This window comes from Serratia quinivorans (genome assembly GCF_052113645.1).
In the GTDB taxonomy this organism is placed as follows: domain Bacteria; phylum Pseudomonadota; class Gammaproteobacteria; order Enterobacterales; family Enterobacteriaceae; genus Serratia; species Serratia quinivorans_B.
In genome coordinates, this window is record NZ_JBIEIU010000019.1 from 1 (window position 1) to 57,671 (window position 57,671).

Below are 57,671 nucleotides of genomic sequence, written 5' to 3' on the forward strand. Positions count from 1 at the left end.
AATGTCCATTTTCGCGAAAGTGGACATTATCGTGAACAGGAAAATACAGGGGAAGACGGTGCTGATGGAGCGCTTACAATTCAGATAAGGTAAATACCTTTGAACAAGGTGTGATCGACGTGTTCCGCAGCTTGTCATGGGATTATAAAACCAACAGTCCTTGCCGTCTTGGGAAAAAAATCATCGTGGAGCGCTTTCTCAGCACATGGCGCCACGGTCATTCCAGTTTCACATGGGAAGGGCAGCAACTGCTGGATGATCTGGCACGTCCGTTCTATCTGCTTGATGGGAAAACCGTACCGGACTTCAGAGCGGGAGAGGGTCAAAAGTACGCTGATTTTTTCCGTACTGGCAACAAAATCGGTGAGCTGTGTGATCTTGAATATTTTACCGTCAAGGGTTTTGCCAAAGGGACGGGGCATATCGTGTTTAAGCGTCCCGATCTGGTCAATGAAATCAATGATATCGTGGCGCGTCAGTTCCCCGGCATGTTGCCACCCCGCATGTAACAGGGTGAGTTAACGCTAGGCAGGCAGGGAACCCCCCTGCCTGGAAAATATGTCCGATCACGGTACTTTGCCCCTGCTGGGGACGAGTATCGACAATGTGGGGAAGGCGCGGGTGAAGCAATCCATTGTTTTTAATGTGGCGGTAATGTGTCATTTTGGCACATTGATGCAATCATGAATGTGGGTATGCCAACTGCCATAAATCGGCTGGGCAGAAAAGGCTGCTGTGGCTGCGCCACTGCGGATCTCTGCCTTTCTTGTCCGATTCAGCCATATCTTTTCCCCATCAGTTCGATATTGTCGTTTGGTTTCTCCCTTTCTTTGACGCCTCTTTTTCCTTTCGTCAGGCCTTAATAAACCCACAACGGGCTGGCGCTCCCTGCGGTGGCCGGTCGCCAGCGCCCGACCATCACCCCCACTCGACTAGCCAGCCGCACGCGGCAGACAAGTCTCGCCGAACCCTTCGGTTTCGGGCCTGCCGGCTAGGGTCTGAGAGCCAACGTCAACAGCAAGCGCTCGCTGCCGGCAGAAGCCGGCGCCGCTTTCACTGGTGGCGCTATAGGCACCACCGCTAGAGACGTCCCGCCGTTCCGGCGTGCCGGATGTGTTCATTCTCACGTTTGTGTCAGTGACCATCACCCGTCGAGTACCGGCGCAGAGGGCAGGGGGTAGCACCGTCGCCCAACGTAATACCAGGGTGACGCTACGCCGCCGCCAAAAACTTTTCCTTCCTGCGGGTCAGAAAACTTTTCGTTGTTGCCCTGGTATTGCGCCGTTCGCCGTTGCACCAGTGCCCTTTGCTGCGACGAAACTCACCGAGAGATGGATTAACCACCGACAAGAGGAAAACCAGAATGAACACACAAAACGTCAACACCACTGCTCAAAAATCTTCCGAAAGATGTGATCTGAATGACTTTGAAACCTGCCGAGTCGGGCGTTTTGTGGTTCGTTTTTATGCACCATCAAGCGATGGCGCTATGCAAGGCAATTGCAGCTACATATGCAACGCCAGCAGTGAATGGGATGCGGCTTTTCAATTTGGACAGCATTGTAAGAATGCGCATTACGACATTTATTCGGTGATAGAAAAAGAACCGGTGCAGGTTGTCGCGTTGAGTTCAACTAACTACCGATTTGTACCACTGAGTTCAAGATGCTGGCGTTGTCTTGATACCGGATTTGTAGTGATCGTGACAGCCGATGGTGCGATTTATGACGAGATCATGCAGCCGTTAAAGCCATACGGAACATTGACACCAATCTTCTAAAAATCTGCGGGGCGATGGCCCCGCCACTCATCACGGAGTAAATCATATGCATTCACTTAAAGAGCAAGAAAAAATAGAGATGAAATCTGCTTTTGATTCTGAAGTAGACAGGTTAAAAAATTCGCCTGAATTTTCGCATCTTAAAATGATTGAAAAAAACAAAAATTCCACTGTTGCCGTAGTAGTCTCAGCAAACATTCGTTTGCTACTGAAACAGAGTTTTCCCGGTGTGAAATTTTCTGTCAAAAAAACCAATTATGATGCGGTTACGGTAAAATGGGAAGATGGTCCACAGAATGAAAAAGTTGAAGAGATTACGCGAAAATTTAAGAACGGCTATTTTAACAGTATGGAAGATATTTATGAGTATAGTGAAAGTCCATTCAATACTGTTTATGGTGGTGTCCATTACGTTTCAGTAGACCGGCGTTACAGTGATGAACTCATCGACAAAGCCATCACGCAGTGTCGAAAAATTTTTTCTGAAGGAGTCCCTGAATGGGTTGATGTAGATGCCTATAAAAGAGGGAAGTTGTTTACGATCAGCTCAGGTTTCTTTTGCCACGATAACTTACAGAGTGAAATCCGTTTTGTTCTTAGATCACTTTAAGTATCAATAAGGCGGGTAAACCCGCCATTTTCATACTGCTTGCTTAGCCTCGGGCTTTACTGCGGTTTTTGTTCGTTTTTTGGCTGGTGACTTTGATGCACGAATGATGTCAGATATTGACTTTTCACTCACTGTTATACCTACAGTCTGCAATGCGGATTTTATTTCCGTTGCTGTATAACCCTTTGACGTAGATAAAGTGATGATGTTTTCTTTCAGTGAAGCGAGCAATTCAGCTCTGCTGATTTTGTTTGGTGTCAAATCGGGCAAACACTCAAGTGTTAGCTTTGCTTCTTCAAGCTGTTCCTGGGTATAAAATTTGTTTCCTGCCATTTTGTCCTCGTGATTTTCATCAATGCCAACCAGACACATTAAACCATATCAATCCTGATAGGCCAAGCCTGCCCACTCACTGACGCCTAATCAGGCGAAAAATAACTCGCATCGCGAAGGATAGACGTAGTAAAATGACGGACAGGAAATGTTTTGTCATTACCGCCTGCACGCAGTCGATAATGTAAAACACCTGGTCAGGGCTACGCCCCGACACCCCAGTTGAGTGTTAGAGGTTGAGTTATGTCGAAAAGCGAGTCGCGTCAGAAAGGGATCATCATCCAAATTCGATGCACCGAGGAAGAGGCGGACGCCATCAAAGGCAAGGCCAAGGCTGCAGGGATTAGTACCTCCGAACTACTGCGCCGTTCCGCGCTTAACAGGAAGATCATGACTCGTACCGATACACGGTTGATGAACGAACTTCTTCGCCTGGGTGGCTTGCAAAAGCATCTCTACACTCAGATGCAGGAACAAATGACTCAGGAACTGAGTAAGCAGTTTTCAGACGTGTTGGTTGAGGTGAAAAAGGCCATCATTGCACTGGACTTGAATCTCGTACCGGCAAACGAATAAGGGCACCATGAACGTTATCATCCCAGAAAAAAGACGAGATGGCGGCACCAGCTTTATGAAGCTGGTCGGCTACCTGAGTCTGCGGGATGAGAAAAAGCCTGATGACGTTATCACGCCAGACAAAATCGAAAAGTCCACTTCCCGCTCCAACCAAGCCGTTTTTGACCGCCTGGTTGATTATGTTGAGCGGCGCGACGAACTCTCACCTATGCAGGTCATCGAGAGCTTTCCAGATGGGCGAGAGCAAGTCATTGTTGGGGGTGTTGAGTGCGAAACCAATTGTTTCTCACTTGAGACGGCAGCAGCGGAAATGAATATGGTTGCTGCACAAAATCGTCACTGCAAAGACCCCGTCTATCACTTCATTTTATCCTGGCAAGCGGATGAGGAGCCAACACCGGATCAGGTGTTCGATAGTGCACGTCATTGCCTGGAAAAACTGGGTATGGAACAGCACCAGTTTGTTACCGCTATCCACCGGGATACTGACAATGTTCACTGCCATATTGCGGTTAATCGTGTAAACCCGGAAACGTACCGTGCAGCTAATATGTGGAATGATGCCGATACGCTGCAACAGTGTTGCCGTGTCCTGGAGAAGCGTTTTGGTTTCAAACAAGACAATGGCAGTTGGGTGTGGGGGGATAATAATACATTGCAGCGCGCACCCTGGCGTTTTCAGAGTGCTCCACAAGGTGCCGCCAAGCGGGAGATCTTTTCTGATAAGGAAAGTCTGTATCATTATGCTGTTCGTCAGACGCGCACCCAGATAACTGATGCCATTAAAAACAAGACGGCCAGCTGGAATTATTTTCACCTCTTGATGCATGCTAATGGTCTGGGGTTGCGTGAACAGTCTGGCGGGTTGGTCATATACGATCTGGAACGACCTGACACCATGATGGTCAAGGCATCTGATGTTCACCCTACATTGGCAAAACCCAGACTTGAACCTTATTTCGGTCCGTTTGAAGGGCCTCCTTCTTTCGACTCTGGTGACCCGGAAGAGGGCGGCTATGCGATATATAACCGCTACCAACCTGAATTCCATGTGCGCGATCGTGATGCCAGAAAAGAGCGTCGAGAAGAGCGTGCTGCTGCACGAGATGATCTCAAATTGCGTTACCAAAAGTATCGCGGAGAATGGGTCAAGCCAGACTTGAACGTGAAGATGCGTCATCAGGAAATTGCCGCACACTATCAGGCTATGAAAAGTAATGTTCGCGACAGCTATCCCGATCCACTGTTGCGCAAGCTGATGTATCGCGTGGCCGAGTTCGAGCGCATGAAGGCGACGGCTGAGTTGCGGATTCAGATCCGAGAGGAACGTAAGACCCTGTTTGAATCTGGGCAATATCGACCATTATCTTACCGTTCCTGGGTGGAACGCGAAGCCTTAACGGGTGATGTTGCCGCAGTTAGCCAGCTGCGAGGATGGGCTTACCGCGAGAAACGAAAAGCCAGGACTTCTGCCCCTAATAAACATAAAGACAGTGTATTGGTGTTTGGTGCCGCTGACGATTCACCGTTGCTTGAACGGTCTACCCATGCAACCCGCTTACACCGGAACGGTACAGTTGAATATCTGCGGGATGGGGTTGTCGGTGTGGTAGATCGTGGCGACCAGGTTGAGATTAAGCCCGGGTTTGAGGATTACGACGATACGGCGAATTACCACCTGGCTGCAGAGATTGCCGGTGCCAAAAGTGGCGAGCGTGTGGAGATTGTGGGTGATGACGATTTCGTTGACCGCGTGCTGATCGAAGGATGCCGCCTGAATTACCAGCAGGAAAAAGAGGTGTTCCGGCCAACAGATAATTGGCAGCGTGGTCGCTCTGAGGTTCTGGAGCATCGCCATGTTCGACCAGAGATGGGTTATGACGACCCGGCAGCATCACGACACGCTGATGATCGCGAGGATGATGCACCAACAGTGGATTCGTATTGGGGACCACGTCCTTAAACAGAGCTTCAACAGGCAGTAAATGGAAAGTAAAGAGAGATAATTAATGTAAATCATTGCGTTAGGCGCTGATTGCACAGGGTTGAAGGCCTGTACAACCAGCTAACCACAACAACCTGAACAGGAGGCTGCCATGGCTGCCATCGATCCTAGCCAATTTAAGGCATTACACAAGTATTTTCCGGCTTTAACCCTCACTCAATTGGCCACCGCTTACATGTACTCGACAGGAATTCCTGTGGGAACCATCGCACAGCTTCGGGATGTATCGGAGGACACTGTCAAAGACTCACTCAAAGCGGCGTGTAATCGAATGCAGTTAACGTCGATATCCACAATGGGAACAGCGATTCAACTCAAGTTAAATCTTGAGTTATTAATCGCCATTGACTCAATTCAGCTAAACTAAATTCATAAATCATAGTAACAAATTTATGTCAACCCCCTTTTAAAGGGGGTTTCGCATTTTAGGAGAAAGGATTACTCTCACCATAATTATTTAGAAGAAGTAGGAAATTATAATAAATGACAGATAAGTCACAGTGGAAATCAGCCCAGACTGTTATTGAAATGACTCCTGATGTTAATCGGCTACTGACTCAGGCCGCAAAGCGGTCTGGTCGCAGCAAGGTTAAAGAGGCATCAATACGGTTGACTGATCATCTAAAAACAGTGACTGATATTGCAGTACCTGGTCGCCGTTTTCTTTCCGATGAATCCAAGTAGCGTTACATAGAGATCCAACACCAGGGAACTCTATTTTTAGTATGTTTAAGTAATAATAAAAAGACATTGCGTTAATCCGTAGGGCTTTCTTTTACCTGGAATCTAGCGATTTTTGGGTATTAGCCCATGAGTTATTTCCACGAAACTAATAATTCACCCGTTGGGGTGGGGTGCCTGTGGCCTTATTTATACGGGGTGGTGTCCGCTATTTAACAATTTTGGAAAGTCGGACAGCATTCTGTAACTGTTTAGACCCTTATGCAAAAATGCAATGTATCTATAGGTACGATCTGCCTCTAGAGAAGATTAGCACCACCCGCGAGGGACTGGGCGCGAACAGGCAACACTGGCAGAGCAGGGATGCTGACGCAAAAGAGATTTGTGCAAGTCCATTCGAACGAGTGGGCTTGCCCGAACTGTTGTTGATATTCAGATAAGGAGATGTTGATGGCAAAAGGAAAATTAAACGCACCGAAAAAGTATGTATGTAATTTTTCCGAGCTATTGACACTTGTTGAACCTGATATAAGTAAAGTAAATAGAAAGCGTAAGCGAGTTAGGCGCGACAAATTATTTTATTTAGGTGAAACAAAAGTGCAGGTAAAGAAAAAGCACAGACCGTCATCCCCAGGAATAAAAGCCTCCCCCCAAATTTCCCGCTCTAGACCCTGTGAACGCGCAGTCGCGTGTTCAGACATTCTTTGCCGCAAGGCTGCCGAGTGATAGCCCCTTTCATTGTTATTCAGCCTGTCGTCTGACTTTTTCACCTATCTATCCCACTGCGTAATTGAGGTGACTCTATTGAAAATATTCCTCCCCGTTGCCTTGGCGCCGGTGGTGTTAAGTGGGTGTGCTATCAGCACCCCTGCACCGCCGCGCGTTCCGGCACAAGAATTTGTGACGTCGTTGATCCAGGAGCAAGTACCGATTATCCAGAGGGCTCAAGCAGATCTGGCTCAGGCTAGCCGAATTCGTTTGAAACCTGCTCCGGCAGCTCGTGAGTCAGTGCCAGCGACTACTACACCGTCGCATCGCCCGCCAGATACTATTCAGCCCAAGGCATTGGCAGGTCAGCCGGTGCCTATTTTACAGGCCATCCGCTATCTCGGAGAACGCCCGGTCAGTTTGGCGCTTGCAAGAGCGGGGAAAGCTACGACGCTTCGACAAGCAATACGTCAGATTGCTCCTGCTGGATGGCAAGTTTCTTTCTCTCAAGAACTTAAACCTGATGCACGAATATCGCTGCAATGGCGTGGTAACGATCAGTGGCCGTTTGTACTGGATGAAGTGCTGCAGCAGCAGGGCAAGGTGGCATTGATCGATTGGCAGGCACAACGGATTTCCGTCGCGGCAAAATCTGCTGAGTTTGCCCCGGGTGCTGTAACCGTCCAGCCGCCAAACAAAATAGCGGTATCAACATCTACGGCTCCAGCTATGACGGATAAGCAGGGAACTGTGAGTTCTGGCCGTAATCCATTTGGTGGAAAAAAATCGGTACAAGCCCCAGCAGCAGCGGTTAAAACCACCGCATCGCTGACGTTACCTAAGACAATTATTAAGCCGAAAGTCTGGCGGATCGAGGCGGGTAGCACGTTGAAAGATACCCTATTCAGTTGGGCCGCCGCTGAGAAGTGCTCTACTCCAGACGTGGCCAATTGGACGGTCGCCTGGCTGACATCAGCAAATTACCGTATCGATGCACCGCTCCAATTTGAAGGGAGTTTCCGTGATGCGTTGAATAGCCTGTTTACCTTGTACGGTACGGCGAAAGTGCCATTGTATGCCGGCATTCGCCATGCTCAGTGCGTCATTTCTGTTGACGACAAGGAAATCCACTGATGGTCAGTCAGTAGATTCCATACCCCTCTGCTCAAGAGGTTGCATTCGCAGCCTTAATTTCTGGAGGTTCGAATGAGTTATCGCGGCAAAGTGAACATCGGCGTGATAGTCCTGTGCGCTGTGTTCTGGATTCTGATTTGGGGAGTTGTGCGATGATTTACTGGTTGCTCTCGGTCTTTCTGGGGCTTCTGGTATGGGTCAACATATCACCCCATGACCAAACAGGTGCGCAGATGCAGGATAGCACGCTGAGCCAGCGCGCTATTCAAACCGTCCGTTATATCAATGACATCAATGACTGGCGCTATAACAACCCTTCGCAAAAAGACGGCGTGATCCCTGATAGCGCCTTCGGTTGGTCACCCCTACCTGAATTACACAATGTGCTACAGGCTGACCGTGTGTATGTCTACCAGCCGGATCAACCAGGGTTGATGGCCGCGTTGTTGGCACAGAGTCGGCACTCAGCGTTGGTTGGAAAGGTCGCAGGAAGACGTCTGATCGACAGCTTTGGCAATGACATGCAGGTTAATGTACCGGCCAGCATTGCTGACGGCAGCCTGGTGTACCTCAACTAATCTCTCCTCACCGTAAGGTTAAAAATGAAAAAACACCTCCCCTTAACCGGGCTGGCGGCAACATTGTGTTTGCTGCTTTCCGGCTGTGCGCCGCTTGAGCGCATCGACAAGATCGACAACACCGTCTCGCAAGACGAAAAACAGGCAGATAAGCATCTGAATGCCCTTAAAAAGGGTTCTGTGGTACGTGATCTGACCTCTCAATGGATCAACCCTTACCCGTTAAATACCCAGTCAGGCGGCAATAACTTACTGCCACCTTGTGCTGTGGCTATCAATCGGCCTGGGAGTATCACGCTGGCGGAAGTGAGCGCCTTTATCAGTAAACGTTGCCGGTTGCCGGTGGTGGTGACACCCGATGCGCAGGCCATATTGGCGCCGACAGGGGGCAAAACTGAGCAACTCAGTGGCCCCGTTCCTGCGCCAGATCCTAATGGGATGGTGCCTCTGGCTGCGTTGGGTGGTTCACCCGCCCGAGCTGCACCGGCCGTTACCGGTGGTACTTCACTCAGGGGCGTGTTCTGGCAGGGGGAGTTGGGCGGTTTGCTCGACAATGTCACCACGCGCCTGGGATTGTCATGGCGTTATGAGCAAGGCCGGATCGCCATTTTCTATCTCGACACCCGGACGTTCCCGGTCATGTTTATGGACAGTAAGGCGAGCTTTGGCTCAAAAACCGTGAGTGGCACCACCTCATCGATGGGGGCTACGGGCGACAGCAGCGGCGGTGGGCTCAGTGGCGACTCCAATACCTCACAGGCGACTGAGATGGAAATCAAGTCGAGCCTGTACGAGGACGTCACTAATACCATCAAGTCGATGTTGACGCCGGGCACCGGGCGCATGAATTTGTCCGCCGGTGTATTGACGGTTACGGATACACCGCGTGTGCTTGAGCAGATAGGCCGCTATCTGGATGACCGTAATAAAGAGCTTAACCGGCAGGTGGTGCTCAACGTCCAGGTCTACAGCGTTGAGAAACGTACTCAGGATCAGTACGGCATTGACTGGAACGCTGTATTCAACAGTGGCAGCGTCGGGTTGTCTTTGACCAATGCGTTCACCGGGGCTTCGTCCGATGCCCTGAATGGCGGTATTTCCATACTGGATGGTAAAGGGGCAGGCACCAAGGCCTTTATCAAAGCCTTGTCCGAGCAGGCGAACGTCAGCGTGATGACAGAAGCCTCGAGCATGACCACTAACCTGTCAGCGGTACCCATCCAGGTTGCGCTGCAGCAGGATTATGCCTCCAACGTGACCACAGAGAACACGGCTAACGTCGGCTCATCGAGCAGCATCACCAAATCAACCATCACCACCGGATTCAACATGACGGTGCTGCCGTTCCTGATGCCCCAGTCGCCAAAAATGCAGCTGCAGTTTGCAATCAATATGTCGGATGACCCGACGATGCGCACGTTCACCAGTGACAACACCTCGGTCGAACTCATGAAAACGCGACTCAAGACGTTTACGCAGCGCGTCATTATGCAATCCGGCCAGACGTTGGTGCTGAGTGGTTATCAGTCTCTTAATAATACCGCCAACCGCCAGGGTGTCGGCAGTTTCCGCTTCTTCGGACTCGGTGGCGGTGCCAACGGTGAAAACAACAAAACCATGCTGGTCATTCTTATCACTCCAGTCATTTTGGGATAAGCCATGAAACAACAGACTACCTATACGTTGCAGAATGGGAGTGCCTGGCTGGTTGCCGGATTGCACTGGCAGTATCTGCCGCTACGTGGGCGCCGCAGCATGCGCTTACGTGCTAAAGAAGCGCATGCCACACATTGGGCGGCGTTACCTACCGGCGATGGTCAGGCGCAAGGCACTTTGCTTGGCACCGTCAGCCTTACGGACAAAACGCGCCGAAAAGGCGGTCGACATACATTGGCATCAATGGCGTTAGCCGTCCTGCCGGCATTACCAGAGGCCTGTTACGGTGTTTTCCCGTTACCGGATGGCCAATACTGGTTTGTGGCTGTCAGCGACGGCATGTTGTCACCGTTTGGCGATATCGTGGGTGATGACGCGGCCATACGAATAGCCGTGTCCAATTTTCTGCAAATCACCTCTGCGCCGGCGACGGGTTGGACGATATATGCCCCACACGGCTTTTTCCCCGAACAAGGCACCGAAGATAAGGCGCTCTCGACACTGACCGACAACAAGGTCGGTTTGCGACGTGCCCGTCTGAGTAAAACCCATAATCCGCAGATGCTGTGGCTGTGGGGTATTGCGGTGATGGCGTTGGGCGTAGGGTATACCGGCTATTCAACATGGCAGACGCATCAGGAAGAGGCGCGTATTGCTGCTGCTCAGGCGGCGCTGATGGCCAGACAACAACTGGAGCAACAAGCTCCGGCCGACAACCTGAAGCCCTGGGCAACGCAACCGCGATTCCCGCCGATGCTCAGCGCCTGCAGTAGCGTGTGGAAAGACGCGCAGATTTCTATTGCCGGCTGGGTATTCAATACGGCGACGTGTGATGCTCACGGCAAGATCACGCTGCACTATACCTTGCCGAACGGGGGCACTGTGGGGGACTTTGCCTTGCGGTTGCCCGTTCTCTATGGGGCAGATATTCAACCGGTGTTTAATATTCCCGGCAGCGCGGATGACGCATCCTTTGCGTTACCGGTGTCGCTTTCTCCTCCTGAATACCCCGAAACGCTGCTCCCGGGCAGCCAGCAAATCCAGCACCTGACCAGCTATGCCCAGCGTATCAATGCGCGTTTGCGCCTTAGCGAAATGGACGCGAGCACGCAGTTAACGCAGGGCGACGTACAAAGCCTGCCATGGCGCACCTACAGCTTTACGTTCATTACCGACATTCCGCCCGATAGGTTGTTTGCGCCAACGCGCTTCAACAGCAGCGGGATAAGGGCGTCCAGTATCACGACGACGCTCAAGAACAACCGTCTGGAATACACCATTGAGGGACTTCTGTATGCCAACCGTTAAATCCTGGGTAACACCCTGGGCGTTGTGCTTGGTGCTGACCGCACCCGGTGTATTCGCCGCGCCTGTCGCTGACATACCGGCGGCTCCACTTGCAACACCTTCGGCTGAAAAGTCGGTGAAGCCGCCGACGTCAGCCGATATTCCCCTGCCAACCACGTTCACCCGCACAGAGGCTGGGCGGGCGTTAAATCTGGGTCAACTGGAAGCCATCCAGGCAGAGACAGTGCTGTATGAGGCCCAGTTGGCCAGGGCCAAGGCGCTGAATGAACTGCAAAAGAACGGGTATGACCGTGCACTGGATCAGCCTTTCAACCCAGCGCCACCTTCTCAGGACAACAAATCCGAGGTCAAGGGCGCGGTGCAAGATGCTGCTCCACCGCAGATTGTGGAGATCACCGGCGCGGGTAAAGGGTTCACGGCCGTGCTGGCACTCAGCAACGGCAATCAGGTTACGGTGCAGGTGGGGAATCGTATCCCGGGTACGGAGTTCGTTGTTAAACGGATCAACATCAATGAAGTCGTGGTCTCCGGGAAGAACCAAACACTGGTGTCTCTTTCCTTTGCGGGGTAACCCATATGTATGAGAAACGTGGTTCAACCTATATCCATTTAGACCTGGCCAATTCTGACGCCCCGACGCTGTATGTGTCTGACGCGCATAATAACAGTCTGGCCGTCACGTCAGAGATTGCCGGTGCGTATAAGAATTACCCCAGACTGCAGGTTAAGCGGGTTCAGCTCGACAAGCTGAAAGAATTGCAGCAAAGCCAGGTAACCGACAACCCCGAGGCTAACGATTATTCCGCTCAACAGGCGAAAATCATCGGTTTTTTTCGGGAAGCCAAGAAGAAAGGTGCCAGTGATATTCATCTGCTGATCGGGATGAACAATGTGACCGTGGTGCAATTTCGCGTACACGGCGACCTCGAAACAGTGACTCAGCTGGATCGCGCCGAAGGAATGACGCTGGCGTCGACGATTGTGATGTCCATGTGCGATGTGGCCGAGAAGAGTTTTAATCCCAATCGCGCTCAGGATGGGCGGGTGCGCAAAGAGTTCCTGCAGGGCCTTAAGCTTTTCGGCGCACGCTATGCGCACACACCGGCAGAATTTGGGTTGTATGTGGTGATGCGCATTTTGCCTGATGAAGGAAAGGCCCCACCCACGCTGGACGAACTGGGATTTCTACCGGAACAGCAAACGCTCATTCGCCGCATGCTGGCACGCCCTGAGGGCGTCATTATCCTCTCAGGGCCGACTGGCTCAGGGAAAAGTACCTCCCTGCGCACGTTCAGCGAAATGTACCTGTCTTTTACCGGGCATCGAAAACGCCTGATGACGCTGGAAGATCCGCCTGAGGGACTGATTCTGGGGGCGGTACAGACCCCCATCATTGCTGATAAAAACGATCCGGATGCGGTTAGCCGCGCCTGGGTTCGGTCTATTTCTGCTGCGTTGCGCCTAGACCCCGATGCCATGGTCGTCGGCGAAATTCGTGATGCCAACTCGGTTAAATCTGCACTGACGGCGGCCAAGTCCGGCCACCTGGTGGAAACTACACTGCATGCCAATGACGCTGTCGGCATTCTTGACCGCCTGACAGACACGTTGGGTATCCCTATGGGCCAGGTTGCCGATCCTCAAGTCATGATCGGTTTAATCGCTCAACGATTGGTGCAGTTGCTGTGTCCGCACTGCAAGAAAAGCTGGAGTGACGTCAGTGACGGCCTGGAAGAAGAGAAAAAAGCGTTACTTGAGCGCTTTTGCCGCGTGGAGACGTTAGCCTTTCGCCATCCGGAGGGATGTGAGCACTGTTATAAAGGCGTGACGGGCCGGCGTGTCATTGCTGAAGTTATTCGTCCCGATGCCAGATTCATGGAGCTGTTTCGCCATGAGGGCAAGCTCGCCGCACGCAGTTATTGGGTGAACGTGCTGGGCGGCATTACTCGCGGTCAGCACCTGCTGCGTTATCTCAACGCTGGGCTGGTCGACCCAATCGATGCGGATTACATCAGTCCGCTTGATGAGGACAGTCTGACCTTGCTACCCCCGGAGGTCACATCATGATTTCCCGCTTGCGCGAACGTCTGACGGCATTGCGGGGGAAAGTGCCGTCATCGGAAAAAATGAATGAGGGCTTAGGCCGTTGGCTGGCGCAAAAGACCTTCTCCACTGCCGACCGACTGACCCTCTACGAGGATTTGGCTTTCCTGCTCGACAATAACCTTAAAGTAGAAAAAGCCATCAATTCAATGATAGGGAGCTACGGGAACAAGCGCCCCCCGGTGGTCTATTGTCTGGAGGATATGCTCAGTGCATTGCGTCAGGGCAGATCAGTCGATCAGGGATTGGCGCCCTGGATACCCCGACAAGAAGCCGCCATCCTCAGCTCCGGTGTCCAGGACGGTAACTTGGCTGCCGCCTTATATCGGGCGATCACCGTGGTTCAGGGTATGTCGGATATGAAATCAGCACTGGTTTCCACACTGGCTTACCCGATGCTGCTGATGGCAACCACATTCGCCATGATGAAGATGGTGACTGTCTACTTTCTTCCTCGTCTGGAGTCATTATCTTCCCGAGAAAACTGGACTGGGGGGCTGTGGTGGCTCAGCGCCATCTCAGAGTTCTTTGTCAATCATGCAATTATTCTCAGTGGGCTGGTGATCTTGTTGATTGGGTTCGTTGTCTGGTCGATGCCGAACTTGATTGGAACAATACGACAGCATGTTTTGGACCGTTTATTGCCCTGGAGCGTGTATCGCGATGTGCTTGGCGTGGGCTTCCTGCTGAATTTCAGTGCGTTGATGCGTGCTCAGGTGAAGACGGAAGACGCTATCGAGATGTTGAGTCGCTATGCACCGCCCTGGTTGTATGAGCGATTGGCCGCAACCCAGCGTCAGGTTAGGCAAGGTGACCACCTGGGGTTGGCATTACGCAATGCCGGCTACGGATTTCCCTCCCCACGCGCTATCGACAAACTGGTCCTGCTGACTGATGGCGATAACGCTGAAATGATTATTGAAAATTTTGCACGGGCCTGGCTTGTGCAAACCGTAGCCCGGATCAAGCGGACGGCGTCTTTGCTTTCTTACATCGCATTGGGCACCAACGCTGGCTACATGATCCTGATCCTCCTGGCCACACAAAACCTCAACGACCTCGTGGGCACACGCTAAGCCGCCCACTCTCCACAAAACCTAAAGGAAACAGTAATGGAACTGACTCAAACTCCTCACTCGGCTATCAACCGTGGGGTTATCACCCTGCTTGAAGCGGCCATTTATTTTGTTCTCGTCCTCGTTGTATTAGCTATCGCGATTACCCAGGGCGGCGGTTTGTTTAACAAAAATGATGCCAGCACGGAATACAACAATGCCGCAGAGTTGCTGACTAACAGTCGCAGTATGCTGAAAACCTCTGGCATCTATAACTTCGCAGCAGCTGATGCCATGACCGGTGCACTTATCCAGTTTGGTGGTGCGCCGGCCAATATGACGGTTGTCGGGACAAAATCCTCCGGTAGCGCCAAGCTGCAAAACCTGTGGGGTGGGGCTGTCACCGTGCAACCCGTTGCGACGGCCGGCGGTCAGAAGTCCTCCTTCTCACTGACCTACGCGGCGGTTCCACAGGAAGCGTGTATTACTCTGGCGACCAAGCTGAGTGCGGCGCCGAGTGTTGTGACCACCATGGTTAATGGTACGTCAACTAATGGTGCAATCGCGGCGAGCGCCGTTGGCGCACAGTGCACTGCAGATAAAGGCTCCGTTGGTCAAAACACCCTCACGTTCACCAGCAACACCTGATGCCCATCCCGCCGGTAACGTCCTGTTGCCGGCCTCCTTCTGGAGTGCATTCTTATGTTGTTTTCTTTTCAACGTGCCTTGTCCTGCCTGGTGCTGGGCGGGGCGTTATTATTATCGCTGCCGGCACAGGCATTCTGTTTTAACGAGGCGGGCGCCCGCTATAAAGTCGATCCCTTATTACTGCGTTCAATGGCCACCGTTGAAAGCAGTCTTAACCCACGCGCTATCGGCAATAATCGCGATAAAAAAGGGCGGGTCACCAGCCGAGACTTCGGGCTGATGCAGATTAATGACCGACACATTCCCCAGCTGCGTGCGCTGGGCATTATTCAAAGTGAGCAGGACCTGCTGACCAATACCTGTCTCAACGTACAGATAGGGGCCTGGATACTGGCAAAGCATCTCAAGCAATGCGGCGTCAATTGGCAATGCCTCGGCTCCTACAATGCCGGGTTTGCTGACAATAACGGTCCACGGCGCATGATTTATGCGCGGAAAGTGTATGCGATGTACATGAAACTTAAGGGAGGTGCAGCCTGATGACCCTGTATCTCCTGAAGTTTTCGTTACTGATGGCCTTCGCCAGCGCCACGTTGTGCATTGGTGCCCAACCGTTGGTTCATGGGGCGAAAAAATTCTTGCTTAAGCATGATGGCCCGCCACTCACCCGACTGCAGGTCAGGGGCGTCACAATCGTTTTCGCCGGTACCGGTACTGTCCTGATCGCAACGACAGCACTCGCGGGTTTCCCCTGGTTAGGAACGGTCAAAATTCTGGGGCTGTTTGCGTGGGGTATTCCCATGGTACTGCTTGATATGCGCAATTACTGGCTACCGCTGCGGTATACCTCCGGTTTTTGGCTGACTGGTCTGCTGTTTACCTTTCTGCCTGGGAGTACGATCACCCTGACGGAGGCGCTCACAGGTAGCATCGGCATGTTTATGTTCCTCTATGCATTTCACTACGGCGCCAAACGCCTGCGGGGTGAAGAAGGGTTTGGCCTGGGCGATGTGCATTTGATTGCCGCGCTGTGTGCCTGGTTTCCCTGGCGATTGGCCAGCGTGCTGAGTGGATGTGCCTTCTTGCTGTTTATCGTCGGTGCGTTGCTGACGAAAAAAACGGCTCAACCTTATGCTCCCTGGCTGTTCGCCTTACTGGCGGCCTTGGCCGGAAGCTTTCCTCAATTGACCCTATCAGGTGCTTTATGACTGCTGAAGCTGCCAACCCTCGTATCAACCGGGGGGTATCGTTGATCTCATTGGCCATCGTGCTGGGGATTGTGTTAATTGCTGCCCCTATCGGACTGGAAAGATATTCCAACTATATAGAGGAACAAACCTGGGTCGTGACAGCCACACACCTGAGTACGGTGAGTCAGGGTGCACGCCGATACGTCAAAGATAACTACGATGCGTTGCTGAATCAGGTCAAAGGGGGCGGCAACGTCACGGTAACCGGGCAGACCCTAAGGGATAAAGGGTATTTACCGGCGGGTTTTTCCCTGACTAACAATAACGCCCAAACCTATATTCTTGCTGTGACACGCAATCCTGCGCAAACCGACAAACTGGTCGCTTTTGTTTTGACCGCTGGCGGTCAAAACATTGCGTTCAAGGGCCAACGCTATATCGCTCAGAACACTTCTGGCCTGGGGGGATATATCGAACCAGTGAATGTGGCCAATGGCGCCGGCGGTGGCTGGCAGGTCAACCTTTCTAGCCTGGGGCTCAGCGGGCAGAGTGGTCACTTGGCAGCCTATCTGACGTCTGATGTATTGGCTGGAGGAGCGGAAGAAAGTGATCGTTTGTATCGTTTTCAGGTTAACGGTCGTCCCGACCTCAACAAGATGCATACTGCGATCGATATGGGGGCTAATGACCTGAATAACGCAAATGTCGTTGATGCAAATACGGGTAACTTCAAGCAAAACGTCAACGGTCAGAATGTCTATGCGACTGCGGATATGTCGGCAAATCGTCTCGCAGCCAACACTTCGGTTTGGTCCGGGGGCTGGATTGGGGCTGTCGGGGATGTGCGTAGTGATACTGGTTGGCTCATCAGTAAACATGGTAAAGGTTGGCTTAATGAAGACCATGGCGGTGGGTTATACATGGATGACAATGACTGGATTAAATCGGTTAACGGCAAGGGGATTTATACCAGCGGGCAGCTTAAAGGTGGAACCGTTCGGGCAGATGGCAGGGCGTCGGTTGGTGAATATCTACAGTTGGATGGTGTAGCGACAGAAGGGCAGGGGTGCTCTCCTAATGGTTTGCAAGGCAGAAACTCAGCAGGGGCAGTGTTATCTTGTGTCAATGCTGTATGGAAAACATCATCAATCACGGAGACCGTAAACGCATTCGGTGATAGTAAATGCGATAATAAGAGTGGTCAATCAATCGCCTATTGCCCCAGCGGCTATAAGCTATTATCCGGTGGATGGGAAATGACCCGTTGGTCTTGGGATCAAGGTAGAAATTCACCAGACACATCGAGTTCTGACCCATATATTAATGCCTGGCGTGTTTCACCTCCCGGTGATGCAGGAGGTTGTATGCGTGCCGTTGCGCTATGCGCAAAATGATAGCTATTGCCTTCCTCCATTTGGTAGTATTCCCACTCTTTGTTGCAGTCATGGTTAATTTGTATGAATAACAGCAGGTTGGATAGTGTTCAGGCTCTTCGAGGTCTGGCTGCTCTTTTTGTCATGTTATTTCACTTTAGATGGAATATAAATCTTCCCTATCCTGGCTTAGGAGATGAGTTATTCGGCTGGGGGGCTATTGGTGTTGATGTTTTCTTCATAATAAGTGGGTTTGTTATCACGCTTTCAGCGAAGAAACTAAAACCAGGATTATCGGCGACAGGGGTGTTTTTGAAACACCGCGCGAGGAGAATACTTCCAGCCTACTTTATTATCCTGCTAATTACTTTCCTTTTGTCTGGGGCCATGAGCACGTTCCATTACCCAGAGAAAGTGAGTAATTTTGCAAGCGCACTCACTTTCTCCCCAATTGATGCCAATAATTCTCCCTTCTATGTAGATGATGGTGGTGTCTATGGTATTAGGTGGACATTGAATTACGAAGTTTTTTTCTACTTGGTGATGGCAGTTTGTCTGATATCAAAATACCGATGGCTACTGTTGTTTGGCGTGTTTTCGTTAAGCCTTATTGTTTTTCCTATGTTAGCAGGGCAATCACCAACCTTAGGAGTTAGTGGCTATCAATTCAATTCAGCTTACTTGAATTTAATGACCAACCCTATCATATGGCAGTTTTTGGTGGGCGTTGGGTTTGGTCTTATCTATCCCTATACAAAAAAATTAAATAGTCAGTTACGCTTGGTAATATTAGTTATTGCAATAGTTGTTACAGGCTACTTCGTTTTCTTTACACCATTACTGGGTCATGGACTAACGATGTCAGGGTGGTATCTGTCAATTTTGTTTATTGCTGTAGTCTTAAATGATGAGATCATAACGAAATACACGCCGAGATTCTTTATTACTTTGGGGGAGATATCATTCTCTCTCTATCTTATCCACACACTAATGAATGGTGGGATAGGAAATCGGCTTGAAAATATTGGTGTACCTGACGGTTTACCAAGGTTTGTTTTGTCGTGCGTTATCTCCATCGGGTTGGCCTACTTGTCGTATAAATTTATTGAAAGGCCAGTGAGTTTTAGAAAGCAAAAGTCAGTAAGGCATGAGTCAGTGTAGTTAATAAAAGGGGCGCAATGCCCCTTTGCTTTATTTCTTTTCTAATCCCACTCTAAATTCAAATTAATCTAAATAGTCAGATATACAGGATAAAGAAACATGAAACTTTATTGCATGTTACTCTTTGTGCCTGTGGTGCTTAGTGGATGTCAATTTCCGGCTAAAAGTACCGCAGTCATGCCGCTCAAAAATACAGATACTCAATATAATGCTGAGCAGATTAGTAACGCTCAGAATAATTTGTATTTATCCGGCGCGATAAACCAAGTTCGAGCACCTTTATTTACACCCGATATCAGTGCCAATTCTCAGCGCGTAACCCTCAACTGGGATGGCGATGCTGTCGAGCTGCTTTCTCATCTGGCCCGACAACGTGGGTTGACCTTTAACTGGACGGGTGTGCGGCTTCCATTGCCGGTCAATCTGCATGTAAACGGCGTCACCTACCAGAACCTGTTGCGAATGATTGAAGTCCAGACTGCCTGGCGGGCCACACTGCATGAGTTTCCTGGCCAGCTCACACTGGCCTTTTCACAACCAGAAAAACCGAGGGGGCGTAGATGAAAAAATCCATTCTGACGCTGCTTTTCGTCAATGGCGTACTGTGCGGCCAGGCAGCAGCTGCACAATCCCCTTCAGAGTCTGCACCGCCAGATATGGGCAGTTACCTCAGTCCTTCACAGCCATCAACGTCGGATGTGTCGGAAACGCGGCGTCAACTGCTTGAAGAGGCTGGACGCACATTGGGTTTTCGGGGCGGAAAAGCACAGCGAGCCTGGGAGCTACGGCAAACACTTGATGCCGTCGCCAAAAACCTGGATGCCTTATATGACTTTCGTACTTTGATCAGCCGCCAAGGTTGGCTTCCTCCGGTGATCAGTGAGGCTCAGGATGTGGCCCACATCACCCCTAATCAGATAAGAACCGCTACGCATGTGTATGAAATTCTCACCCCGGAGCGTTTTGTCAGCAACCCGCCATCCTGGCGGAGTTGGCTCAACGCAGGCTTATCCACCTCGGCTATCGATGGGCCTGAAGCGGCAGTGATACCGTCCAACGGTGCGCAGAAAACGCTATGGCAGGCTGCTGTTCGAAAGGGGTGGGAAGAAGGGCGAGAGAGTGCTGACCATACGTTGGAAGCCAATTTCAATCGTCTGACCCGTGATTATCGCGGCATGTTGGTTTACTCCCGCTTGTTGCAACAGGGGTATATCACCTCTCCGGTGGTGACCGACCAGCAACAAACCGTCAGTGGCGATCGTAGCAAGCTGACCACGGGGGATAGGGTACGTCGCCTCAAAGAGCACGCTGGATTTGTGCCTGACAAGACGAAATGGAAGCCGGTAATACAAAGAGAGGGCGATCATGACTGAATCTACTGACTTTGTACCCTACCCTTTTCATAACGGGCTGGACGGCAATGCGCTGAAAGCGTTTTTTGTCTGGTGCGCCAAGCAGAATGTTAGTGATATCCATATCCAGGGCGGCAATCACTTGGTCGTCAGCCACCACGGTCGATTGCGACGAGCCAGCACCTTTGTACTGGCTGACGATACCTTGTCCAAACTGATTGACGAGGTCTTTGAGCCGGAGGTCCGGGCAACGGCCGGCGGGGGGCATCCAGTGGACAGGGCGCTGCAGCTGGATGGCGATATGTACCAGCGTTACGGTCTGGATCGTGGCGAACGGTTGCGATTCCGCTGCAATTTCGTACAGGCAACGGCGGGGCGGCTTGATACGACTATTGCACTGACTATGAGAATTATCCCGACCGCAATTCCCGACCTGGATTCGTTGGGTATCGAGGATGATCTACGCAGTGTTGTTCTGCCTCATAAAGGGTTGGCCTTCATTGGCGGCGAAACCGGCTCCGGAAAAAGTACCTTCCTGGCGTCGGTTTATCGGCACTGTATTGATCATGACCCTGACCGCAAAGTGACGACGACCGAAGACCCGATAGAATTTGTTCTGGGTAAGAGCGGAGATATTTTGCCGGCGACCCAGTTGCAGATCCGGCGGGATGTGGCCAATTTTGCCGAAGGTATCCGTGCTGACCTGCGTCGAGCACCGTCGGTTATTGGCGTCGGGGAAATGCGTGATCGGGAAACCGTGGAGGCCGGTATACAGGCGGGCCAGCTTGGTCATCTGTGCTTATCGACACTGCACATTCACTCACCGGGTGAGGCCATACCTCGCTGCCTTAACCTGTTCCAGGCGGAGATCCGCGAAGCTATCGCGCACGACATGCTGGGGGTACTGCAGTACATCGTGGTGCAGAAGTTGCTGAGAACAACTGATGGCAAACGGCAGGCTGTGCGTGAATACATTATCTTTGACGATCTCTTGCGGGAACGGCTGTCGCAAATGCCTTACATCAAATGGGGCCAGCACATTGACGGCATTATTCGAACTGAGAAACGGCGCATTGCCGATCATGCCTGGCGGCTGTACTTGCAAGGCCGCATCGCTCGCAGCGAGCTGGCCGTCGCCCTGACTAGCCACCAGTTGCGTGAGTTGGAGCGAGGTCATGCCCATGAATGATGAACAGGAACCTTTGCCACCGGGCTATTGGCGCAATGCCTCTCGGCGGCTCAACGTTTACGGTGTTCCGGCCCCCTTGTTTCTGCTGTATTTATTCTGGTTCCGCTTCCCTACCTGGGACACGATTTATGTGATCAGCGGCATCATCATTTTTTTCCGAATTCTGTCGGCCTTTGGTTGGACGTTGACGGTACTGAATGCCCGGCTGGTCTATCTGCTGCGAGGAAAGCGGCTGTCGGGCCGCCCGTGGTGGTATCGCCGCTTTACTGAAGGCGAGTGACGATTATCCGCATAGGCCTTTTAGGATGCCGGGGTATGGATCGGCGTCGAGGAGATCAACATGGGAAAAGTAATTGAGCACTGTCTTTGGCTGGCGGTGCCGCACGAAGAACGAGATAAGGCTCGCAAGGCTGCAGGGCTACTTGATGATGGCCGTTCGGCACTGGCCTGGGATAAAGATGCCGTTCTGTGGTACGCGCGTCCAGGAAGCGATATCGATCGCGTGAAGGCTTGGCTGCCTGATAACACCATCAGCACCGGCGGTGGTGATGCGGAGGCAGAGTTTCATGATGCCCTGACGCAGGCGGGATTAGTCGTGAAAGGCTTGCCGGTGATGGACGGGAAACGGCATCGCGTCGCTACGCTGGAGGATAAGAAGGGGCAAAAAAGTGGCGTTTACCGTGGGTTCCTCGATCGCCGACCCGGCGGCTGGTTTATCAATTACCACCGTGCTGAAACGGAGAAGTCGGTCACTAACTGGAAGGCGAGCGGAACAGAAGTTGACCCCGTTGCCCGGCTGCACATTCGGGCTGCAGCCCGCCAGGCACACGATAATGCTGAACGGGCACGAGAGGCCAATTACCGTCGGCAGACGGCGAAAGCGCAGGCATTATACGACAAACTTCCGGGGGCCGACCCCGCCCATCCCTATCTGGTGCGAAAGGGGATAACCCCGACGCCAGAGCTGCGACAAACTCAAAACGGTGCCCTGGTGGTGCCGTTTTTTAATGCTGAGGGTGAGTTTCGCACCTTGCAGTACATCACGCCTGACGGTGATAAGCGGCTTTATAGCGATGCGCCAAAGCAGGGTAATTTTTTGGTGGTGGGAGGCCCGCTCTTACCTGATGCCCCGGTGATGTATGCCGAAGGGTATGCCACTGCCAGAAGCCTGAATCTTGCCACTGGCCAACCGGTCGTGATGACCATCGATGCCGGCAATATGGCTGCAATAGCAAACGTGTTGCACGCGCGTTATCCCAACACCCCACATATCTTCCTGGCCGATTTGGATCATGCGAAGACAGTGAACAAGGGATTGCTGATGGCAACCCAGGCAGCGTCCTCAGTGACTTATGGTGCTGCAATTGTGCCTGATTTTACCGACGCTGAAAAAAAACTGGGGCTGACCGATTTCAATGACCTTCACCAGTCGCGTGGGCTTGATGGGTTGCGTTTGCTCGTGACCGCCAACATTGCCCGAACACTGGAGATCATCCGAGAGGAAAGAGACAAAATGAACCTTCCATCCGAGGGCGTATCGCCGCCCATTCCTGACGAACCGCTACCTACTCCGGCCGACACTATGCCGCCAACGCCGGCCGAGAACATCGGGCCTGTTGAACCGGCGGTGGATCATCTTCCCGTTGTTGATGAGACGCCGATTGATATTAATGATTATGCGTCCTGGGCCGCGCAGGCCGATACGTCGGCAGTACCGTTACCTGATATGGGGCCCGAACCTACAGAGAGCCCCGATGTTTCTGAGGTAGTAGCCCGCTCAGACAACGCCCCCATTTCTCTGGCTGGACGACTTAATCCTGAAGGGCGCGTACCAGAACCAACCCCGACCGGCGGTGCAGAATACGTTGTACCGACGCCAGAGGCGACTGAAACATCCCGGGTGGCGACAGCGGATACGGCAAGTGAATTGGAGGCTGATGTGCCACCTCGTCCAGCCAGTGAGCCAGAGCAAGAAAATGCCATACCTGCGTCACAGTGGGCTCACCGCTCTGCGTCAGAACAGACTCAGGCCGAACCTACCGTTGACGCTATCTGGGTTGGTCCGCCACGCCCGAACGGCGAAGCCGCTGATCCGGACGTAGCGCTGATAGATAAGGATGCGTTACTCCAGCGGCTGTCATGGGAGCCGCAGAGCGATAAGTCGGTTCTCTATAAGTTGGATAACGAACCGGCGTTCATCGATCGGGGTTCTCGGTTGGATATGGCGGAAGGGGCCAGCCAAAGCGATGAGAAGGTGCTCGCGGCGTTGTTGACGGCGGCACAGTATTACCGGGGACGTATTGAGTTGACCGGTAGTGAAGCTTTTCAGGAAAAAGCGATTGCCTTGATTGCCCAGCATAAAATCAATGTGGCGATGAAGGTACCCGCTCAACAGGCCATGCTGGAGGATGCGCGGAAGTTATTGGCTACACCAGTATCAGCGCGTGACGCTGTCACTGGTGACATGGTCCCGATGCCAGCTCATTCCCCCACATCGCAACCGGCTGCATCGCCGGTGAATCATCCCGACCCCGAAGCAGCCACACCGGCGGACGCCCCGCGAGAGGTTGCACCAGCCGTTGATCATCGTGTCGCTCCTGCAGCGCGACCGCAAGATAATGCGGCTCAGCCCGACAGCAGTATTTCTCCCGCTATTCACCAAAGTTACAAAGCGGCGGCTGCGGGGGTGACGGGCAAGGTACTCGAATGTGGTAACGCACCTTTCCGTTTTGAACCCGGTCAATCGCAAAGCGCTTTTATTACGCTGCGGACGCGAGAAGGAAAACAAACGTTTTGGGGTAAGGAGCTTTCGGGGTTGCTGCGTGAAACGCGCATTAAGCCTGGCCGCATAGCGACACTGACCTGGCTGGGAAAGGAGGCGGTAACCGTACAGGTTCCGCAAAAGGACGATCAGGGGGTGGTCACCCATTTTGAGTCTAAAACTGCTCATCGCAATCAGTGGTCGTTGACCCCGACTGGGGGCGATACGGTACGCACCGGCACTGATGAAGGCGTGAAGCTGGCGGCATTCGATGCGTCGCGCTTTGCCAAAATCCAATCGGCCATCATTACCCAACTGCACCTTGATATGCCGCCCCCGGCTGCGCCTAAGGAAGGTGTGTACTGGTTGCGTCCTGATGGGCAGGGCAGTCAGACCCCCGGGGATGTGTTATCCGCACCACGGCCGTCCGTGGATAAAGGGGCTGGGGAGCCGGTTGTTAGCAGTTGGTCGAAAGATGGTCATCTTGATTTGTACCTGGTACGCAGTGATGGCCCGTACCTGCAGGGTGTGGTTCGTCACCAGGGGCAGTATCAGCATGTCTTGGTGACGCTGCCTGGCCGGGACGATGCCCCACCGATGGTGTTCAACACAGTCACCACGGAGGGCGCGAGGCCTGTAGGTTGTGGGAATGGGATCAACCGCAGCAGCGGCCAGCCTGTTCCCCGCGAGAATATTGCCTTCAAGCTGGAAGGTGATAGCCAGGTTCGGATTGGCAAACTGGATGCACCCGCCAGCTTACCGCCCGCGCTTCATTCCCGATTGGGATTTGACGAGCGTTGGCGGGATGAGAACACCTCCCCAAAGGCCGCGCCGGCGGCAGCGCCAAAGGCTCAGCCGGGCGACCCTCGCCCGATATAACTCACTGACCGCAAAGGACACTTTATGTTTAAAAAAAGCGTGTGCGCCGCACTGCTTGCGGCGTTGTGCTGTCTGCCGGCTACCAGTTTTGCTTCTACCTGCCGTGCGGGGGCTGCTGCAGAAGCTGGTAGCAAAGCCGGTTATGAACAGGCCCGGCGGGCAGCCGAAGCCTGGGCGTCGCGAGAGCAGAATGCCTCCGACCAGTTGCAGGATTGTTTGTCACGGATACGCACAACCACGATCCAACTGCCCACGTTCCCCAGCCTTGCTGACATTATGAACCAGGTGTCTGAGAAGGTCTGTCAGGCGGCCGTTGACAAGATCAACGACAACATCCCCGGCACCATTGACCCGTGGCAAGAGTTCACGGGGCGTTAAGGAGACCCATGCAAACGCAAGAACAGAGCTCTGCCGAGGCGCCATTGGCGCCGAACATGGCGCCCCCTGTGTCAGACGATGAGGCGCGTGCTTATGCACATGCCCTGTCCCTGCAACGCCAGCGTGAGCTGGGGGCGGCTTTTGCTCATCGCTGCCTGACCGTCATGCTGTGGTTATGTGTGGCGATGGTGCTGTCGCTTTCCCTAAACGGATATCTGGGATGGCAGGTTGCACACCCTCCGGTTAAATACTTTGCGACTGAGAATGGGCGGGTGACTCCGGTCAAACCGATGAATATGCCAGCGTTTAGCTCAGAGGATGTTGCGGCATTTGGTGCCGATGCATTGCGTAAAGGCTTTACGCTCGACTTTGTTCACTATCGCTCGCAGATGACCCGGGTGGAGCCACTTTTCTCTGACCAGGGTTTTGAGGGATACAACAAGGCACTGACGTCGTCGAACATTCTTGCTGCAGTTAAAAGTCAGCGGATGAACCTGTCGGTTGATGTGGCGCCTGGCGTCATACGCAGCAAAGGGGTACTTGGCGATCGTTATACCTGGGAGTTCCAGTATCCGGTCACACTCAAGCTTGATGGGCAGCAAACCAGTACGCCAGCTCAGCGGTTTATCTTCACTTTGCGCATTCAGCGCACCGACGTTCAGGAAAAGCCGGCGGGTCTTGAAGTCACCCAAATGATTTCAACAAACGCCAACTGAGGTTCCCCATGAAAAATACCCTAATGTTCTCCTTGCTGGCGTTGATGACCACGCCGGTCTGGGCAGAAGCGCCTGCCGCCTCCGCGCCGGCGGGTTGGTCACAAAGTCAGGTACCCACGGCTGCGGTACCTGCTGCACCGGCCGCTCGGCCCGTGTCGGAGCCACCATTACCTAATGGTGCCGGGTTGTCCGGTAGCGATCCACTTCCTCCTCCCTCACCGCTCTATGCACAGGCCGAGGAGGCCGTATCACCCTTGACCCCTGATGAGATTAGGCAGTTGCGGGCGCGTCAGTCCGACGTCACCCGGGCCATGATCTCACCCTCAGTATCGGTGGTGCCTCGCATCAGTGCACTGACCGTCGATTTGTCGCCGGGAGCCAGTTTGCCACTGGTGCGTACGGCGATGAACTACCCCAGTTCACTGACGTTTATCGACAGCACCGGTGCACCCTGGAAATTGGGTGCTGCGCCGATCAGCGGTAATCCGGCCTTCCAGCTTTACTGGGTGCCGGACAGTCCGGTGATGGTGGTTTATGCCAAGCAACCTTTTGTTAGCGGCAATATCACCGTTTATCTGAGTGGGTTGTCCGTTCCCATTGTGCTGAATGTCACCAGCGGCGAACCGGATACGTCTGCCAAAACATGGACGGTAGACAGTCGCCTCGATATGCGCGTTCCCCGGCGTGGGCCAGCGGCCAAAGCGACGGCTATACCTGAAAGTCGCATCGGGCTGCATGACAGTACGCTGCAGTCTTTCCTTGACGGTGTACCGCCTAAAGAGGCTCGGCGGCTCAAAGTTACCGGTGGCGTGCCTGACATCACGGTATGGCAACTGGGGGATGATTTGTACATCCGATCGCGCGCCGATATTCGTGACGAGTTTGAAGCGACGCTTTCCTCTGCAGATGGTACTCACCTGTGGAAGTTGCCGGCGACACCCTATGTGACGTTTTCCGTTATGGGGAAAACCACCGCGCTAAACATTGCTCTGGAGTAAGACATGGCGAGTGAAAATGATGCAGGAAGGGATAAAAAGCTGACATTGACCCTGGTGGCCTCTGCTGTGGTGGCATTGGTAGGCGGGACTTATTTTGTCTGGAGTTGGCTGGCTACGCCGCCACCGGCACCCTCCCAGGTTGATATCAATCGTGTAGGCGCGTCGGTGCACAGCAAGGGGACAGAAACGCCGGCGTACCGGGATTTGCTTCGACAGTATAACCAGGAAGGGGTCACGACCGCACAGCAGCGTAATAGCAGCTTTATTGCTTCTATACCGCTGGAGCAGGAACCCGTGACGCTGCCCTCTCAAGCTACGAATGCGCGAAAGCCATCGACAGAACCGTCAGCCCGACAGGGGCGCAATGATTCGCGCCAAGCCGATACGGACAGGCAGCGGCAAGATGAGCGGCGTCAGAAAGCGTTGGACGCTTTATTGGCGCAGATGGTACCGCGAACGGATACGACATCACCGCCAACCGGTATACAGGTGGCTCAGGCTCTCGGTGGGGGAGACGGTAATACATCGGGGGCGAGCGGGGGAGATGTGTCGGGCTTTAGCCGCTGGAGCGCCAGCCTGCCGGGCAATATGTCGGTGCAGACGGCCTCACTCAGTACCGGAACAGGGGGATCGCCGGTCACGCCTTCCGTGGTCGTGCCACCCTACTGGCGTGGCCCGGGCGTGATCGACATTGGCGTGGACTCAGATAACAGCACCACCCCAGTGTTGGGGCGGTTTGTGTCAGGTCCCTATGCGGGCGCGGTGCTTAAAGCCCCTGCCGGCGCGAAGCTGGCGGGGGATGGGGTGGTGATCCACTTCACCGAAATGTCTTTTGGGGGCGTCAATTATCAGGTCGATGCCTATGCGCTGCAGGATGAGAGCCTGATGCCGAGTGTCGCCACTGAAGTCAATAACCGTTACTTCTCGCGCATTGTATTGCCAGCCTTGCTGAAAGGGATTGGTGGTATCGGTGAGATGTATGCGCAAGCCAATACGCAGGTGGTGACGAACGGCTTCAACGCGGTGACGACGCGACCGGAAACACCGGATGGTAAAGCAGTCGCTGGCGTGATTGCCGGCGGCACGGCCAGTCAGGCTGCGAATGTGCTGAGCAGTGATGCTGCCCGCTTACCGTCGAAACAGGTCCTTGTCGAGAAGCAACAGGTGGTGGCGATTCAGTTCATGCGCGGGGTTTACTCGACCGATGTGGCCAACGTGGGGGCAGCGACAGCGCCAATGGTCACATCACCGGTGGTAAAGCCGGTAGACAGAATGCCGCCGACAGAAAACGACTGGCGGGCACAGACGCAGGCACGAATCGAAGCGCAGCGCAGGCTGCAACAGCAATAAGGGCTATTCCATGGCACGACAATTCGAGCAGAACATGACTATAGGGCAGGATGAAAATTTGCAGTGGCGTCAGAAAAGCCAGCAACTGCGGCAGGCACTGAACTGCGCGCTGGCCTGTTTGCATGCCTGTGAGCCTGACGTGATATCCCCCAGGTTGCTTCAGGACTGGGTATCTTCGGATAGGGTATCCGAGTTGTACCTTCTGATGCATACCGATCCACGTTTTGATGAGGGACGGGCAGCGCTGGAGAATTACCTTGGCTGCCTGCCCGGCGTGCACCCTGAACACGCGGCGGCGATGGGTTCATGGCCGGAGGCAGCAGAGCGTGCCCATGATTATCTGGTTCAACTGATTACTCGGGAGAATAGGCATGAGTGAGTTTTCAACTAACCCAACAGTAACCGCCCCGCCTGAAGCTCCGCCAACACCGACTATGCCCGGCAGACCTGGCTTAATGCAACGCAAGTTGCTTTTTGGTCTAACGCTGCCCTGGCTTGCAGGGGCCGTTCTTGCTCTGGGACTGTTTGCGGCTTATCTGTTCGCTCCTTATGTGAATGGTGGTGATGGCGGTTCGGCCGCTACGCAGGATGCCTTCAGTGAGGCTGAGTATGGTCAATCTGCGGCACCGGTGGCGTTGGCCGCTGTCGCCCCGGCAGGGGGAGCGGACGCGGTTCAACTGCAGAATGACGTTGCCACCATGGTTGGCGGTGTTCGTTCTTTTGCGGAGACTAACCGCACGGCGATTTCCCGGTTGGCGGACACGGTCAAAACGCAGAGTACTGCGCTGGCCGCGCTGAAACAGCAATTGACTGACCTGCAGGCACAGAATAACCAGCTGCTCAGCAGGTTGTCTGTTCTTGAGGCAAAGCCTGCAGCTGTGGTGTCGCAGGTTAATGACCGTGCCGCACCCCGTTCTCGTTCTGCGCTTGCCGGCATGCGACTTGATGCGGTGCAAAACGGCATGGCGTGGGTGTACTGGCAAGGTAAAACCTGGGCTGTCAAAGCGGGCGATCGGCTGGGGCGGGTGACCATCACCGGTATCGATGCTCAGTCTCGTGAAGTCAGCACCAGCGCGGGCGTGCTGAAGTGAGGTAAGGGTTATGCCTAACGGAAGCGATGCTATCCAGCTGTTGGTCAATCTCGCGCATAACGTGCAGGGGGCGTTTACCCGTTTGGGGTTTACGCTGGCCATGTTGTTTGCCGTGGTAGGCGCGGTGACATTTCTGGCACATCACGCCAGCGCATCACGTAAATCGCCGGGCCAGTCCGCTGGGGGCGGAAAGGTGATCGCCTGGTTGCTGTTGTGCGGAGGGCTGGCGGGATTGGATCAGATGATCGGTGCTGCAGCCCGGCAAGTGGGTTGGCAAGGTGCTACCTTCGACGCCATCAGCTATGTGGATGTTGGCACCTTTGGTGTGGCGGCCGATGCCGCGAACGCCATGCTGACCCTGATCCGTGTCTTTGGCGTTTATGTTGCGCTGCAGGGGATGTTGACCTGGCGCCGGTCACTTAAAGATGGGCATACGGGGTTGTCGGCCAGTCAGGACGTTTCCACCGGAAGCTTGAAATTCACGCTGGGTATCATGATGGTCTGCAGTCCTTATCTGCTTGATGCCCTGCAAAAATCCCTTGGCATGCTGTAAGCCTGCCGGGTTTCATCCGCGCGTAAGCGCACTCTCACCTTCATTAATAACAATCTTCATTTTCAAGGAGTCAATCATGCCAAACGACATGATGCTGAAACTTTCCGTGCGCGCTTATTTCATTAAAACGTGGTTACGTCAGCGATTTATGGCGTTTTTGTCAGGAGCTATAGCGGTTCTACCGGTCACTGCACTGGCCGATGGTGATATTGCGGACATGGCCGACCGTGCCGCTGAAGGTGCCAAGTCCGGGATTAAGTCTGCACTTGTTATTGCACAGCTTGCCGGAGCCGTATTTGTCATTGGCGGACTGATTGCAGCAAAAAATAAGAAGGACAATCCGCAGATTAAGGTCTCCCATATTATTTCGGCAATTCTGTTTGGGGTCTGCCTCATCGTGGTGCCGGAAATTATCAAACGAGCGCAAACACAGGTGGGACTGTCACCGGTCAACGTCGGCTAACGAGATACGCTCCGGATTTCCGGAGCGTTTTTTATGGAGTGAATCTATGGCACAGCGACATATTCGGGGAGATGGCCCGGTCTGCTTTTGGTTGAGAATTCGTCATGACTGAAGCTCAGTTAACGCTAGCGCCACTTTCACTGGATATCAGTGGCGATCCCCAAACACCGGTGCCGCAGCCGATGGACGGTTCACGTTGTCGATGCTGTGGCCTGCATATTAACAAACTGTGGCAGGGGGCCCGCGCAGGATTTGATGAGCCACATGCGGTATGCACTTTATGTTACCTCTCCGGGCACCTCGACAGCCCCACCGCAGCCCATGCTCGTCTGGTCTGGCTTCCCGGCGTTTCACTGATGAACGCCCTTCATCTGCAGCGTCAGATTTTGTTGGCGATGATTACCGGCACCCGAGCACAGCAGCGTGAGGGGAAACGTTTGTGGCGCTGGATGGTACTCCATGCCCGAGAGGTTGAAGGGGCATGGGGAACGGCGCGAGTCGGTGAATTTGCCGCAGCCATGCTGCGATTGCCCCCCGTCAAGCGGGCATGCCTGCAACAACGACTGGTTGGCTGCGTACCTGTATTTCCCCCTGATGTGTTCGATGACCTGTCGCTGTTGTTGCCTGAGGGTAAAACAGCGGCGCAGGCCTTGACGACCTGGTGTTTCCCTACCTACCGCCGGAGTGATTTGTATGCCGAACCCGATCCGCTGGATTGAAGAGATAATTACTGCAACTTCCCGCTTTGCCGTGTCGCGGGATTTGCCCGACTACTGTGATCTGCAGACGGTGATCCGCCTGACAGATGACGATCGTATACGCCACCCCGAGCTGGCAGCCCCCTATATCCTGGTGACTGACGACGGTGATTATTGCTCGGCCTTTGCCGTCGCCGGCAGCTTTTGCGATACCGATGAAACGGCGGCGTCAGACGCGCCGTTTTCCTGGGCGGGTCGCATCAAACGTATGACCGAATCCTTGAATGCGGTGTATCGCCGGCATGGCCATAAGTTCAGCCTGATTTACGAGGATGATCCTTCACGCGGGGAAGAAGAGGTCAGGCGCCTTATGGCGCCTCAATACCGATCTATTCGCCGTACCGGCATGGCGTTGAAGGAAATTCTGGATGAACGGGTGGCGAAGATCAGCCCCTGGGTGTCACGAGAACGCTGTTATCTGGTGTGTTATACCGGACGTAAGGCATTGTCCGCCCACGAACTGATGGACGAAAACAAGCGTCTCAAGGCGCTTATCCAGCAAAGCCCCGATGCGCGTTTTGGCCAAAACCCTGTTTTGGCTGAGATGGTGGGACAAAAAATCAGACATGATGCCTTTCTCAGTGGCATAGAGGCGGCATTGAGAGATAACGGCGAAGGCGTGCTATTGAGTCGTCTTGACGCGCATTCAGTTGGGCATGCATTGCGTGAGCAAGTGGATCGGGCTGGCACCTCAGAGCACTGGCAGCCATTGTTGCCGGATGATCCCATTATGCCCCATGGCGCACGTGCTGGAGATGATCACACGCCATTCCTGGCACCATGGCTGAACTTCCAGTTGATGAATCAGGATATTCACCCGCAGGGCAATATGTTGCACATTAACGGCGTGTGGCATGGCACCTTGTCAGTTGTCCTTGGGCCACAAACCCCTCAGTCGTTTGCGCATCTTAAAGCGTTGGTGCCGCGTGCGGTGCCTTGGCGGGTACGGATGGATGTGATGCCTGGCGGCATGTCGGCGTTGGGCGTCAAGAAAGGGACGCTCGACTTTATGGCGTTTGTGCCGACGTTACGGCCGATTTGGAAATCCATCGCTGCACTGACACAAGTTGAGAAAAATGAACCTGTCTGTGTGATGACGATAACGGCTGCGACCTGGGGGGACAGCCCGCAGGCGGTGACGCGTAATCTGACGCTACTGACGCAGGCTTTCCAGTCATGGGGGGTATGTGAAGTCACACAGACTTTCGGCGATCCGGCTCGGGCCTGGGTTTCCACTTTGGTAGCGGCCAGTAAAGGTAGCGGCCCCAACCCGCTCTACCCACCGTTATCCGAAGCACTGAATTTGGCGCCGTTGACGCGGCCGGCATCTGCCTGGGAAGACGATGGCAACGCCTTGTTCCCCACGCTGGATGGCAAACTCTATCCTGTGGGGCTGGCTACCAGTAAGCAGAACAAGTTGACCAATCTGGTGTCCGGTTCTCCGGGGACGGGTAAGTCAGTGTTACTTAACGCCCTTGGCAACATTCAAATCACCAGCGCTCAGCAAAATCTGCCGTTTTTTGCTGGGGTCGATAAGGGATTTTCAATGCAAGGCCAGATTGCCTTGCTGCGCGATGCTTTGCCGCCGGAACGCAAGGATGAGGTGGTGGGTATTGTTCTGCAGAATAGTACGGCCCATTGCCGCAACCTGTTTGATATCCAGTTGGGGGCGCGTTATCCGATAGAGCCTGAACGCAACTGGATACTCGGCATGTTGACCGCCATGTGTATCGATCCCAGCACCGGCGAACCCCCTAATGCCCGCGATACCCGACAAATCCTCGAGCGTGCCATCAGTAAGGCCTACACCACTAATGCAGAAGTCAGTCCGCAGGCTTATAGCCGCGGTTTACCTGGATTGGAGTGTGTTGATGCGGCATTGGATAAATTGGGGCTGTTTGAACGGTTCGACGCAGACTGGTGGGATAAAGCTCTATGGTACGAAGTGCGTGATCTGCTGTTTGATGGGGGCTATGTGCGAGAGGCCCAATTGGCCCAGTTCCAGGCTGTACCTGAACTGACCGACATGACCGGTATCCTGAATCATGAAGATATTCAGGGTGCCTTCGGTAAAGTGCAGCGAGATGGTAGTCAGGAAAAGTTGCTGGAGTATATGTATCGCTGCATGAAAGACGCGGTGGGTGAATTCAAAATGCTGGCTGGGCGCACGCGGTTTGTCATTAGTCCTCGGACACGCGTGATCGCAATCGACCTCAATAACGTCATGGGGGATGACAGTAAGGCGGGGCATCTCAAAACGGGGATCATGTTCCTGTTTGCTGGCCAGGTGGCCGGCGGTGATTTCGTCCTGCCTCAGTACCGTGATGTGTTGCTTACTGCGGTCGACAAGCGTTATCACGCATTACATATCGAACGGTTGGAACAGCTGGATCAAGAGGTTAAGACCAAGGGGTATGACGAGCTGCATAACGCCAAGAAAGTGCCGTTTATTTTCCCCATGCTGGAAACCCAGGATCGTGAACAACGGAAATTCGGGGTTCGCACCGTATTGTCTTCCCAGTATATGCGTGATTTCCCTGAGGCCATACTTCGCTCGGCTAACTCATTGTTCATGATGGAAGTCGATCCGGATGACGAAGCGCTGTTGGTCGAACGCTTCAAGGTGCCGAAAGTCACCTTGCGTAACTTCCAGCGCTGCGGTACAGGCCCTGCTCCTGATGGGAGTGGCGTGCCGTTCCTGGGCATTTTCCGTATCAAGGGCGGTGGTACGTTGGCCCGGATATTGAAAAACGCGCTGGGGCCTCTTGAACTGTGGGCGCTTAACTCTTCACCGATAGACAGCTCGCTCCGGCGGCTGTTGTACGAACAGGTTGGCGGGTCAACGGCGCGTGCCATTCTGGCCGAGGCTTTCCCGCAGGGCACTGCGGAGAAGTTGATCGAGCTGCGTCGAAAGCAGGTCGGCGATGTGGATGCCGGCAATGTCACGCGCCAACTTGCCTCTGAGCTTATTGCCAAACGCGGCTATCACCTTTAAGCGAGAAAAATCATGAAATACTCTGCGACAGTGGTCGCGCTGGCGGTCAGTCTGGTACTGACCCAGCCCGCGGCCGCATATACCGTTTATGTATCCGGCAGTGCGCCGATTGAGTTCCAGGTTATGCCAGCAATGGGCACCATCAATGCCACGTTGGCAGAGATCCTCACGACGGAAACCCAGATAGGCACCGCCATCGTGCAGGCCAGCGACAAACAGGTGTCAGCGGTGACGGAGGCAGCCCGCGCACAGCGAGAGTCCGATATTTTTGGGCGTCAGACAGAGCGTCTGGAGCGTGCCCGTGACAGCTTCACGGTAACGGACAGTATCTGCAGCGAATCGGCTTCCGGCATGGCCACGCAGGTCAGTAAGCAGACCCGTTCCAGCGCCTCCCGACTGTCTGGCGGCGGGGGCGTCAGCAGCGAAATGGTGCGCAAGAGCGTGGCGTCCCTTCCGGTGGCGCCGCGTCAGGGTGGATATCGCAGTGCGGCGGTACATGCGGCTTACTGTACGGCAGAGGAAGCGGCAACCTATGGGGGGACAGACCTGTGTCCACAGGTCTCTCCGCTGCCCGGCGGTGATATCGAGCTGCGTTCCCTGATGGATGGCGCTGGCGCTGTTGGTAAGGCACCTGACCTGACCTTCAATCAAGAGCAGGTCGATGCGGCGATGGCCTACATGAAAAACTCGTCCCGCCATGATGCGGGGCGTACGCCGGGGAAAGGCGATATTCAATCGGCCACAGGCCGCGAATATCAGGGATTGCTAACACAATACAAATCAATACAGAGCGCGGCCTCGCAGCCCCAGTTGGACATGATCGCGGCCAGTCAGCCTAATCCTGCGACCCGGGATGCGTTAGGTGAGTCGTTACAGAGTCCATCGGCCAGTCAGTATTTTTCAGCGACGGCGAGCCAGGAAGCGCAAAAGTCCGGGGTGATGAGTGAGCGGGAATATGAGTCTTTCGAAGTCGGCCGACGTTACGCCAATACCGCTTATGAAACCGATCTGCAGGCGATGAATGGCGACAATCTGATGCGTGAATTGGTGCGTGTCCAGAGCCTGGGTAACTGGTTGCAGTTGGGCATTAAAAACGAGCTGCGCAAGGCAAATGTTATTGGCGGTCAGCAATTGGCCATGGCGGCGAAAGCACAATATGCGCCGCAACTACAGCAGCTTTCCAACCAGATGAGTGCGGGGGTAACGGCTAATGCAAACTGAACGTGACGATAAGAAAACCGGAACCTCCTCGTTGCGGCGTGTTGGGAAAGTAGGGCTTTCATTGGTAAACCCATTCTCTGACCTGGGCGTTATTTACCGGGGTAGCATGCGGCCGATACTGAACAACCTGGAGCGGGTACGGGAGGTGGTTCGCGAACGTCGTCAGGTTGACCGTGAAACTTTGACCTGGGCACAAGCCGTGGCGGCAGCGGGCGTTTCGGTTGAGCAGCTTCGCACCAACTATGTCCGCATCCGGGCATTTTGGTGGTTCCTTATGCTGGTTTGCGGCGGACTCTCCTTGATTTTGTTACTGATGATCATGGTGAGTTTAGTCTCCCTGCCTGGCTCGGTCCTGCTGCGTGCGACGATTGCGTCATTGATTTTGGCGTTGTTAGGGGCTGCAGGGTTCGTGAAAGCGCTGATCGTGACGTATCGCCTGTGGCAACTCAATACGCAGCGCGTCAGTAAAGAAGAAAAGGGGACGTTCGGTGATTTCCGGTCGGAGAATCGCTGTTGCCGGCAAGTAGTGTCATTAGGCTATTGGCGCTGACAGCCCGACTGCATTTATCCCCCTTTGACGCCTCATTCACTTCCCTGCCTTCTACCCTGCGATCTACCGGGGTCATAATATACGGACAACACGATGAAATTTCTCAAAAGGCTGTGGTCAGCAGGCTTGCTGCTGGTCTTTTCCTGGCCAGCGTTCGCCGATGGTGTGAATTATCAGACCATCGCAGACGCTGCGCAGAAAACCAATGACTTATCGCGCCAGGCGCTGGTCATGATCTTTGGGGATGTGGTTCTACATCCGTTTAACCCTGGGCAACAAACGTTGATTGGCTCGCTATTTGCCATTATTAACGGTGTGCTTTGTGCCATAGCCCTGTTCTGGTTTTTGACCGTGACGATGAAAACCGTCGTGAAGGCTGGACATGAGGGGCGTGTGTTTAATGGTGCTCGCTCGATGCTGTATCCGGTTATGACCTTTGCGGGCTTTATCACGCTGGTGCCTACAGGTTCGGGGTGGTCGATTTCGCAATTGGTGATGTTGTGGGCCGCGTCTGTGATGGGCGTCGGTAGCGCTAACCTGCTAACAGATAAAGCGGCGGATATGATGGCCAGCGGGTATTCGATGGTCACGCAGCCGACTGCGCCGGCGACCCGTTCAGCTGCACGGGCCATTTTTGAAATGAACCTGTGCAAATATGCCATCAACCGCGAACTGCAGGCTCTTTATGCGTCAGGGGAAGCGAATACGCCCATGATGAGTACGAAAGGGGGCAACGGTGAGTATGAGACCGGTAATGGCAGTGCCATTTGCGGGTCGGCGAAAACACCGAACTCTGCCCGTAGCGGTGTATGGAACTTGTTATTTGACAGCAAGGTTGATACCGACAATGTTGTGGCGTCACAAAAGCAGGCGCTGGATAGGATGCAGACGTCACTGGATCGGGCGGCAATGGACTTTGTCGATACCTATTTGAGTAAACGTGATCAGGACAGTGGCAGTTTTCAGGATGTGGAAACCGACATTCAGAATGCGGCGGCCGACTATGAAGATACGGTCAACAAAGCGCTGAACCAGATCAACTACAAGGATTCGCTGCAGAGCCAGCTGGTCAATCAGATCAAGAGTTATGGTTGGGTTTCTCTGGGGGCCTGGTATCACACCTTCGCGACCGCCAACAGTAAAACCAACGATGTGGCCAATGCGACGCCGATCACCAGTGGCATGAGTGGGGTGGGTGAGCACGGTACGGGAGACTTGTACAACCAGGTGTTTACCGCCTATCGCGCACAGGTGCAGAACAGTACCTATACACCACCCCTGGGAACACAAACGGAGAGCGAGATCAGTGCAGCCGGTGCAGCTCAAGAGCCCAACTCTGTATTTGTTGGCATATTAAAAAGTCCTATACAAAGGCTAACTAACTTTATAGCAACGAGAAATATAGGAGCAAACTCAGACTACACTGAGCAAGTTAACCCACTGATTAAAATGCAAGAAGTAGGCGATTATACGCTGGGTACCACAGAAACGCTGATGGCAGCCTATGCCGGCACCTGGGCGATTGCATCGGCGGCCAGTAACTCACCGGTGGGGTGGGCAAGTAAGATCTTTGCGGTTGATGCCGGCGCGGTGGTGAAGGATGTGATGGGTGCGATGGCGCCAATGTTCTACTTCTTTATGTTTGCACTTTTGGCTATCGGATTCTCACTGGCGGTATTTTTGCCGGCCGTCCCTTTTATTTTCTGGATGACGGGCTTCTTTAACTGGATTGTCAGCGTGCTGATTGGGTGCGCAGCAGGACCAATGTGGTCAGCGACGCATCTGGGGGCAGAAGAAGACAAGGGGAGCCGCAGCGCATATGGGTATATTTTCCTGATAGACATGATGTTGCGGCCTTCGCTGATGGTGTTGGGGTTCTTTTTCGCCTCTGTGGCGGCGATTGCCGGCGGCACGGTACTCAATTTGTTGTTTGCTTCAGCCCTGGCTAACGCCAATGCTGACTCGATTATGGGGTTGGTCAAGATGGTTGGCTGGTTGATGATATATGCACGTATTGCCACCTTTGGCGTGACACGCTTATTCAGCCTACAGGCCTCACTGCCAGATTATGTGATCTCATTCCTCGGCGGTCGAGAAGGGAATAATGTCATGGGCGGTTTGGTCGATAATATGAAAAATATGTTCGGTGCTGCAGGTACGGGATCGCAGCGAATTCCCGGTATGCGCAATATGCCGAAGCGGTCTGGAAAGGGTAATGAAACTGATGGAATACAGTAGAAACCCCCTGACAAATACACAGTGGTTGGGTATAATGTATTCAATCATAGAGGAGGAAATTTTATGGCTCAGCGACTAAAAACAGGGAAAGAGTTCACTTTTTTCCTTATCAAACTTGCTTATGGGTTAGTTGCTCTCCCGTGTCTGCTCATATTGGGGCTTTTATCTCTGTTTGCCATTAGTGCCCCTGGTAAGACAGGTAGCGACATATATATTATTGTTGGAACAATCTGGATGGGGGTAATAATCCCCGTTGCTGTATTCTTCTTTCATGTTTTAAAAAAACGCCGTCTTTTGAAAATTATTACCAATGATATAAAAAATCCCGATTTCTTTATGCCAGAACAAGGCTATGAGATGTTCCATGAAGGTGATGGTAAATATCTGGGTATCGATATCAAGCGCGGCACCATCCTTTACGTGCATCGTATCCGAAAAGGTGAAGTGGATGTGATTGGACTGGATATGAACGACTGGACCAATCGGGAAGTGGAAGGAAAGATGTTCCGCCTTTACACCAAGCTCCCTGAGTTGCCCCGTATCGAAATTGCTACTCCGTGGGCCCAACGCTGGTTTGATACGCTGGGTTCTATGGAATTCAAGCAATATCAGCCGGCGATGCCGTTCTCTGAGTATGTTGATATTCACCGTGAGCAGCTGGAGCGTGAAAACCATATCGCGATCCCTCGCCTGGCCTGAGTCGTACCTTATCCCCCTCTAGTCACCTCATCGGGTGGCAAACACCCTTAACACCGGCTTTTAGCCGGTGTTCTTTTTTGCGAGTTCCTCTATGTATAACCGCCCATCGCAGAGCGCGTGGGACGGCGATCAAGGGCAAATGTTCCTGGCCTTCTGTGCTGCTGTTCTATTGTGCTGGCTATTTTTTGATTCGTTTGTGTACGGGAGTTGCTGGGTCTTGTACTGGCTCTGGACTGCGGTAGATGTTCCCCGCATCCATAACTGGGCCGGTGGAAAAATTAACCTGCTGGCCGACACGGCCAATCACGCCGACAGCGTTACCTTCGATGAGTGGCTTAATGTGATGAACGCCACTTCAGGTATCTTACTGTTGTTTTTGGTGCCGATCGTTGTGGCCAGCTTTATCGCGCTGGCGCAGCACCCCGTTCTGGCTTTTCGTAGCAAACGGCCTATCAATGTCCATACGTTGCCGGGCCTGGTCAGTGGCTTTGCCCCCTCCGTGATGCCTGTTCTGGCCATGGCATCCGGGCCGGATGGCCTGATGAATGATCCCGCGCCGGCGAATGTTTGGGCGCTGAAACCCGAAGACTTCACCACGCAACATCAACTCGTTCAACGCAAGACGCTCGATCGGACTGGCGCAGCGAATGTCTTCGCTGCGCAGTTGGGAAAAACAATGTGCAATGTGACAAATTGGCACCCTTATGAACGCGCCCTGCTGGCAGTGTTTGGTCTGCAGGTATTCCTTAACGATCGGGCGGCGGCTTCACGGTTGCTGGATGACCTGAATCGCTCCTGTGTAGTGAGGCGTTTTTTACGACGCAAGCGGGTTTCACCTGTGCCGTTGTTCCCGTTGGCCAATGCAGCTTTTGAACGCGTGGTTCAAGCGCCAGGCGTCAACGAGTGGCTGGCTGGTCACGGGTATGTGCACAGTGCGCTGGTTGGGTTGTATGCCCGTGACCTGCGATTGCCACCGGCGCGTTTTCGTTGGCTCAAGGGTGTTGACCGTACATTGTGGTATGGCCTGCATTCGGCAGATACTGCCAAGGTGTTTGTCGAAGGCGCTGGTATTGCTGCTCAGGCTCGGGCCGAGGTGCGCGCCGGCAAGTTGGGATTGCCTCGTCCGGGCATCATGGTGGAGCAAGCTGTTGAAGGGCTGCAGGCCGATCTGGAAAGTCTGGGTCTGGTCTATCCGTATACACCGGTGGTGATTAGTCGTCGCCAGGCGGCAGAGCAGTCGGTGATGTCAGCTGTTTATGCCATTACCGACCCGCCGGACAGCGAGGAGGCAACTGCACCCTAGCGTCACTCCTCTTGATTTATCTGATCACACCCACCGAATTTTACCCCATTTGTACGCCAGGCTAATCAGTCTCTGGTGTCGACCCGTATTTGAATTAAAAGGATATTCCATGCGTGCAAAATCAAGCTATGCGCCTTTCTCCGTATACATCCGCGATAATCTGTTAGTCGTTCAACGTACTGGGGAGAACGGCGGTGTCCGTACTTTGTGTACTGTCGACCTGCGCCGCCAGCCGACTTTTTTCCTGTCTGACGCCGGGGTGGTGTGCTGCGACAAGTTGGGAAACGTGTTCACGGTTGAGTCCAGTGCCAATGGTGGCAACGATCAGTTGCTTGCGGCCTTGTCCGGTGCACAGCTACAGCAGGCGGAAAAATGGCGCTCCCGATGGGGTACCCGGTTGACGATGGCCGGTGCGTTGCTGTTTGTCGGGGTCATGCTGGGAGTTTACCTGGCGCAGTCCCGGGAGGTTGCACCCTTGGGGATGGGGCCAGAGGTTAGCCTAGCACCACCGCCTTTGGTTTTGCCGCCAGCGCTTCCTCCGCATACCAACGCGAAAGCCATACGTCCTGAAAACCCTGTGCCTGTCCAGCAAACGCGAACTGCCGCGCCAGAAGATGGCTGGGCGCTGCTGGCGTCAGTCCGGGCTACTCTGCCGCAGAAGCTGAAAAGTGCTGCCGATCGCCAATTGTTCACCGTGAACTATTCCTCTGGCCATGACCGCACCTTATACGTGTTTGCTGATCCCAACTGCCCGAATTGCCGGCATCTGGAGCCGGCATTAGTGGCTGCAGCCCATTTGGCGAACGTGGTCGTCTTCCCGGTGGCAGTGATTGGGCGCGAAAAATCCATTGCTGCTATCACACCGGTGTTGTGCTTGCCGCCAGAGCAACGGCCAGCTGCCTGGCAGGCATTATTTACTGTTGGTACGGATGGACTGCAGCTGGGTAAACAACCCCCAGCCGACAAGAAAGCTGACAGCACCTGTGATGTGGCTGAAAAGGCACTGGGCGTCAATGAGGTGGCCTATCAGGCCTATCGCATTCCGGGTACGCCATGGGTGATTGCGGATGATGGTCGCTATGTGCCTCAGGCGGTCCTGAGAGATCCAGCCCAACTGAGTCAGTTCCTGAGCGAGAAGGAGACGCCGGATGCAACCGACTGACTATGGCGTTGAACGCAATCGCGTTAACCGCCGTGTTTATCACTCAGCCCTGGGGGACTGGATGTTATCCCCGGGAGGATTGGCGCTGGGGATGACAGGGGCTGTCATCGCCGGTGTGGTTTGGCCGGTCACATTGTGGTTAACGCTGCCCGTGATGATGTTCTGGGCGCCCGCGATGCTGATGGAACCCTGGCAAATGCCGATGCGTATGCCTACCGATATGGATCGGCTCGACCCTTCTACACAGCGGCAGGTGCCGGGTAAGCTGTTTGGTTTCTTGCCCGTGACGGTCATGCGTATCGCCATGGGCAAGGCGGCCGGCATCCTCTACCTGGGGTATCTGCGTGGGCGTGATGCGGGGCGTGAGCTGTGGCTGTCGATGGATGACATGACGCGGCACATCCTGATGTTTGGCACCACCGGTGCAGGCAAGACGGAAACGCTGCTGGGTTATGTGCTCAACCAACTCGCTCTTGGCAAGGGGCTGATTTATTCCGACGCCAAGGCACAAAACGATGTGGCGCTGGCCATTGCGTCCATGGCGCGGCGCTTTGGTCGTGAAGACGATCTGCGGATGATGAACTTCATCACCGGCGGTCGTTCGCGGGCTCAGGAGCTGCTGGAAGATGTCAAAAACCGGCCGCAAACCAATACGGTCAATGCCTTCGGCATCGCTGAAGAAACCTACATCATCAACCTGATGGATTCGATGTTGCCACCGGCCGGCAACGATGGCGGCTGGCAGGAGAAAGCGCGGGCGATGATACAGGCGCTGGTGTTTGCCCTGGTGTACAAATGCCGGCGAGAAGGGACGGTGATGTCGCAGCGTACTATTCAAGCCCATCTCCCCTTGCGCAGTATTGCGCGGCTCTATATCCAGTCAGTGGAAGAGCAGTGGCATGATGAGGCGCGATTACCGCTGGAGAACTATCTTGGCACACTGGCGGGGTTTGACCTGGCCACGGTGGACTCCCCGTCAGAATGGGCACCGGAGGCGCTTAATCAGCATGGTTACCTCATTCAGCAGTTCACCCGCATGTTGGCGCTGTTCAATGACACCTACGGTCATGTGTTTGCCCGCGACGCCGGTGACATCGACCTGAGAGACGTGGTTCACAACGATCGCATCCTCGTCATCCTTATCCCCGCACTGGAAATCTCTTCCACCGAGGCTGCTGCTCTCGGGCGACTGTATGTGTCTCAGCTGGCGATGATCCTGAGCCAGGACCTAGGTGAAAAACTGGAGGGGCGGCCGGAAGACATCATGGTCGTACGCAAGTACAAGGACAGGTTTCCCTTTCTGTGGATAGCCGATGAGGTGGGGGCCTGTTACACCGAAAAGTTGGGTGAGTTGGCCACCCAGGTCCGATCGCTGGGGTATTGCCTGCTGCTGGCCGGACAAGAAGCACAGCGGCTTAAATCTGCGGCCGGTGATCGTGTATGGACGCTGATTGCCAACATGGGCACGCGTATCACCGGCAAAATCATGGACCCGAAAGACACCCTGGAAATTCTGCAGTTGATGGCCGGCACGGAATATTTGCCGGAAATGAGCCAGATGGTGCGTCAGAACGGTGTCATGGGCAGTCGCTGGGATGAAGACGACAAACTGCAGTTACGCGAGCAAAAGAAGGTCAGCGTGGAAGAAGTGCAGCAGCTGCAGGAGGGCGAGAATATCACCCTGTTCCGGGGAGAGGTTATTCGTGGTGCTTCGCTCTATATCGCTGACGCTGACAAGTTTACGAAAGAGGCGATACAGATTAACCGTTTTATCGAGGTGGCCCCACCATCTCTCAATGCGCTGCTTGCGCAGGCACCGGCAGCCATTCGTCGTAGCTATCCACGGGCTGACCGGATACAGCAGATAGTCCGCCGGCTGGATGCGCCGGACGCACGTTCAGATCTGGAGAACCTGCTGCTGACCGATCCCGCGCTGGCCGCCATTAATGACCTGGAAGACGAGTGGCAGTATATCTGGCGCCGACGTCCGACGGCGGCGGTCAGCACCAGTCTGCTATGGGAAACGGCACTGGCGCATCTGCCGGCACGCGGGCGTGGTTACCAGGTGCAGGCGAAAACACCGACCGCACTGGGTGTTGGGCAACCGCGTCTGATGGCCTATCAAATGCAACATATTCCGGTTGAGAAGCCGGCCGACAACACTTCAAAAGAGAAAGCAAAATGGCAACGAAAATCACAGTAAACGGCAAGACAATGGTCGTCGATGGTAATCATATCCGCGTCAGCGGTAACCAGGTGATTGCGGATGGCCAGACAGTGTCGCTGGGTGATGGGAAGGTGGTGGCTGTCGCCATTACGATTGTGGGAGACGTGCAGGTGATTGATTCCGAAGATGCTGATGTGACGGTGCAGGGGAATGTGGGTACCGTGCGCAGCACCAACGGCAACGTCAGGGCCGGTAACGTCACCGGCAACATCGAGACGCGTGCAGGTAACGTCACCTGTGGCCATGTCCAGGGCGACGTCAGCTCAAGGAACGGGAATGTGTTTTACGGGGGCGCCAAATGATGCGGACATCTCTGAAAGCCTGGTGTCTGGTCGCAACCCTGGCACTGGCTCCGTGTGCCATGGCGGCGCCCTCGGTGCAGGTGGGATTCTCACCGGAAGGCAGCGCCCTGCAGCTGGTGCTGAATACACTCAATGATGCCCAGAGCAGTATCCGGCTGATGGGGTATTCGTTCACCTCCCCTGAGGTGGCGAAGGCACTGACGAGCGCCAAGCGCCGGGGTGTTGATGTGAAAGTGGTGCTGGACGCGAAGGGAAACCAGAACAAGGCCAGCCAGGCGGCGATGAATTTGCTGGTCAATGCCGGCATTCCGGTGAGAACGGTGGATAAGTTCAAGATAATGCACGATAAAACAATTGTTTGTGACAGTAAAACCACGGAAATCGGGTCATTTAATTTTAGCCGAGCGGCCGACAGCTGGGATATCGGAAAGGAGTGGCGTTCGTCGTATTGAAATGTCCCCCCCATGCCTTTCTGTAACCCTATGACGGCTTGATCCTCTGGGCTCAGGTCGTCCGCTCTTCCTGCATTTTTATCTGTCATCCCGCGCCAACGGGACTGAAAAATGCTTTTTATGCTGCTAACTTACGGATTCTGTAGTACGCTTTGCCAAACGATCCTTTTCAGATCCTTGGGGAGGCAGAAATGCCACAGGTCGTAAACGCAGTTACTTCCTCATCGAAAACGAAGCGCTCTTACCGTAAAGGTAATCCTATGTCAGCTACTGAAAGGCAGTTGGCGGCGATAGCCCGTAAGCGCGAGACTCATAAAGAAGTGAATGTATTTATCAAAAATCCCATGAAAGACCAACTTCTACAGTTATGTGAAGAAGAGGGTTTAACTCAGGGACAGATGATCGAAAAACTCATTGAAATTGAGACGGGCCGCAGAAACAGCAGAATGTAAAAGGTTCACATTCTTGCTAGTTGTACTGGCGAGTGCTAGATTACTGATCGTTTGAAGAATTTTTTGGCTGGCCACGCCGTAAGGTGGCAAGGAATGGGTTCTGAGGCATTTGAACGGAACCCGGAAAAGCAAAAACCCCGATAATCTCTTCTGTTTGGCGACGTAGAAGATTAACGGGGCTCACTTAAAACTGTATAGAAGCGTTGCTCTATGCAGGGAGTATAGTTTTATGCCTTTTAAAGGTCAACTCCCCCTGTGCAACTTAAGCGCAGGAAGTGGTGGATAACCGCACGACTGTCCAACAAGCGTCATCAGCCCGTTCCCGGGGCTGCTACGTCAGCAATCCTTTCCCCTCTTATCAGCCTCCGAAGGCTGGTGCGAACAAACCTGCCCTTATCCGGGCGCTGGTGACGGCTGCCCGTGAGAATCAGCCTGCCAGACATGAAGCCTGGTACACCACACCACGCGTCCAGCAGAAAACCGGACTGACGCGGCCGGTCTTTAAACGTATGAATGAACACCGGGCCAGAGCGATCAATGCGCTGATGGTGGCGATGTCCGATCGTCTGAATATTGTGACCGGCAAGGTTGAGGCCAGCGTTGAACAGCTTTCCGACTGGTGTGGGTTGTCGACCGGTAGTGGCGACAAGAAAAGTATCTCACGAGCCAGCCGGGCGATCACCACGCTGGAAGAATTGGGTGCCCTCGCTTGTGAACGCGCCTGGGATGAAGCCAGCCGCTCCCACATTCCCAAAATCATCTGGGTAACCGAGCTGTTCTTTGTCCTGATCGGTTACGAGCTGGGCAAGTATCAGGCGGCGCAGAATCAGCAGTTGGCGTGGATGAATCAAGGGCTGGTCAAGCAGGGCGAAGCCCCGATAACGCTATCAGAGGCCCGCCGGCGTGCCAAGGAGCAGCATATCAAACGGGCCTTTGAACACCGGGCGCGTCACCGTTCCTTCAAACAACAGCGGCGGCAAGCGCAAAAACTGCTGCAGATGGAGCGCCAGCAGGCTCGCACTGAGATCCTTAACGGTCTGATAAAGATGTACAGCAAGGATGAGCTGGAGGCCATGGGCCACCTGGCGCTAAAGCGGCAGGTTGATCAGCGCTATCATGCCCTGCGCAAACTGGCCACGTCAGCCCCACCAGATACACCATAACCCCCTCTCTTTTGCCCGGCTTTCCGCCCTCCCGCCATTGATGCGCTTGATTGCGTAGGCCTCGGTACGTCCACTATTCCTGAATTGACTCTTAGGTACCATTTTTCTGCGAGCCAGTCCGCCAAACCGATGGCGAGTGCAAGGATCTGGCCTGGCGTTGCGAGTTTTCCACAGATAGATGCAAATGCTTTATGAGGACAAATGCCTGTTAAGAATTACATGCAAAGTAACTGTAACTTCATTAAGACCTAAAAAGACCTTACAAGAGCTCTGCTCTGTGGATAATGCCTTCACTTGCAGCGGGTAAACCCGCGCCGCTCAGAAACGGCGCAAGCGCCTTAAAAGTAGCTCCCGCCAATGGCGGGCAAAAGTCATCCGACTAACTCATACCCCTTCTCACAACTCAGCCATCGCAAAGCCGCCCCGCCCCGGGCCAAAGGCCCGGAACAGAGTGGCTTTATGATGGATGCTGTAACTAAAAATTAAGTTGCTGCCAGAATCATCGCGATTAGCCAGATATACACGCTCGTAAGCGGCCCATATGGCCCGCTAACGCGGAGCTACGCCCCGGCGGCGGCTACGCCTTGCCGTGACCACTCCGACCGCGCAAAAACAGTTCTGTGGCGCTGTTAATGGGGTTGGCTCTTCAGGACGAGGGATGGGATAGGCGAAATCTATCAAACCGTAACCGGCTTCGCCGGGCTACCGGCGACCCTCATCATTTGAGTTCTTTATAGCCATGTTTGTCGCCTTCATGCGCTAACGCGCATTAAACCCAAAACTTACGATTTTATGCCTGCTCGCCGCAACCGCCGAAATTTCCGACACCCTGCCTGGGGTTCTTAGCGGGAACCCGCCAAGATTTTGGCCGGTATGAAAAACAAGGTTATGAAGATATAATATGACAAATTGGCATATTTAGGGTGATGAAATATGACGGGATTCGAGTTAAAGCTTTGGCGGACGGGGCTTGACTGGACGCAGGAACGGGCTGCTGAGGAGTTTGGTATCTCGATGCGTACTTACATCCGTTATGAGCAGACTAAGCCGCCGAGGGTTATTGTGTTGGCTATCCAGGCATTGTCCCTGGTGGCCATGTTACCGGACATTGATACTCTGCCGGTTGATACTCTACGCCAGCGGATCAGAATACTGGCGGGCGACATCTCCACTGGCTGAGTAAACAAATGTCGTCAAATCACCCCTTCGCTCCCATTGGGCCAAACTGTCGCTAGAAGAAACAAACGAGGCGGAATTTTCCGGGGTTCCGGCATAGAGGTCATTTTCTATGCATCTGGATTTTGGTCTGTAAATCCATGAGCCGATCGGCAATCCGTGTCAGCCCCGCATGAACGTAGTCACGCTGCATAGGGGTGACGTTCTCATCGGCATTCAGCCCTTTTCTGAAGTCTGCTACGCATTCCTGCCATAATTTGAACGATTGGCCCAGCCGGATTATTTGTTCATCAAACACCGCCAAGGCGTTGCCCTGATAAGCGAGGTATCCCCGTTCCAGCGTTGCGGCCGTGGTGAGTATCTGTTCCATGGTGTGTTTATGGGCTGCAGAGAATTCAGGTATGCCGTCATAAGAGCGGGACGACCTCTGGCTCTCCTGCTCGAACGCAGTTTCCATGATGAGGGCGTAACGGTAAAAGCCTGGATATTCCTGGGTTAATGCCATCAGTTCTTTATCCGTGGTGCCGGTCCAAATCTGATGCAGTTCAGGGGTATAGCCCATCATGCGGTTGATAACCTGGTGCGGCTCCGTGACGCCTTGCGCGTCCAACTGCTGCATATGCTGATCCATTTTTGCCGCCATTCGGCGAAAATCGGCCATTGTCATCGGTGTTTCCTTTTTACCGGTTTGGCAGGGAGCAATGCTACGCGGGCTCCAGCGCGACCGTATGGTGATCTGGGGTGCTGTTGACGAGCCTCGCGTTCAGGCCATATTCCGTCATGATACGAATAAAGGTGACGGTGTCACCAATAATGCGAAAGGGTACGGGGTGCAGGTGCCGTCCGTCCTGGGTAAAGGCCGCATTCAGCGCCGTTTTTTCGACGTAGAAGCCGTTGTTAAGCGACGGCGTCAGGGTAACTCCGGATTTCCACTCCCGTGCATCCATCACGTAATTATCCCAGCCCTGGTCTTTCAGCGTTTCTGAGGCGTAGGTGAGCCGGAACAGATCGGATTGTGCGGCCAGATTGCCACTGCAGGAGCGCCACAGGTAGTCCAGGTGCTGACGCAGTTTTCCGGCCGGCCCATGTTTACGCCCGCGTTCGAGTAGCCAGGTGATATCGACGGCTACGCTTTTGGGGAATCGTTTCTGCTTTTGGGCCGTGGCCAGCCAGCGAATAAGAAACAGATTTTCGGCATAGGGTGTGCCGGCGATTCCGTCCTGACGCGCCAGACCCAGCGCCGCTAGGGCGCAGAACGCCAGATGGCTGAGCGCTGAAGTGGTGTTTTCCGTGGTAACGGATTCGGTCTTGTCTAACAATGCCTACCCTGCCCGTTAATACGATGGATTAATGACGGATTTGCGCCAGATCGTCGACGGTTAGCCCTGTCATTTTTATAACCGAGTCGCGATCGATACCGTTAGTCAGCATGGCTCGTGCAATTTTCAGCGTGGCCTCACGTTCACCTTTCTCAATACCGCGCTGTTCACCAAGCTGGATACCCTTCTCAATGCCCTTCTGTTCAAGTTGTTGTGCAATAGTCATCAGTTCATCCTCATGTTGCGGTACCCGCAGTGCCAGTTCGCGTATAAATGCTTGTGCATCCGACGACTCACCAGCCTGGAGAATATAGTGTACCAGCGAAATCACCTGGGGCGAAGACAGATAGCCGGCCAGCAGGATGGTGGCCAGTTGGTCGGTCAGCTCAGCCAGATCTCGTTGCCGAATATGTTTCTGCAGCAGGGTCAGCGCAGCCATACTGCGATGGCTCATGATCTCATCATCGGGAATAACCGTCACATCAACCAGCGGAAAATCGCCAGCATACAGTTTCCCTGCCAGCGTCGGATCATCAAATTCCTGCAGCCAGTTGGTGGAATACGGATACGGGCTACGCTTGCCGGTATAAAACAGAACTGGGATAACCAGTGGCAGTTTTTCGTGACCCGCATCCAGATGTCGCTGCATGGCTGCCACCGCGTACCTGATAAGCCTGAATGCCATGTGTTTATCCGGGGTGGATTGGTGTTCTATGAGCACATGGACGTAACCGTTAGCACCGGTGGTAGTTTTCAGGCTATAGAGTACATCGCTGAAATACTGGCGAAGATCATCTTCGACAAAGGAGCCTGACTCCAGTTTTAATGTGTTGAGATCGCAGATAGCACGTAGTTCTGGCGGCAGATGGATCTCCATGAAGTCGCGGGCAATCTCCGGCTGAGTCAGAAACTGCCGGAAAGTCGCATCGTGCGGTGTGTGGTTTTTCTTTTTCATTGGCCAATAGCCTTTGGATCTTACTTGTTTCCACATTATCACAAGTAGCTACTAATTTATATTGGTAACAATGGTAAACTGCTTACGTAAAACAGGAATGAAAATCTGTTAACGTTAAGGAATGAAAATGACAATATTCAGCTGGCTGAAAAGAGTATTTGAAAAACCGGATGCTTCATCACACAGTCCGAATGAAAACGTTTATGATACATTAACACCGAAGATAATTACGGATGCTAGCGTCAGCGAATATTTTGAAGCGCTTGATTTTGCGTTTACCCAAAAAGATGTAAAAAATATCGCAATCACCGGCCCTTACGGTGCGGGTAAAAGTACAGTTATACTCTCTTATCTGAGCGCTCGGTTAAAAAAAGACTTTATTAATGTCTCTCTGGCTGATTTCTCCATGTCACGAAAAGATAACGAAAAACCTCCCGAGAACGCAGAGATTGAACTCAGCATCCTTCAACAGATATTGTACAAAGAAAACAAAGATAATCTCCCAGATTCACGCATCGACCGTATCCAGAACAGAAATAACAAGCATGTCATTTGGCTTTTCTTAAATTCGCTAAGTGTCTTGGCACCATCGTTGCTATTGTTGTTTTCAATTATACCAAAAAAGATACTTCCTTTCTTCGGGATTAGCGAGAATGTGGTTTCTCTGATTAATAACGCCTATCCTGAACGGTTGTTTTTCAGTATGGTTCTGGTCGTGATGACGCTATTCTTTATCGTTCGTGTAGCGTCTAAAGCTGGATTATTTGATAAAAAATTAAAACTGAGCAAGATAGCTTTTCTCCAGGGAAGTGCCGATATGACTCCCCAGGAATCATCCTCTTTGCTTAACAATTGCCTGGATGAAATCGTCTATTTCTTTTCAAGAACTGGGCATAAAATAGTTATTTTTGAAGATCTGGATAGGCTTGGTAATACAGAGGTTTTTGTAAAGCTGAGGGAAATAAATCAGATTGTTAATAATAATATGCAAGGTGATCCTGTACGATTTGTGTATGCATGCAAGGATGATATTTTTCTCGGCGCAGACATACGCACCAAATTTTTTGATTTTATCCTTCCTATTATTCCTGTAATGGATGCAAGAAATGCATATACTCACCTAAAAAATAAAATAACAGACTTCCCTGAGGTGAACAAAGTCCTTCTTAAACAAACATCATTGTATATCGGTGATATGAGAACGTTGCAAAATATAGCCAATGAATATAATTTATTTAGACGTATTGTTGATGAAAAGAAAAATGAAGCAAAGGTGTTTTCTCTTATTTTTTATAAGAATATCTACGCACAGGATTACCATTTGACGGACAGAAAAGCGGGGGTTCTCTATTCATTTGTTAATGATTATCGCCTTAAGCGATTGCATGAAAACTACTTCGAGTCACTGGATGAAAGAGAGCGAAATATTTCTGAAAGAATTGAACAAATAAGAAAGGAATCTGCATCATCAGCTACTGATGTCAGAAAAGATATCATATGTAGATATATTTCAGAACCGTTGTGGTCAATAATATTCTTTGCAAGTAAAAGTGGAAATTACTACGCTCCCTATACTATGTTTGAAGCATCCAATCTTTATAATAATGAAAACGAATTCATGGCTTTCTTTAGTGGACAAGAACAACGGTATGCTGGCTACAGTAATAATCAGAATTTTTATCAAATAGATACTGAAAACGTTGCGGAAGAGTACAAGAAAAGAGAAAGGCTTGTTTCTGCAGACAGGAAAATTGAACTCAAAAAGGCTATCACTGAACTTCAGGAGGTAAAGGAAAATATTCGCACCAGAAATGCAATCACATTGGCTGAATTGCTAACGCGTATAGGAGAAAACCGGTTTAAAGAAATCGCTGAAGGATATATTGAAAAATGTAATGATCCGGATATTATTGATAAGGAACAACTTGAGACTATCCGTTCTGGCTTTCGTTTTGGTGGGTTAGAGGCACTCTACTATTTGTTGACGAACGGCTTCATTATGCAAGATTACATGATGTTCCGTTCCATCTTTCATGAAGGCACTATTTCAGTTAATGATAATGATTATATCAAGGCGGTGGGGAGACAGATGGGGTGCGCAGAAATTAATGATAACTACGCACTGGATAACGAAAAGGATGTGTTATCAGACCTGATAGATCAGAATTACATTTACCGCTCTGGGGCTTTACATCATCAAATAATAGCTTATATGTTGGATAGCCAGGACCTAGAAAATAAAAATACACTCTCAGGTATGGTTTCAGAAGTTTTCAATAAAAACCATGAAAATATAATTTTAGTGTTTCGTGTGTTAGAGGCCAAGTTTAATACCCCTGATTTATTTGTGAAATTCATTGTCAATTCACTGGAGAAGAACCGCTATCTAGATAAGATGCTTGCCGTTCTTGAGGGAAGTGGTTCAGACACAATAAAAACAAAAGTTGCGGTCAATATGATAGCTTTTGTTAGCCCTGACGCAACGAATGATAATGAGCGCTATAGACGATTTATCGAAGATGAGGGGTATCAATTGGTCTCTCATCTGAGCCATGAAATGCTACAACCGTTTATGAATAACGTAAAAAAAATTGGGGTGATATTTGATGACATCACCTTGCCAGTGACAGAGATTGAGAACCAAGCTCTAAAGTTTGTGGCAGATAATCATATGTATTCCTTTGATAAGGAAAACTACAGGGCAGTGGTAGCGGGACTGTTGCAGCATGTTAATGTCACCTGTGAACAGGTTGATGATGTGCCATTGTCATTGGTTAATCGTTATGAGTTATCTAACGTAAAAGCGTATATTGATACTAATATTGATGTGTTTGTCCGTGATATTTTTATTGCGTCAGAAGAAATCAGTAATACAATAGTCAGCGTACTTAAACACCCTTCTCTCAGTGATGAAGTCAGAATTGAAATCCTTAAAAAAATGCAGTTTACCGTTGACGATCTCCACTTGTTCACTGAAGAAGTAGATATGGGCGAGGACGCTATTTCTTACCACGACTTATTTTATCGTTATGACCATGTGGTACCTGGATGGGAGGCTTTGATTGCCTATGTTTGCGAGAACTGTAACCCCGATGTTCTTACGAGCTATATTGAAAAACATGCCAAGGTACTGGGGGAACAGCCTCTTGATCTTGTTGATGGTGACAAATATGATCTTCTTTACATGAAGGTCATTTGTAATGAACAGCTCAATGACGTTTCTTACGCCGCAGTGATGAAGCCTGTAGCGATTAACGTCCATTACTGGGATGAACGGTTCAGTATTCATAATTTCCGGCGTCTTATTTCTGGCAATAAAATCATTCTCGATTCTGAATCTTTTGATAAGGCGGCTGAACGGTTCATTCCTTTGACCGATGAGGCTGATGCTAAAGTTTTTGTTAGCTGGTTTGTTCAGAATAAAGATACCTTTCTCCGTAATACGGATTACTATCTCAAAGTTGATGAAGGTGATGCATTCCTTGAGACATCGCTCACAGAGATAAATTCTTCACCTGCATTTAGTGAAAAGGAGAAGGCGACCTTGCTGTTGAAATATAACGGCAAGTATAACGATAACTTCCTTTCTGATTTGAGTATTTCCCGTGAGGTTATGCTCTCGCTGATAGCGTTATCCGATGCTGATAATTTCAAAATACTTTTAATCATCCGATTAATTAAAACCGGCTATGTTAACAGAAGAGATATTACTGTTCTGATCGATAAATTACAGGAGAAAGAGTTCTCTAAATTGTTTAGCCAGAAAAGTGCCACGTTGACGTTAAGCAATCCTACGGAGGCTGAATCTCTCCTGTCGGCCCTGCAGAATGTTGAACTCATTAAGAAATGGACCGTTCGCGAAGACGGTAAATACCATGTCGTTTGCCGAGCGTATTTCAGTCAGGACGATGAGTCTGAATGAGTTTGGTCGGGTTGGGGATTTCCGCTAGACTCCCCAACCGCCCTGCCCGGCCGATCCTGGGCCGATTTTCCCTTGTGTCACAGCGGATTAGGGACGGTGTTCGCGTTTCGCCTGTCACACCGGCGCCAGCCGGCAGCAATGATGATTGTGTTTTTTACGCACATTGCGTTTTTTCCCCAATTTTTATGCGATGCTGTCCTGACCGATCACCGATTTATTCGGCTTCACGGCGCCGGGGCTGACACGGCACAATAGCGCATTGAGCGCCAACCCGGCGATCGCCGACGGTGTCAAAGCGCGATCGCGGCCTTTGAAGGCCGAAAAGTGCACAGAGTGCGGAGAATGAAAAATTGAGTATCATCCCCCTCGAGATGGGACAGATTTCACGTAGCGCGATCAGTCTGCCTGGCGGCTTTGCGCGCGCCGTGCGGCTGCGCGAAATGGCCCTGGCCGCCTCACTGGATGTGCCCCGCTACCTGCTGGCGCCGGAAATTGCGGTCTTGCTCGACTACCTGCCCGATCTGCGCCAGCGCATGCTGATCGAAACCCTGTGGAACACCGGCGCCCGCATCAATGAAGCCCTGGCGCTGACGCCGGGGGATGTGTTCTTCAACGGCGACCTGCCGTTTGTCCGGTTGCGCACCCTGAAGCAGCGAGTACCCCGCCCTCGTCGGCGACCGACCAAAGAAGAGCAGCAGCTGTGGGAGGCCCCGTTCCGGGCGGTGCCGTTGCCGGATATGGGTTATGTACGCCGGCTGCAGGAGTATTTTGCGACGTTCAAACTGCTCACCCGGCGGGCGACGCCGATGTGGGATGTGGCCAGCCAGGAAACGCCCCGCAATTGGCTGAAGGCGGCGATCGCGCGGGCGGAACGGGACGGCGTTACGTTCTCGGTACGGCCGATCACCCCGCACACATTCAGGCACAGCTATGCGGTGCACCTGCTGATGAATGGGGTGCACATCAAGCAGGTGCAGGCGCTGATGGGGCATAAGCGCCTGGAAAACACCGAGGTGTATACGAAGATTTTTGCGCTGGACGTGACGCCGGATCTGACGTTCTCCCTGTCGGTCGATGAGGCGCGCGAGCTGCTGGCGCTGCCCGCCACATGATAGCTCCGGATGTTTTGCAGATAATCGCAAATACGATTTTACAGAAAAGCGTAATTAATGATTTCAGTATTGACCTTGTCCGCGGTTATGCATACACTGCAATTGAATCGTAATTGTTAGTTTGCAGAAATGCGATTTTACTGAAAATCGTAATAACTCATACCAGGAGAGCCTGATGATTATCTCTGTACTGAACCAGAAAGGGGGAGTCGGCAAAACCACTCTCAGTGTGAATATCGCCGCCCGCCTGGCAGCGGATGGTGCGCGTGTGTTGCTGCTTGATGCTGATCCTCAGGGCAGTGCCCTCGATTGGGCGGCGGCAAGAGAGGAAGAGTCCGCTTTCCCGGTGCTGGGTTTACCGCGCGCAACGCTGCACAAGGATATCGGCAAGTTCACCCAGGATTATGACCATATCGTCATCGATGGCCCACCTCGCGTCACGGATCTGGCCCGTTCCGCCATCATGGCCGCAGACCTGGTCGTTATTCCTGTTCAGCCCAGCCCGTATGACGTTTGGGCGGCACAAGAAGTGGTCACGTTGATCCATGAAGCCAAAATTTATAAAGAAAACCTTAAATCTGTATTTGCGGTTAATCGTAAAATCGTAAATACTGCGATAGGCCGCGATGTGGGCGAGGCGCTGTCGACGTATGAAACGCCGGTGCTGAAGGCCACGGTTTCACAGCGCGTGATTTTCGCTGAGGCTGCTGCGGTCGGCAAAGCGGTATTCGAACTTGAACCGGATTCCGCCGCGTCAAAAGAGATACGTGCCCTGGTTAACGAGATTTTGGAGCAATAAGCATGAGTGGGAAAAAAGTGACTTTTGGGGCCAAGCCAACCAAACCGGCTCCTAACGCGGATGCCTGGGTGGAAAGTCGCTCTGTTGAAGAAGAGCCACTGCCGGTCGAGAAAATGAAGCGACTCACGATTGATATCCCGGAGAGTCTCCATAAAGCCATCAAGTCTGCCTGTGCTCTGCGGGGTACCAAGATCGCTGATGAAGTGCGTGAGCTGTTGTACAACAAATACGGAAAAGAGTAATTCTGTATTTAATGTTTTACGATTATGCGATTTTAAGATTAAACGATTTTGAGTTTATGGTAAGACGGTATGGCAGGCAGGTTACGACTCATCATTGCTATCGAGCTGTAACTCCCTGCGTACCGTTTGAAACCCTATCAGTACGATTTTCTGTATTTAATGAAAGTAACATTTCATTAAATACAGAAATAATCAGCTACTATGCTACTCGTGGGTGCTCCTCTCGCAAATCAATTTGCAGCCCCATCATGGCCATGGTGAGCCTCACCTGAACGGCACTTGTGACAGCAGCAAGGTTGGATAAATCGAGTTTTTGGCGAGCTTCCTGCAATACTTTACGCACGGTCTCGGGAGAGACATCACGCAAGTCGGCAATGGTCGGGATAGCCAATCCCATGGAGAACAGGATACAGGTCATTGCTTGTGTAGGCGTTAATTCTGGAAACAACTCAAAGTAACGCGCAAATTGTGCACTCTCAACAGCAGCCATTTTAGCCTTCCATCTGGATGGTGGTCAGCGGTCTGTCAGTGGTCTGACAGTTCCTTGATGGTCAGTACCCGCTCGAACCTATGGTTGGTTGATGCGGGTACTGAATGACTTTCCCTGGTGTTGAGCTTACCCACGCAAAGGTGGGCATTAACTATCATCATTATTCGGCCCCGGTTTATGTGGTCTTTGCCTCCGGGTACCCGTTGTCTTACGGTTTCAGTTTGGCGAGCCCCCTTATTGCGTCTTCAAGGTATTGACGAGGACAGCCCAGGTTGATGCGTATGAAACCTCTCCCTTGTGGGCCAAAGCTGCTGCCCATTGAGGGCGCAATTTTCGACTCATGGATCAAGGCCTGTTGTAAGGCGTTGTCATCTAAACCCAAAGCACGACAATCCAGCCAAGCAAGGTACGTGCCTTCCGCCCGGGTCATTTTGCACCAGGGCGCAGCATAGGCTAATGCCTGTTCAAACCAGCGTCGGTTCTCGGCCAGATAGCGCTGTAAATCATCAAGCCAGGCGGCACCGTGCTGGTACGCAGCGGTGGCCGCCGTCATCGACAGCGCATTGAAGACATCCAGTCCATGGGCGTTAAGGCGGTCGATGAACGCACTGCGGGTACGGGCATTGGGGATCAGGAAATTCGAGATACGCAGCGACGACAACCCGAACGTTTTACTGGCCGAGGTGGCTGCAATCACGTGTTCATGGCAGTCTTCGTCCAGGTGAAGGACCGACGTGAACGTTTCTCCGGGCAGGATCAGGTCGGCCCAGATTTCGTCGGATATCACGGTCACCCCATAGGTGCGGCAGAGCGCCATCAGTTGCGTCAGTTCGCGACGTGTCCAGCAGCGACCGGTCGGGTTATGGGGATTGCACAGCAGCAGTAGCGGGGGCTTGCGCAGCTTGAAACAGGCTTCCAATTGAGCGAAGTCAAATTGGTAGCCCTGCGGGCTTTCCGCCAGCGGGTTCTCGATGACTTCCCGGCCATTCATGGTGATGATCTTGGCAAATGAGCCGTAGTAGGGGCCCTGTACCACAACGGCATCGCCCGGGTTGCTGAGCAACTGGATAAGTATGGCCAGACCGGGAACTACACCCTCTATTGATGTAAACCATTCACGCTTCAGGTGCAGGTTGTGCCGGTTTGAGAACCAATCCATGACTACCTGGTAATAGTGAGCGTCCCGTTCGCTGTAACCAAATATGCCGTGGTCAACACGGCTATGCAGCGCCTGTTGGACTTCTTCAGGGCACTTGAAGTCAAAATCAGAGACCCACATCGGCAACAGGTCACTGCCGTCCAACTGGAGATAGTGCTCGATGAAGTCCCACTTCACCGAGCCGGTGTTGTGCCGGTTAACTACCTGGTTAAAATTGGTCTTCACGTCAGGCTTCCTTCTGCTGCAGGTCGTTCTGGGGCTGAATCCTGGCAATACCGAATCCGGTAAAACCATAAATCAGGGCAAACACCACGGCGGCGTAGCATTGGACTGCCCACGGCAATAA

57 protein-coding genes and 1 pseudogene (1 of these 58 running past the window's edge) are annotated in these 57,671 nt (G+C 52.7%); 51 read left to right on the top strand and 7 right to left on the bottom strand.

The genetic code is table 11. The features are described 5' to 3' along the window. Positions 1–86: 86 nt before the first annotated feature. The 3 genes and pseudogenes from ACGS9J_RS23680 to ACGS9J_RS23690 form a co-directional block, all read left to right on the top strand. Positions 87–509: pseudogene (locus tag ACGS9J_RS23680) on the top strand (DUF4942 domain-containing protein); the annotation flags it as partial. 854 nt (positions 510–1,363) lie between these two features. Then, complete coding sequence (locus ACGS9J_RS23685; RefSeq protein ID WP_442233110.1) at positions 1,364–1,780, top strand: protein TraE; 417 nt, start codon at positions 1,364–1,366, stop codon at positions 1,778–1,780. A gap of 46 nt (positions 1,781–1,826) precedes the next feature. Then, entirely contained in the window at positions 1,827–2,390 is a 564-nt protein-coding gene (locus ACGS9J_RS23690) for an LPD29 domain-containing protein (RefSeq protein WP_442233111.1), read from the top strand. Positions 2,391–2,420: 30 nt separating this feature from the next. Here the strand turns inward: ACGS9J_RS23690 and ACGS9J_RS23695 are convergent, their stop codons facing one another. Continuing rightward, positions 2,421–2,723 carry a molybdopterin-guanine dinucleotide biosynthesis protein MobC gene (locus tag ACGS9J_RS23695; RefSeq protein WP_368461600.1) on the bottom strand — a complete coding sequence of 101 codons (303 nt, stop codon included), beginning with the start codon at positions 2,721–2,723 and terminating at the stop codon, positions 2,421–2,423. 243 nt (positions 2,724–2,966) lie between these two features. Between ACGS9J_RS23695 and mobA the strand changes: the two genes are divergently transcribed. From mobA to ACGS9J_RS23915, 44 genes are all read left to right on the top strand, one after another. Continuing rightward, positions 2,967–3,299, top strand: a complete 333-nt coding sequence (mobA, locus tag ACGS9J_RS23700; RefSeq protein WP_261115682.1) for a plasmid mobilization protein MobA — start codon at positions 2,967–2,969, stop codon at positions 3,297–3,299. Between the two features lie 7 nt (positions 3,300–3,306). After that, entirely contained in the window at positions 3,307–5,262 is a 1,956-nt protein-coding gene (traI, locus tag ACGS9J_RS23705; protein ID WP_442233112.1) for a TraI/MobA(P) family conjugative relaxase, read from the top strand. Positions 5,263–5,395: 133 nt separating this feature from the next. Next, positions 5,396–5,671: a hypothetical protein gene (locus tag ACGS9J_RS23710; RefSeq protein ID WP_161739308.1), complete on the top strand. Its 276-nt coding sequence runs from the start codon at positions 5,396–5,398 to the stop codon at positions 5,669–5,671. A 161-nt stretch (positions 5,672–5,832) separates the two neighbouring features. Next, the gene (locus ACGS9J_RS23715) at positions 5,833–5,988 is read left to right on the top strand and encodes a TraY domain-containing protein (RefSeq protein WP_242501608.1); all 156 of its coding nucleotides are present in this window, start codon (positions 5,833–5,835) and stop codon (positions 5,986–5,988) included. Positions 5,989–6,435: 447 nt separating this feature from the next. Beyond that, positions 6,436–6,711, top strand: coding sequence for a hypothetical protein (locus ACGS9J_RS23720; protein WP_129942273.1), 276 nt, complete (start codon positions 6,436–6,438; stop codon positions 6,709–6,711). 78 nt (positions 6,712–6,789) lie between these two features. Further along, positions 6,790–7,827, top strand: a complete 1,038-nt coding sequence (locus tag ACGS9J_RS23725; protein ID WP_442233113.1) for a toxin co-regulated pilus biosynthesis Q family protein — start codon at positions 6,790–6,792, stop codon at positions 7,825–7,827. 152 nt (positions 7,828–7,979) lie between these two features. Continuing rightward, positions 7,980–8,405, top strand: a complete 426-nt coding sequence (gene pilM, locus ACGS9J_RS23730; RefSeq protein WP_410529487.1) for a type IV pilus biogenesis protein PilM — start codon at positions 7,980–7,982, stop codon at positions 8,403–8,405. A gap of 24 nt (positions 8,406–8,429) precedes the next feature. Continuing rightward, positions 8,430–10,061: a PilN family type IVB pilus formation outer membrane protein gene (gene pilN, locus ACGS9J_RS23735; RefSeq protein WP_048795518.1), complete on the top strand. Its 1,632-nt coding sequence runs from the start codon at positions 8,430–8,432 to the stop codon at positions 10,059–10,061. A 3-nt stretch (positions 10,062–10,064) separates the two neighbouring features. Beyond that, positions 10,065–11,369: a type 4b pilus protein PilO2 gene (gene pilO2, locus ACGS9J_RS23740; RefSeq protein ID WP_410529489.1), complete on the top strand. Its 1,305-nt coding sequence runs from the start codon at positions 10,065–10,067 to the stop codon at positions 11,367–11,369. Further along, entirely contained in the window at positions 11,356–11,940 is a 585-nt protein-coding gene (gene pilP / locus ACGS9J_RS23745; RefSeq protein WP_410529490.1) for a type IV pilus biogenesis protein PilP, read from the top strand. Before pilO2 ends, pilP begins: the two co-directional genes overlap by 14 nt. A 5-nt stretch (positions 11,941–11,945) precedes the next feature. Continuing rightward, positions 11,946–13,436 carry a GspE/PulE family protein gene (locus tag ACGS9J_RS23750; RefSeq protein WP_442233114.1) on the top strand — a complete coding sequence of 497 codons (1,491 nt, stop codon included), beginning with the start codon at positions 11,946–11,948 and terminating at the stop codon, positions 13,434–13,436. Then, entirely contained in the window at positions 13,433–14,548 is a 1,116-nt protein-coding gene (locus ACGS9J_RS23755) for a type II secretion system F family protein (RefSeq protein WP_410529492.1), read from the top strand. Before ACGS9J_RS23750 ends, ACGS9J_RS23755 begins: the two co-directional genes overlap by 4 nt. A 36-nt stretch (positions 14,549–14,584) precedes the next feature. Continuing rightward, positions 14,585–15,175 (top strand): type 4 pilus major pilin, encoded by a 591-nt coding sequence (locus tag ACGS9J_RS23760; RefSeq protein WP_285097107.1) that lies wholly within the window; start codon positions 14,585–14,587, stop codon positions 15,173–15,175. Between the two features lie 54 nt (positions 15,176–15,229). Then, entirely contained in the window at positions 15,230–15,715 is a 486-nt protein-coding gene (locus ACGS9J_RS23765) for a lytic transglycosylase domain-containing protein (RefSeq protein ID WP_048795524.1), read from the top strand. After that, positions 15,715–16,383, top strand: coding sequence for a prepilin peptidase (locus ACGS9J_RS23770; protein WP_442233115.1), 669 nt, complete (start codon positions 15,715–15,717; stop codon positions 16,381–16,383). Before ACGS9J_RS23765 ends, ACGS9J_RS23770 begins: the two co-directional genes overlap by 1 nt. Continuing rightward, positions 16,380–17,759 carry a shufflon system plasmid conjugative transfer pilus tip adhesin PilV gene (gene pilV, locus ACGS9J_RS23775; RefSeq protein WP_410529494.1) on the top strand — a complete coding sequence of 460 codons (1,380 nt, stop codon included), beginning with the start codon at positions 16,380–16,382 and terminating at the stop codon, positions 17,757–17,759. Before ACGS9J_RS23770 ends, pilV begins: the two co-directional genes overlap by 4 nt. Positions 17,760–17,822: 63 nt before the next feature. Further along, positions 17,823–18,899, top strand: a complete 1,077-nt coding sequence (locus ACGS9J_RS23780) for an acyltransferase family protein (RefSeq protein ID WP_442233116.1) — start codon at positions 17,823–17,825, stop codon at positions 18,897–18,899. A 99-nt stretch (positions 18,900–18,998) separates the two neighbouring features. Then, positions 18,999–19,463 carry a DotD/TraH family lipoprotein gene (locus ACGS9J_RS23785; RefSeq protein ID WP_442233117.1) on the top strand — a complete coding sequence of 155 codons (465 nt, stop codon included), beginning with the start codon at positions 18,999–19,001 and terminating at the stop codon, positions 19,461–19,463. Further along, a complete protein-coding gene (locus ACGS9J_RS23790) occupies positions 19,460–20,272 on the top strand; it encodes a type IV secretion system DotC family protein (RefSeq protein ID WP_442233118.1) in 813 nt (270 codons plus the stop codon). Before ACGS9J_RS23785 ends, ACGS9J_RS23790 begins: the two co-directional genes overlap by 4 nt. Beyond that, on the top strand, positions 20,265–21,440 hold the full coding sequence (traJ, locus tag ACGS9J_RS23795; RefSeq protein ID WP_442233119.1) for a plasmid transfer ATPase TraJ: 1,176 nt from the start codon (positions 20,265–20,267) through the stop codon (positions 21,438–21,440). Before ACGS9J_RS23790 ends, traJ begins: the two co-directional genes overlap by 8 nt. Next, the gene (icmT, locus tag ACGS9J_RS23800) at positions 21,433–21,720 is read left to right on the top strand and encodes an IcmT/TraK family protein (RefSeq protein WP_048795552.1); all 288 of its coding nucleotides are present in this window, start codon (positions 21,433–21,435) and stop codon (positions 21,718–21,720) included. The genes traJ and icmT overlap by 8 nt, the downstream gene beginning before the upstream one ends. A 60-nt stretch (positions 21,721–21,780) precedes the next feature. Further along, positions 21,781–25,080: an LPD7 domain-containing protein gene (locus ACGS9J_RS23805; protein ID WP_442233120.1), complete on the top strand. Its 3,300-nt coding sequence runs from the start codon at positions 21,781–21,783 to the stop codon at positions 25,078–25,080. A gap of 24 nt (positions 25,081–25,104) precedes the next feature. Next, the gene (locus ACGS9J_RS23810; protein WP_021807922.1) at positions 25,105–25,458 is read left to right on the top strand and encodes a hypothetical protein; all 354 of its coding nucleotides are present in this window, start codon (positions 25,105–25,107) and stop codon (positions 25,456–25,458) included. Positions 25,459–25,466: 8 nt separating this feature from the next. Next, positions 25,467–26,174: a DotI/IcmL/TraM family protein gene (locus ACGS9J_RS23815; RefSeq protein WP_021807923.1), complete on the top strand. Its 708-nt coding sequence runs from the start codon at positions 25,467–25,469 to the stop codon at positions 26,172–26,174. 23 nt (positions 26,175–26,197) lie between these two features. Further along, positions 26,198–27,172: a DotH/IcmK family type IV secretion protein gene (locus ACGS9J_RS23820; protein ID WP_442233140.1), complete on the top strand. Its 975-nt coding sequence runs from the start codon at positions 26,198–26,200 to the stop codon at positions 27,170–27,172. Positions 27,173–27,175: 3 nt separating this feature from the next. After that, positions 27,176–28,522, top strand: a complete 1,347-nt coding sequence (traO, locus tag ACGS9J_RS23825; protein ID WP_241392058.1) for a conjugal transfer protein TraO — start codon at positions 27,176–27,178, stop codon at positions 28,520–28,522. A gap of 10 nt (positions 28,523–28,532) precedes the next feature. After that, positions 28,533–28,901: a hypothetical protein gene (locus ACGS9J_RS23830; protein WP_241392057.1), complete on the top strand. Its 369-nt coding sequence runs from the start codon at positions 28,533–28,535 to the stop codon at positions 28,899–28,901. Continuing rightward, positions 28,894–29,613, top strand: coding sequence for a conjugal transfer protein TraP (gene traP, locus ACGS9J_RS23835; RefSeq protein WP_442233121.1), 720 nt, complete (start codon positions 28,894–28,896; stop codon positions 29,611–29,613). The genes ACGS9J_RS23830 and traP overlap by 8 nt, the downstream gene beginning before the upstream one ends. Before the next feature lie 10 nt (positions 29,614–29,623). After that, the gene (traQ, locus tag ACGS9J_RS23840) at positions 29,624–30,166 is read left to right on the top strand and encodes a conjugal transfer protein TraQ (protein ID WP_021807928.1); all 543 of its coding nucleotides are present in this window, start codon (positions 29,624–29,626) and stop codon (positions 30,164–30,166) included. 76 nt (positions 30,167–30,242) lie between these two features. Continuing rightward, positions 30,243–30,629, top strand: coding sequence for a DUF6750 family protein (locus tag ACGS9J_RS23845; RefSeq protein ID WP_129942291.1), 387 nt, complete (start codon positions 30,243–30,245; stop codon positions 30,627–30,629). Positions 30,630–30,733: 104 nt separating this feature from the next. Beyond that, entirely contained in the window at positions 30,734–31,348 is a 615-nt protein-coding gene (locus ACGS9J_RS23850) for a conjugal transfer protein (RefSeq protein WP_442233122.1), read from the top strand. Further along, the gene (locus ACGS9J_RS23855; RefSeq protein WP_442233123.1) at positions 31,323–34,382 is read left to right on the top strand and encodes an ATP-binding protein; all 3,060 of its coding nucleotides are present in this window, start codon (positions 31,323–31,325) and stop codon (positions 34,380–34,382) included. Before ACGS9J_RS23850 ends, ACGS9J_RS23855 begins: the two co-directional genes overlap by 26 nt. 12 nt (positions 34,383–34,394) lie before the next feature. Then, positions 34,395–35,603, top strand: coding sequence for a conjugal transfer protein TraW (traW, locus tag ACGS9J_RS23860; protein WP_048795538.1), 1,209 nt, complete (start codon positions 34,395–34,397; stop codon positions 35,601–35,603). Next, positions 35,593–36,153, top strand: coding sequence for a conjugal transfer protein TraX (gene traX, locus ACGS9J_RS23865; protein ID WP_308813627.1), 561 nt, complete (start codon positions 35,593–35,595; stop codon positions 36,151–36,153). The genes traW and traX overlap by 11 nt, the downstream gene beginning before the upstream one ends. 93 nt (positions 36,154–36,246) lie before the next feature. Continuing rightward, on the top strand, positions 36,247–38,391 hold the full coding sequence (locus tag ACGS9J_RS23870) for a DotA/TraY family protein (protein ID WP_442233124.1): 2,145 nt from the start codon (positions 36,247–36,249) through the stop codon (positions 38,389–38,391). Positions 38,392–38,454: 63 nt separating this feature from the next. Beyond that, positions 38,455–39,090 (top strand): plasmid IncI1-type surface exclusion protein ExcA, encoded by a 636-nt coding sequence (excA, locus tag ACGS9J_RS23875; RefSeq protein WP_241391268.1) that lies wholly within the window; start codon positions 38,455–38,457, stop codon positions 39,088–39,090. A 217-nt stretch (positions 39,091–39,307) separates the two neighbouring features. After that, positions 39,308–40,393, top strand: a complete 1,086-nt coding sequence (locus ACGS9J_RS23880; protein WP_442233125.1) for a secretion/conjugation apparatus DotM-related subunit — start codon at positions 39,308–39,310, stop codon at positions 40,391–40,393. A gap of 109 nt (positions 40,394–40,502) precedes the next feature. Next, a complete protein-coding gene (locus ACGS9J_RS23885; protein ID WP_442233126.1) occupies positions 40,503–41,555 on the top strand; it encodes a DsbC family protein in 1,053 nt (350 codons plus the stop codon). Then, positions 41,542–43,758 carry an F-type conjugative transfer protein TrbC gene (gene trbC / locus ACGS9J_RS23890; protein ID WP_410529507.1) on the top strand — a complete coding sequence of 739 codons (2,217 nt, stop codon included), beginning with the start codon at positions 41,542–41,544 and terminating at the stop codon, positions 43,756–43,758. Before ACGS9J_RS23885 ends, trbC begins: the two co-directional genes overlap by 14 nt. An 11-nt stretch (positions 43,759–43,769) precedes the next feature. Beyond that, the gene (locus tag ACGS9J_RS23895; RefSeq protein WP_049190151.1) at positions 43,770–44,084 is read left to right on the top strand and encodes a hypothetical protein; all 315 of its coding nucleotides are present in this window, start codon (positions 43,770–43,772) and stop codon (positions 44,082–44,084) included. Continuing rightward, entirely contained in the window at positions 44,084–44,536 is a 453-nt protein-coding gene (locus tag ACGS9J_RS23900) for a phospholipase D family protein (RefSeq protein ID WP_442233141.1), read from the top strand. The genes ACGS9J_RS23895 and ACGS9J_RS23900 overlap by 1 nt, the downstream gene beginning before the upstream one ends. A gap of 191 nt (positions 44,537–44,727) precedes the next feature. Then, positions 44,728–44,988, top strand: coding sequence for a replication regulatory protein RepA (locus ACGS9J_RS23905; RefSeq protein ID WP_048795546.1), 261 nt, complete (start codon positions 44,728–44,730; stop codon positions 44,986–44,988). A gap of 278 nt (positions 44,989–45,266) precedes the next feature. Then, complete coding sequence (repA, locus tag ACGS9J_RS23910; RefSeq protein WP_261440451.1) at positions 45,267–46,151, top strand: plasmid replication initiator RepA; 885 nt, start codon at positions 45,267–45,269, stop codon at positions 46,149–46,151. Between the two features lie 1,014 nt (positions 46,152–47,165). Beyond that, positions 47,166–47,330 (top strand): hypothetical protein, encoded by a 165-nt coding sequence (locus ACGS9J_RS23915; RefSeq protein WP_442233127.1) that lies wholly within the window; start codon positions 47,166–47,168, stop codon positions 47,328–47,330. 100 nt (positions 47,331–47,430) lie between these two features. Here ACGS9J_RS23915 and ACGS9J_RS23920 read toward each other — a convergent pair whose 3' ends face one another. Genes ACGS9J_RS23920 through ACGS9J_RS23930 form a run of 3 tightly spaced genes read right to left on the bottom strand, consistent with a single transcriptional unit; the run spans position 47,431 to position 49,601 of the window. Next, the gene (locus ACGS9J_RS23920; RefSeq protein ID WP_442233128.1) at positions 47,431–47,994 is read right to left on the bottom strand and encodes a hypothetical protein; all 564 of its coding nucleotides are present in this window, start codon (positions 47,992–47,994) and stop codon (positions 47,431–47,433) included. A 37-nt stretch (positions 47,995–48,031) separates the two neighbouring features. Next, on the bottom strand, positions 48,032–48,646 hold the full coding sequence (locus ACGS9J_RS23925; RefSeq protein WP_442233129.1) for a DUF2913 family protein: 615 nt from the start codon (positions 48,644–48,646) through the stop codon (positions 48,032–48,034). A 28-nt stretch (positions 48,647–48,674) separates the two neighbouring features. After that, complete coding sequence (locus ACGS9J_RS23930) at positions 48,675–49,601, bottom strand: Rpn family recombination-promoting nuclease/putative transposase (RefSeq protein ID WP_442233130.1); 927 nt, start codon at positions 49,599–49,601, stop codon at positions 48,675–48,677. 127 nt (positions 49,602–49,728) lie between these two features. Between ACGS9J_RS23930 and ACGS9J_RS23935 the strand changes: the two genes are divergently transcribed. The 4 genes from ACGS9J_RS23935 to ACGS9J_RS23950 all read left to right on the top strand — a co-directional run bounded on the left by ACGS9J_RS23935 (position 49,729) and on the right by ACGS9J_RS23950 (position 55,676). Beyond that, positions 49,729–53,523, top strand: a complete 3,795-nt coding sequence (locus ACGS9J_RS23935; RefSeq protein ID WP_442233131.1) for a YobI family P-loop NTPase — start codon at positions 49,729–49,731, stop codon at positions 53,521–53,523. A gap of 350 nt (positions 53,524–53,873) precedes the next feature. Next, entirely contained in the window at positions 53,874–54,635 is a 762-nt protein-coding gene (locus ACGS9J_RS23940) for a tyrosine-type recombinase/integrase (RefSeq protein WP_442233132.1), read from the top strand. A gap of 175 nt (positions 54,636–54,810) precedes the next feature. Next, on the top strand, positions 54,811–55,434 hold the full coding sequence (gene parA / locus ACGS9J_RS23945) for a ParA family partition ATPase (protein ID WP_261440463.1): 624 nt from the start codon (positions 54,811–54,813) through the stop codon (positions 55,432–55,434). Positions 55,435–55,436: 2 nt separating this feature from the next. Further along, on the top strand, positions 55,437–55,676 hold the full coding sequence (locus tag ACGS9J_RS23950; RefSeq protein WP_442233133.1) for a plasmid partition protein ParG: 240 nt from the start codon (positions 55,437–55,439) through the stop codon (positions 55,674–55,676). Positions 55,677–55,875: 199 nt separating this feature from the next. Here the strand turns inward: ACGS9J_RS23950 and ACGS9J_RS23955 are convergent, their stop codons facing one another. From ACGS9J_RS23955 to nhaC, 3 genes are all read right to left on the bottom strand, one after another. Beyond that, a complete protein-coding gene (locus ACGS9J_RS23955) occupies positions 55,876–56,166 on the bottom strand; it encodes a helix-turn-helix transcriptional regulator (protein WP_442233134.1) in 291 nt (96 codons plus the stop codon). Positions 56,167–56,374: 208 nt separating this feature from the next. Beyond that, positions 56,375–57,550, bottom strand: coding sequence for a MalY/PatB family protein (locus ACGS9J_RS23960; protein WP_442233135.1), 1,176 nt, complete (start codon positions 57,548–57,550; stop codon positions 56,375–56,377). A gap of 1 nt (position 57,551) precedes the next feature. Beyond that, a protein-coding gene (nhaC, locus tag ACGS9J_RS23965; RefSeq protein WP_308317565.1) for a Na+/H+ antiporter NhaC crosses the window boundary here: on the bottom strand, positions 57,552–57,671 show its end. The gene runs 1,320 nt beyond the window's last position; the window shows 120 of its 1,440 coding nt (coding positions 1,321–1,440); its start codon lies beyond the right edge, outside the window; the stop codon is at positions 57,552–57,554.

Coding starts and splice junctions, on each gene's coding strand:
- traO (WP_241392058.1), top strand. CDS start 27,176: ATGGCGAGTGAAAATGATGCAGGAAGGGATAAAAAGCTGACATTGACC.
- icmT (WP_048795552.1), top strand. CDS start 21,433: ATGAATGATGAACAGGAACCTTTGCCACCGGGCTATTGGCGCAATGCC.
- ACGS9J_RS23710 (WP_161739308.1), top strand. CDS start 5,396: ATGGCTGCCATCGATCCTAGCCAATTTAAGGCATTACACAAGTATTTT.
- ACGS9J_RS23765 (WP_048795524.1), top strand. CDS start 15,230: ATGTTGTTTTCTTTTCAACGTGCCTTGTCCTGCCTGGTGCTGGGCGGG.
- ACGS9J_RS23830 (WP_241392057.1), top strand. CDS start 28,533: ATGGCACGACAATTCGAGCAGAACATGACTATAGGGCAGGATGAAAAT.
- ACGS9J_RS23760 (WP_285097107.1), top strand. CDS start 14,585: ATGGAACTGACTCAAACTCCTCACTCGGCTATCAACCGTGGGGTTATC.
- parA (WP_261440463.1), top strand. CDS start 54,811: ATGATTATCTCTGTACTGAACCAGAAAGGGGGAGTCGGCAAAACCACT.
- traJ (WP_442233119.1), top strand. CDS start 20,265: ATGACTGAATCTACTGACTTTGTACCCTACCCTTTTCATAACGGGCTG.
- ACGS9J_RS23695 (WP_368461600.1), bottom strand. CDS start 2,723: ATGGCAGGAAACAAATTTTATACCCAGGAACAGCTTGAAGAAGCAAAG.
- mobA (WP_261115682.1), top strand. CDS start 2,967: ATGTCGAAAAGCGAGTCGCGTCAGAAAGGGATCATCATCCAAATTCGA.
- traX (WP_308813627.1), top strand. CDS start 35,593: ATGCAAACTGAACGTGACGATAAGAAAACCGGAACCTCCTCGTTGCGG.
- traW (WP_048795538.1), top strand. CDS start 34,395: ATGAAATACTCTGCGACAGTGGTCGCGCTGGCGGTCAGTCTGGTACTG.
- traP (WP_442233121.1), top strand. CDS start 28,894: ATGAGTGAGTTTTCAACTAACCCAACAGTAACCGCCCCGCCTGAAGCT.
- ACGS9J_RS23805 (WP_442233120.1), top strand. CDS start 21,781: ATGGGAAAAGTAATTGAGCACTGTCTTTGGCTGGCGGTGCCGCACGAA.
- trbC (WP_410529507.1), top strand. CDS start 41,542: ATGCAACCGACTGACTATGGCGTTGAACGCAATCGCGTTAACCGCCGT.
- ACGS9J_RS23895 (WP_049190151.1), top strand. CDS start 43,770: ATGGTCGTCGATGGTAATCATATCCGCGTCAGCGGTAACCAGGTGATT.
- ACGS9J_RS23785 (WP_442233117.1), top strand. CDS start 18,999: ATGAAACTTTATTGCATGTTACTCTTTGTGCCTGTGGTGCTTAGTGGA.
- ACGS9J_RS23770 (WP_442233115.1), top strand. CDS start 15,715: ATGACCCTGTATCTCCTGAAGTTTTCGTTACTGATGGCCTTCGCCAGC.
- traI (WP_442233112.1), top strand. CDS start 3,307: ATGAACGTTATCATCCCAGAAAAAAGACGAGATGGCGGCACCAGCTTT.
- pilV (WP_410529494.1), top strand. CDS start 16,380: ATGACTGCTGAAGCTGCCAACCCTCGTATCAACCGGGGGGTATCGTTG.
- ACGS9J_RS23900 (WP_442233141.1), top strand. CDS start 44,084: ATGCGGACATCTCTGAAAGCCTGGTGTCTGGTCGCAACCCTGGCACTG.
- ACGS9J_RS23720 (WP_129942273.1), top strand. CDS start 6,436: ATGGCAAAAGGAAAATTAAACGCACCGAAAAAGTATGTATGTAATTTT.
- ACGS9J_RS23855 (WP_442233123.1), top strand. CDS start 31,323: ATGCCGAACCCGATCCGCTGGATTGAAGAGATAATTACTGCAACTTCC.
- pilP (WP_410529490.1), top strand. CDS start 11,356: ATGCCAACCGTTAAATCCTGGGTAACACCCTGGGCGTTGTGCTTGGTG.
- ACGS9J_RS23685 (WP_442233110.1), top strand. CDS start 1,364: ATGAACACACAAAACGTCAACACCACTGCTCAAAAATCTTCCGAAAGA.
- pilM (WP_410529487.1), top strand. CDS start 7,980: ATGATTTACTGGTTGCTCTCGGTCTTTCTGGGGCTTCTGGTATGGGTC.
- pilN (WP_048795518.1), top strand. CDS start 8,430: ATGAAAAAACACCTCCCCTTAACCGGGCTGGCGGCAACATTGTGTTTG.
- ACGS9J_RS23850 (WP_442233122.1), top strand. CDS start 30,734: ATGACTGAAGCTCAGTTAACGCTAGCGCCACTTTCACTGGATATCAGT.
- ACGS9J_RS23715 (WP_242501608.1), top strand. CDS start 5,833: ATGACTCCTGATGTTAATCGGCTACTGACTCAGGCCGCAAAGCGGTCT.
- ACGS9J_RS23915 (WP_442233127.1), top strand. CDS start 47,166: ATGCGTACTTACATCCGTTATGAGCAGACTAAGCCGCCGAGGGTTATT.
- ACGS9J_RS23755 (WP_410529492.1), top strand. CDS start 13,433: ATGATTTCCCGCTTGCGCGAACGTCTGACGGCATTGCGGGGGAAAGTG.
- ACGS9J_RS23845 (WP_129942291.1), top strand. CDS start 30,243: ATGCCAAACGACATGATGCTGAAACTTTCCGTGCGCGCTTATTTCATT.
- ACGS9J_RS23905 (WP_048795546.1), top strand. CDS start 44,728: ATGCCACAGGTCGTAAACGCAGTTACTTCCTCATCGAAAACGAAGCGC.
- ACGS9J_RS23780 (WP_442233116.1), top strand. CDS start 17,823: ATGAATAACAGCAGGTTGGATAGTGTTCAGGCTCTTCGAGGTCTGGCT.
- ACGS9J_RS23930 (WP_442233130.1), bottom strand. CDS start 49,601: ATGAAAAAGAAAAACCACACACCGCACGATGCGACTTTCCGGCAGTTT.
- ACGS9J_RS23950 (WP_442233133.1), top strand. CDS start 55,437: ATGAGTGGGAAAAAAGTGACTTTTGGGGCCAAGCCAACCAAACCGGCT.
- pilO2 (WP_410529489.1), top strand. CDS start 10,065: ATGAAACAACAGACTACCTATACGTTGCAGAATGGGAGTGCCTGGCTG.
- ACGS9J_RS23935 (WP_442233131.1), top strand. CDS start 49,729: ATGACAATATTCAGCTGGCTGAAAAGAGTATTTGAAAAACCGGATGCT.
- ACGS9J_RS23750 (WP_442233114.1), top strand. CDS start 11,946: ATGTATGAGAAACGTGGTTCAACCTATATCCATTTAGACCTGGCCAAT.
- ACGS9J_RS23820 (WP_442233140.1), top strand. CDS start 26,198: ATGTTCTCCTTGCTGGCGTTGATGACCACGCCGGTCTGGGCAGAAGCG.
- ACGS9J_RS23815 (WP_021807923.1), top strand. CDS start 25,467: ATGCAAACGCAAGAACAGAGCTCTGCCGAGGCGCCATTGGCGCCGAAC.
- ACGS9J_RS23810 (WP_021807922.1), top strand. CDS start 25,105: ATGTTTAAAAAAAGCGTGTGCGCCGCACTGCTTGCGGCGTTGTGCTGT.
- traQ (WP_021807928.1), top strand. CDS start 29,624: ATGCCTAACGGAAGCGATGCTATCCAGCTGTTGGTCAATCTCGCGCAT.
- ACGS9J_RS23885 (WP_442233126.1), top strand. CDS start 40,503: ATGCGTGCAAAATCAAGCTATGCGCCTTTCTCCGTATACATCCGCGAT.
- ACGS9J_RS23870 (WP_442233124.1), top strand. CDS start 36,247: ATGAAATTTCTCAAAAGGCTGTGGTCAGCAGGCTTGCTGCTGGTCTTT.
- ACGS9J_RS23790 (WP_442233118.1), top strand. CDS start 19,460: ATGAAAAAATCCATTCTGACGCTGCTTTTCGTCAATGGCGTACTGTGC.
- ACGS9J_RS23955 (WP_442233134.1), bottom strand. CDS start 56,166: ATGGCTGCTGTTGAGAGTGCACAATTTGCGCGTTACTTTGAGTTGTTT.
- excA (WP_241391268.1), top strand. CDS start 38,455: ATGGCTCAGCGACTAAAAACAGGGAAAGAGTTCACTTTTTTCCTTATC.
- ACGS9J_RS23690 (WP_442233111.1), top strand. CDS start 1,827: ATGCATTCACTTAAAGAGCAAGAAAAAATAGAGATGAAATCTGCTTTT.
- ACGS9J_RS23920 (WP_442233128.1), bottom strand. CDS start 47,994: ATGACAATGGCCGATTTTCGCCGAATGGCGGCAAAAATGGATCAGCAT.